66 protein-coding genes and 2 tRNA genes (1 of these 68 running past the window's edge) are annotated in these 56,120 nt (G+C 39.9%); 52 read left to right on the top strand and 16 right to left on the bottom strand.

The genetic code is table 11. The features are described from left to right. A protein-coding gene (locus OFN73_RS07270; RefSeq protein ID WP_270862865.1) for a D-2-hydroxyacid dehydrogenase crosses the window boundary here: on the top strand, window positions 1-791 show its 3' portion. Its footprint begins 142 nt before the window's first position; the window shows 791 of its 933 coding nt (coding positions 143-933); its start codon lies off the left edge, out of view; the stop codon is at window positions 789-791. 113 nt (window positions 792-904) lie between these two features. Here the strand turns inward: OFN73_RS07270 and ilvD are convergent, their stop codons facing one another. The 3 genes from ilvD to OFN73_RS07255 form a co-directional block, all read right to left on the bottom strand. After that, window positions 905-2,578 (bottom strand): dihydroxy-acid dehydratase, encoded by a 1,674-nt coding sequence (ilvD, locus tag OFN73_RS07265; protein WP_270862864.1) that lies wholly within the window; start codon window positions 2,576-2,578, stop codon window positions 905-907. Between the two features lie 108 nt (window positions 2,579-2,686). Then, window positions 2,687-4,165: an SLC13 family permease gene (locus tag OFN73_RS07260; protein ID WP_270862863.1), complete on the bottom strand. Its 1,479-nt coding sequence runs from the start codon at window positions 4,163-4,165 to the stop codon at window positions 2,687-2,689. A 264-nt stretch (window positions 4,166-4,429) separates the two neighbouring features. After that, window positions 4,430-5,878: a hypothetical protein gene (locus OFN73_RS07255; RefSeq protein ID WP_270862862.1), complete on the bottom strand. Its 1,449-nt coding sequence runs from the start codon at window positions 5,876-5,878 to the stop codon at window positions 4,430-4,432. A gap of 135 nt (window positions 5,879-6,013) precedes the next feature. On the opposite strand from OFN73_RS07255, the gene OFN73_RS07250 reads away from it, so the two are divergent. Continuing rightward, the gene (locus OFN73_RS07250; RefSeq protein ID WP_270862861.1) at window positions 6,014-7,645 is read left to right on the top strand and encodes a CTP synthase; all 1,632 of its coding nucleotides are present in this window, start codon (window positions 6,014-6,016) and stop codon (window positions 7,643-7,645) included. Beyond that, window positions 7,635-9,212: a single-stranded-DNA-specific exonuclease RecJ gene (gene recJ / locus OFN73_RS07245; RefSeq protein ID WP_270862860.1), complete on the top strand. Its 1,578-nt coding sequence runs from the start codon at window positions 7,635-7,637 to the stop codon at window positions 9,210-9,212. Before OFN73_RS07250 ends, recJ begins: the two co-directional genes overlap by 11 nt. Before the next feature lie 43 nt (window positions 9,213-9,255). On the opposite strand, the gene OFN73_RS07240 is transcribed toward recJ, so the two are convergent. The 5 genes from OFN73_RS07240 to OFN73_RS07220 all read right to left on the bottom strand — a co-directional run bounded on the left by OFN73_RS07240 (window position 9,256) and on the right by OFN73_RS07220 (window position 12,228). Then, complete coding sequence (locus OFN73_RS07240) at window positions 9,256-9,594, bottom strand: hypothetical protein (RefSeq protein ID WP_270862859.1); 339 nt, start codon at window positions 9,592-9,594, stop codon at window positions 9,256-9,258. Continuing rightward, window positions 9,591-10,808 carry a hypothetical protein gene (locus OFN73_RS07235; protein WP_270862858.1) on the bottom strand — a complete coding sequence of 406 codons (1,218 nt, stop codon included), beginning with the start codon at window positions 10,806-10,808 and terminating at the stop codon, window positions 9,591-9,593. The genes OFN73_RS07240 and OFN73_RS07235 overlap by 4 nt, the downstream gene beginning before the upstream one ends. Before the next feature lie 8 nt (window positions 10,809-10,816). Next, the gene (locus OFN73_RS07230) at window positions 10,817-11,065 is read right to left on the bottom strand and encodes an HP0495 family protein (RefSeq protein ID WP_270858703.1); all 249 of its coding nucleotides are present in this window, start codon (window positions 11,063-11,065) and stop codon (window positions 10,817-10,819) included. Further along, window positions 11,052-11,516: a cyclic pyranopterin monophosphate synthase MoaC gene (gene moaC, locus OFN73_RS07225; protein WP_270862857.1), complete on the bottom strand. Its 465-nt coding sequence runs from the start codon at window positions 11,514-11,516 to the stop codon at window positions 11,052-11,054. Before moaC ends, OFN73_RS07230 begins: the two co-directional genes overlap by 14 nt. A 226-nt stretch (window positions 11,517-11,742) precedes the next feature. After that, window positions 11,743-12,228, bottom strand: coding sequence for a hypothetical protein (locus OFN73_RS07220; protein WP_270862856.1), 486 nt, complete (start codon window positions 12,226-12,228; stop codon window positions 11,743-11,745). Window positions 12,229-12,341: 113 nt separating this feature from the next. Here OFN73_RS07220 and OFN73_RS07215 point away from each other — a divergent pair, with 113 nt between their 5' ends. From OFN73_RS07215 to OFN73_RS07200, 4 genes are all read left to right on the top strand, one after another. Then, a complete protein-coding gene (locus OFN73_RS07215; RefSeq protein WP_270862855.1) occupies window positions 12,342-12,785 on the top strand; it encodes a hypothetical protein in 444 nt (147 codons plus the stop codon). Between the two features lie 99 nt (window positions 12,786-12,884). Next, window positions 12,885-13,727: a DUF3737 family protein gene (locus tag OFN73_RS07210; RefSeq protein WP_270862854.1), complete on the top strand. Its 843-nt coding sequence runs from the start codon at window positions 12,885-12,887 to the stop codon at window positions 13,725-13,727. A gap of 1 nt (window position 13,728) precedes the next feature. After that, complete coding sequence (locus OFN73_RS07205) at window positions 13,729-14,898, top strand: MalY/PatB family protein (RefSeq protein WP_270862853.1); 1,170 nt, start codon at window positions 13,729-13,731, stop codon at window positions 14,896-14,898. 64 nt (window positions 14,899-14,962) lie between these two features. Beyond that, on the top strand, window positions 14,963-15,256 hold the full coding sequence (locus OFN73_RS07200; protein WP_270858709.1) for an HIRAN domain-containing protein: 294 nt from the start codon (window positions 14,963-14,965) through the stop codon (window positions 15,254-15,256). Window positions 15,257-15,485: 229 nt separating this feature from the next. Here OFN73_RS07200 and OFN73_RS07195 read toward each other — a convergent pair whose 3' ends face one another. The 5 genes from OFN73_RS07195 to rpsT form a co-directional block, all read right to left on the bottom strand. Further along, window positions 15,486-16,142 carry a hypothetical protein gene (locus OFN73_RS07195; protein WP_270862852.1) on the bottom strand — a complete coding sequence of 219 codons (657 nt, stop codon included), beginning with the start codon at window positions 16,140-16,142 and terminating at the stop codon, window positions 15,486-15,488. Between the two features lie 311 nt (window positions 16,143-16,453). After that, complete coding sequence (locus tag OFN73_RS07190) at window positions 16,454-17,296, bottom strand: universal stress protein (RefSeq protein WP_270862851.1); 843 nt, start codon at window positions 17,294-17,296, stop codon at window positions 16,454-16,456. Window positions 17,297-17,373: 77 nt separating this feature from the next. Further along, window positions 17,374-17,814 carry a hypothetical protein gene (locus tag OFN73_RS07185; RefSeq protein ID WP_270862850.1) on the bottom strand — a complete coding sequence of 147 codons (441 nt, stop codon included), beginning with the start codon at window positions 17,812-17,814 and terminating at the stop codon, window positions 17,374-17,376. A 96-nt stretch (window positions 17,815-17,910) separates the two neighbouring features. Continuing rightward, window positions 17,911-18,978 (bottom strand): peptide chain release factor 1, encoded by a 1,068-nt coding sequence (gene prfA, locus OFN73_RS07180; RefSeq protein WP_270862849.1) that lies wholly within the window; start codon window positions 18,976-18,978, stop codon window positions 17,911-17,913. A 10-nt stretch (window positions 18,979-18,988) separates the two neighbouring features. After that, window positions 18,989-19,258: a 30S ribosomal protein S20 gene (rpsT, locus tag OFN73_RS07175; RefSeq protein WP_270858713.1), complete on the bottom strand. Its 270-nt coding sequence runs from the start codon at window positions 19,256-19,258 to the stop codon at window positions 18,989-18,991. 150 nt (window positions 19,259-19,408) lie between these two features. Between rpsT and glmM the strand changes: the two genes are divergently transcribed. The 16 genes from glmM (at window position 19,409) to OFN73_RS07095 (ending at window position 33,941) form a co-directional block, all read left to right on the top strand. Beyond that, window positions 19,409-20,749, top strand: a complete 1,341-nt coding sequence (gene glmM, locus OFN73_RS07170; RefSeq protein WP_270862848.1) for a phosphoglucosamine mutase — start codon at window positions 19,409-19,411, stop codon at window positions 20,747-20,749. Next, the gene (gene lspA, locus OFN73_RS07165) at window positions 20,742-21,194 is read left to right on the top strand and encodes a signal peptidase II (protein WP_270862847.1); all 453 of its coding nucleotides are present in this window, start codon (window positions 20,742-20,744) and stop codon (window positions 21,192-21,194) included. Before glmM ends, lspA begins: the two co-directional genes overlap by 8 nt. Beyond that, complete coding sequence (locus OFN73_RS07160) at window positions 21,191-21,583, top strand: SHOCT domain-containing protein (RefSeq protein ID WP_270858716.1); 393 nt, start codon at window positions 21,191-21,193, stop codon at window positions 21,581-21,583. Before lspA ends, OFN73_RS07160 begins: the two co-directional genes overlap by 4 nt. Before the next feature lie 11 nt (window positions 21,584-21,594). Beyond that, window positions 21,595-22,026 carry a CopD family protein gene (locus OFN73_RS07155; protein ID WP_270858717.1) on the top strand — a complete coding sequence of 144 codons (432 nt, stop codon included), beginning with the start codon at window positions 21,595-21,597 and terminating at the stop codon, window positions 22,024-22,026. A 52-nt stretch (window positions 22,027-22,078) separates the two neighbouring features. Then, the gene (nhaA, locus tag OFN73_RS07150; protein WP_270862846.1) at window positions 22,079-23,242 is read left to right on the top strand and encodes a Na+/H+ antiporter NhaA; all 1,164 of its coding nucleotides are present in this window, start codon (window positions 22,079-22,081) and stop codon (window positions 23,240-23,242) included. Window positions 23,243-23,260: 18 nt separating this feature from the next. Beyond that, window positions 23,261-23,932, top strand: coding sequence for a uracil-DNA glycosylase (ung, locus tag OFN73_RS07145; protein ID WP_270862845.1), 672 nt, complete (start codon window positions 23,261-23,263; stop codon window positions 23,930-23,932). A gap of 92 nt (window positions 23,933-24,024) precedes the next feature. Further along, complete coding sequence (locus tag OFN73_RS07140) at window positions 24,025-24,840, top strand: transporter substrate-binding domain-containing protein (protein ID WP_270862844.1); 816 nt, start codon at window positions 24,025-24,027, stop codon at window positions 24,838-24,840. 169 nt (window positions 24,841-25,009) lie between these two features. Then, on the top strand, window positions 25,010-26,260 hold the full coding sequence (larA, locus tag OFN73_RS07135) for a nickel-dependent lactate racemase (protein ID WP_270862843.1): 1,251 nt from the start codon (window positions 25,010-25,012) through the stop codon (window positions 26,258-26,260). After that, window positions 26,257-27,459, top strand: coding sequence for a nickel pincer cofactor biosynthesis protein LarC (gene larC / locus OFN73_RS07130; protein ID WP_270862842.1), 1,203 nt, complete (start codon window positions 26,257-26,259; stop codon window positions 27,457-27,459). Before larA ends, larC begins: the two co-directional genes overlap by 4 nt. Then, on the top strand, window positions 27,434-28,210 hold the full coding sequence (larE, locus tag OFN73_RS07125; RefSeq protein WP_333720437.1) for an ATP-dependent sacrificial sulfur transferase LarE: 777 nt from the start codon (window positions 27,434-27,436) through the stop codon (window positions 28,208-28,210). Before larC ends, larE begins: the two co-directional genes overlap by 26 nt. Continuing rightward, a complete protein-coding gene (larB, locus tag OFN73_RS07120) occupies window positions 28,197-28,943 on the top strand; it encodes a nickel pincer cofactor biosynthesis protein LarB (RefSeq protein WP_270862840.1) in 747 nt (248 codons plus the stop codon). The genes larE and larB overlap by 14 nt, the downstream gene beginning before the upstream one ends. Window positions 28,944-28,952: 9 nt before the next feature. Then, complete coding sequence (gene ttdA / locus OFN73_RS07115) at window positions 28,953-29,846, top strand: L(+)-tartrate dehydratase subunit alpha (protein WP_270858725.1); 894 nt, start codon at window positions 28,953-28,955, stop codon at window positions 29,844-29,846. Further along, a complete protein-coding gene (ttdB, locus tag OFN73_RS07110) occupies window positions 29,839-30,459 on the top strand; it encodes a L(+)-tartrate dehydratase subunit beta (protein WP_270862839.1) in 621 nt (206 codons plus the stop codon). Before ttdA ends, ttdB begins: the two co-directional genes overlap by 8 nt. Before the next feature lie 9 nt (window positions 30,460-30,468). After that, a complete protein-coding gene (locus tag OFN73_RS07105; RefSeq protein WP_270862838.1) occupies window positions 30,469-31,215 on the top strand; it encodes an SDR family NAD(P)-dependent oxidoreductase in 747 nt (248 codons plus the stop codon). 140 nt (window positions 31,216-31,355) lie between these two features. After that, entirely contained in the window at window positions 31,356-33,032 is a 1,677-nt protein-coding gene (locus OFN73_RS07100) for an anaerobic C4-dicarboxylate transporter (RefSeq protein WP_270862837.1), read from the top strand. Between the two features lie 366 nt (window positions 33,033-33,398). Further along, window positions 33,399-33,941, top strand: coding sequence for a YceI family protein (locus OFN73_RS07095; RefSeq protein ID WP_270862836.1), 543 nt, complete (start codon window positions 33,399-33,401; stop codon window positions 33,939-33,941). A 263-nt stretch (window positions 33,942-34,204) separates the two neighbouring features. On the opposite strand, the gene OFN73_RS07090 is transcribed toward OFN73_RS07095, so the two are convergent. The 3 genes from OFN73_RS07090 to OFN73_RS07080 form a co-directional block, all read right to left on the bottom strand. Then, on the bottom strand, window positions 34,205-34,615 hold the full coding sequence (locus OFN73_RS07090) for a hypothetical protein (RefSeq protein ID WP_270858730.1): 411 nt from the start codon (window positions 34,613-34,615) through the stop codon (window positions 34,205-34,207). 255 nt (window positions 34,616-34,870) lie between these two features. Further along, window positions 34,871-35,713, bottom strand: a complete 843-nt coding sequence (nfo, locus tag OFN73_RS07085) for a deoxyribonuclease IV (RefSeq protein ID WP_270862835.1) — start codon at window positions 35,711-35,713, stop codon at window positions 34,871-34,873. After that, entirely contained in the window at window positions 35,710-36,195 is a 486-nt protein-coding gene (locus OFN73_RS07080) for a hypothetical protein (protein ID WP_270858732.1), read from the bottom strand. Before OFN73_RS07080 ends, nfo begins: the two co-directional genes overlap by 4 nt. 127 nt (window positions 36,196-36,322) lie before the next feature. Between OFN73_RS07080 and OFN73_RS07075 the strand changes: the two genes are divergently transcribed. The 29 genes from OFN73_RS07075 (at window position 36,323) to OFN73_RS06935 (ending at window position 56,016) form a co-directional block, all read left to right on the top strand. Next, window positions 36,323-36,397 (top strand) — tRNA-Glu (locus OFN73_RS07075). A gap of 177 nt (window positions 36,398-36,574) precedes the next feature. Further along, a complete protein-coding gene (thrS, locus tag OFN73_RS07070) occupies window positions 36,575-38,398 on the top strand; it encodes a threonine--tRNA ligase (RefSeq protein WP_270862834.1) in 1,824 nt (607 codons plus the stop codon). After that, window positions 38,395-38,916 (top strand): translation initiation factor IF-3, encoded by a 522-nt coding sequence (gene infC / locus OFN73_RS07065; RefSeq protein ID WP_270862833.1) that lies wholly within the window; start codon window positions 38,395-38,397, stop codon window positions 38,914-38,916. Before thrS ends, infC begins: the two co-directional genes overlap by 4 nt. 90 nt (window positions 38,917-39,006) lie before the next feature. Beyond that, window positions 39,007-39,198: a 50S ribosomal protein L35 gene (rpmI, locus tag OFN73_RS07060; protein ID WP_270858735.1), complete on the top strand. Its 192-nt coding sequence runs from the start codon at window positions 39,007-39,009 to the stop codon at window positions 39,196-39,198. A gap of 82 nt (window positions 39,199-39,280) precedes the next feature. Beyond that, on the top strand, window positions 39,281-39,637 hold the full coding sequence (gene rplT, locus OFN73_RS07055; RefSeq protein WP_270858736.1) for a 50S ribosomal protein L20: 357 nt from the start codon (window positions 39,281-39,283) through the stop codon (window positions 39,635-39,637). A 111-nt stretch (window positions 39,638-39,748) separates the two neighbouring features. Beyond that, window positions 39,749-39,824: transfer RNA gene (locus OFN73_RS07050), tRNA-Phe, on the top strand. A 20-nt stretch (window positions 39,825-39,844) separates the two neighbouring features. Next, on the top strand, window positions 39,845-40,390 hold the full coding sequence (locus OFN73_RS07045; RefSeq protein WP_270862832.1) for a 4'-phosphopantetheinyl transferase superfamily protein: 546 nt from the start codon (window positions 39,845-39,847) through the stop codon (window positions 40,388-40,390). 2 nt (window positions 40,391-40,392) lie between these two features. Next, complete coding sequence (locus OFN73_RS07040) at window positions 40,393-41,619, top strand: NAD(P)/FAD-dependent oxidoreductase (RefSeq protein WP_270862831.1); 1,227 nt, start codon at window positions 40,393-40,395, stop codon at window positions 41,617-41,619. Then, a complete protein-coding gene (locus tag OFN73_RS07035) occupies window positions 41,616-42,005 on the top strand; it encodes a hypothetical protein (protein ID WP_270862830.1) in 390 nt (129 codons plus the stop codon). Before OFN73_RS07040 ends, OFN73_RS07035 begins: the two co-directional genes overlap by 4 nt. After that, on the top strand, window positions 41,986-43,134 hold the full coding sequence (locus OFN73_RS07030; RefSeq protein WP_270862829.1) for a beta-ketoacyl synthase N-terminal-like domain-containing protein: 1,149 nt from the start codon (window positions 41,986-41,988) through the stop codon (window positions 43,132-43,134). Before OFN73_RS07035 ends, OFN73_RS07030 begins: the two co-directional genes overlap by 20 nt. Continuing rightward, window positions 43,131-43,556 carry an ApeP family dehydratase gene (locus tag OFN73_RS07025; RefSeq protein ID WP_270862828.1) on the top strand — a complete coding sequence of 142 codons (426 nt, stop codon included), beginning with the start codon at window positions 43,131-43,133 and terminating at the stop codon, window positions 43,554-43,556. Before OFN73_RS07030 ends, OFN73_RS07025 begins: the two co-directional genes overlap by 4 nt. After that, window positions 43,549-44,274 carry a 3-oxoacyl-ACP reductase FabG gene (gene fabG, locus OFN73_RS07020; RefSeq protein WP_270862827.1) on the top strand — a complete coding sequence of 242 codons (726 nt, stop codon included), beginning with the start codon at window positions 43,549-43,551 and terminating at the stop codon, window positions 44,272-44,274. Before OFN73_RS07025 ends, fabG begins: the two co-directional genes overlap by 8 nt. After that, window positions 44,268-45,497, top strand: coding sequence for a beta-ketoacyl-ACP synthase (locus tag OFN73_RS07015; RefSeq protein WP_270862826.1), 1,230 nt, complete (start codon window positions 44,268-44,270; stop codon window positions 45,495-45,497). The genes fabG and OFN73_RS07015 overlap by 7 nt, the downstream gene beginning before the upstream one ends. Before the next feature lie 19 nt (window positions 45,498-45,516). Next, window positions 45,517-45,939 carry an excinuclease ABC subunit A gene (locus OFN73_RS07010; protein WP_270862825.1) on the top strand — a complete coding sequence of 141 codons (423 nt, stop codon included), beginning with the start codon at window positions 45,517-45,519 and terminating at the stop codon, window positions 45,937-45,939. After that, window positions 45,929-46,609, top strand: coding sequence for a beta-ketoacyl synthase chain length factor (locus tag OFN73_RS07005; protein ID WP_270862824.1), 681 nt, complete (start codon window positions 45,929-45,931; stop codon window positions 46,607-46,609). Before OFN73_RS07010 ends, OFN73_RS07005 begins: the two co-directional genes overlap by 11 nt. Beyond that, a complete protein-coding gene (locus OFN73_RS07000) occupies window positions 46,593-47,333 on the top strand; it encodes a lysophospholipid acyltransferase family protein (RefSeq protein ID WP_270862823.1) in 741 nt (246 codons plus the stop codon). Before OFN73_RS07005 ends, OFN73_RS07000 begins: the two co-directional genes overlap by 17 nt. Beyond that, window positions 47,330-47,587 (top strand): phosphopantetheine-binding protein, encoded by a 258-nt coding sequence (locus OFN73_RS06995; RefSeq protein WP_270861440.1) that lies wholly within the window; start codon window positions 47,330-47,332, stop codon window positions 47,585-47,587. Before OFN73_RS07000 ends, OFN73_RS06995 begins: the two co-directional genes overlap by 4 nt. A 1-nt stretch (window position 47,588) precedes the next feature. Further along, window positions 47,589-47,840 carry an acyl carrier protein gene (locus OFN73_RS06990; RefSeq protein WP_270861439.1) on the top strand — a complete coding sequence of 84 codons (252 nt, stop codon included), beginning with the start codon at window positions 47,589-47,591 and terminating at the stop codon, window positions 47,838-47,840. 2 nt (window positions 47,841-47,842) lie between these two features. Further along, window positions 47,843-48,394 (top strand): DNA gyrase subunit B, encoded by a 552-nt coding sequence (locus OFN73_RS06985; protein WP_270862822.1) that lies wholly within the window; start codon window positions 47,843-47,845, stop codon window positions 48,392-48,394. Next, a complete protein-coding gene (locus tag OFN73_RS06980) occupies window positions 48,387-49,913 on the top strand; it encodes an AMP-binding protein (RefSeq protein WP_270862821.1) in 1,527 nt (508 codons plus the stop codon). The genes OFN73_RS06985 and OFN73_RS06980 overlap by 8 nt, the downstream gene beginning before the upstream one ends. Continuing rightward, complete coding sequence (locus tag OFN73_RS06975) at window positions 49,894-50,613, top strand: glycosyltransferase family 2 protein (RefSeq protein ID WP_270862820.1); 720 nt, start codon at window positions 49,894-49,896, stop codon at window positions 50,611-50,613. The genes OFN73_RS06980 and OFN73_RS06975 overlap by 20 nt, the downstream gene beginning before the upstream one ends. After that, entirely contained in the window at window positions 50,606-51,511 is a 906-nt protein-coding gene (locus OFN73_RS06970; protein WP_270862819.1) for a hypothetical protein, read from the top strand. Before OFN73_RS06975 ends, OFN73_RS06970 begins: the two co-directional genes overlap by 8 nt. After that, window positions 51,495-51,899, top strand: a complete 405-nt coding sequence (locus tag OFN73_RS06965) for an acyl-CoA thioesterase (RefSeq protein WP_270862818.1) — start codon at window positions 51,495-51,497, stop codon at window positions 51,897-51,899. Before OFN73_RS06970 ends, OFN73_RS06965 begins: the two co-directional genes overlap by 17 nt. A 114-nt stretch (window positions 51,900-52,013) precedes the next feature. Beyond that, window positions 52,014-52,331 (top strand): hypothetical protein, encoded by a 318-nt coding sequence (locus OFN73_RS06960; protein ID WP_270862817.1) that lies wholly within the window; start codon window positions 52,014-52,016, stop codon window positions 52,329-52,331. Then, window positions 52,328-52,477: a hypothetical protein gene (locus tag OFN73_RS06955; RefSeq protein WP_270862816.1), complete on the top strand. Its 150-nt coding sequence runs from the start codon at window positions 52,328-52,330 to the stop codon at window positions 52,475-52,477. Before OFN73_RS06960 ends, OFN73_RS06955 begins: the two co-directional genes overlap by 4 nt. Next, window positions 52,470-52,844, top strand: coding sequence for a DUF6980 family protein (locus OFN73_RS06950; protein WP_270862815.1), 375 nt, complete (start codon window positions 52,470-52,472; stop codon window positions 52,842-52,844). The genes OFN73_RS06955 and OFN73_RS06950 overlap by 8 nt, the downstream gene beginning before the upstream one ends. Then, a complete protein-coding gene (locus OFN73_RS06945) occupies window positions 52,841-53,128 on the top strand; it encodes a hypothetical protein (RefSeq protein ID WP_270862814.1) in 288 nt (95 codons plus the stop codon). The genes OFN73_RS06950 and OFN73_RS06945 overlap by 4 nt, the downstream gene beginning before the upstream one ends. 235 nt (window positions 53,129-53,363) lie before the next feature. Further along, window positions 53,364-53,882 (top strand): LolA family protein, encoded by a 519-nt coding sequence (locus OFN73_RS06940; RefSeq protein WP_270862813.1) that lies wholly within the window; start codon window positions 53,364-53,366, stop codon window positions 53,880-53,882. Next, entirely contained in the window at window positions 53,848-56,016 is a 2,169-nt protein-coding gene (locus tag OFN73_RS06935; RefSeq protein ID WP_270862812.1) for a hypothetical protein, read from the top strand. Before OFN73_RS06940 ends, OFN73_RS06935 begins: the two co-directional genes overlap by 35 nt. The last annotated feature ends 104 nt before the right edge of the window (window positions 56,017-56,120 follow it).

The raw sequence follows: 56,120 nt of genomic DNA, 5'->3' as shown, positions 1-56,120 counted from the left end.
TTGTCATTACAAACAAGGTTTTAATCACAAAAGAGGTGCTTGAAAAGACAAATTTAAAGCTAATTTGCGTAAGCGCAACCGGCACGAACAATATCGACTCCGAAGCGGCCGCAGCGCACGGCGTGCCTGTGAAAAATGTCGCTGGGTATTCGACCAAAAGCGTATCGCAACAAGCCTTTGCTACGCTTCTAGCGCTTTTAAACGATGTGAGATACTATGCCGAATACGGCGAGAAAAAATGGTGCGAGAGCGAAATTTTCACGCATTTAAATGCGCCAATTGATCAAATTTCTGACAAGAATTTTGGCATAATCGGCCTTGGCGAAATCGGTCGCGAGGTAGGGCGCATAGCAAAAGCCTTTGGCGCAAATGTCTGCTACTACTCTACGAGCGGGGCGCACGATGACGCTGAGTTTAAAAGGGTGGATTTAGATACTATGCTTAAAGAGTGCGATATCATCTCGGTTCATGCGCCATTAAACGAAAAAACAAAAGGGCTAATCGGCAAAGATGAAATCGCTAAAATGAAAAAGGGTGCTGTGTTTATGAACTTTGGTCGTGGCGGAATCGCCGATGAGAGTGCATTGGCATGGGCTATCGATGAAATGGGACTTCGCGTGGGTCTTGATGTGGTCGAAAAAGAGCCGATTAATGCTGATAATCCGCTTCTTGGCGTGAAAAACAAGGCAAATCTAATCCTTACTCCGCACATTGCGTGGGCGAGCGTGGAAGCGCGCAAATTGTTGATTTCTAAAATTGCAGGAAATATCAAAGAATTTTTAAATGCGTAAATTTAAAGGGCAATTTGCCCTTTAAATTTTAAAATTTTGTAAAATTTGTAAAGTCTAAATTTAACTATTTTAAAACCCTTTTTAAAATTTAAAAAAGGGTTTTAAATTTAAATCTACGCTTCTAGTATTGCGCCACTGCTGGCGTTGGTTACTAGTTTTTGGTATTGGCGAAGCCATTTGCCCTCTACTTTTTTGCCCTCGTATTTCCATGCGGCACGGCGAGCGGCGATTTCTGTGTCGCTTAGACGGACATTAATGCTGAAATTATCCACATCGATATCGATTATATCGCCATCTTTGAGTAGCCCTATCATGCCACCTTCTGCTGCTTCTGGGCTTACATGGCCGATACTTAGCCCTCTTGTAGCGCCACTAAAACGCCCGTCTGTGATGAGCGCGACATCTGCGCCAAGGCCACGGCCCACGATTAGGCTAGTTGGGCTTAGCATTTCTTGCATGCCAGGACCGCCTCTTGGGCCCTCGTAGCGGATGACGACTACATTTCCTTTTTGCACTTTTCCGCCAGAAATACCCTCAATTGCCTCGTCTTGGCTGTTAAAGCAAATCGCCTTACCGCTAAATTTGCGCTCGCCGATGATTCCAGCGGCTTTTATAACACAGCCTTGCTCGGCCAAATTTCCAAACAAAATCGCTAGACCGCCACGCTTAGAATACGCGTTTGCTACGGTGTGGATTATGTTTTCGTCCTTGATATCGTCGTTTTGGATACGCTCGCCTAGGCTTTCGCCACTGATTGTGAGTGAATTTAAATCAAGCAAAGAGCTATCAAATTTGCTTATTTCCTTCATTATAGCACCTAGCCCGCCTGCTTTTTGCACATCTTGCATATGAACTCCTGGTAGGCTTGGGCTTACTTTGGCTATGTGAGGCACACTGCGCGAAATTTCGTTTAATTCCGCGATATTAAGCGGTGCGCCTGCTTCGCGCGAGATTGCGAGCATGTGCAAAATCGTATTTGAGCTACCGCCCATTGCCATATCCATAACCATGGCGTTGCGGATCGATTTTTCGTTGATTAAATTTCGGATTTTAAATCTCTCATCGAGCGCAATTTCGCAAATTCTTCTAGCAGCTGCGCGCAACAGTTCCTCGCGCTCAGGCGTAAGGGCTAGGATAGTTCCGTTGCCTTTAAGTGCGATTCCAAGAGCTTCGCATAGGGTATTCATTGAGTTTGCAGTAAACATACCAGAGCAACTTCCCCCACCAGGACATGCCGCGCACTCGATAGCTTTTAACTGCTCTTCGTTAATCTTGCCAGTCTCATACGCGCCAACAGCCTCAAATGCGGTATTTAAATCGATTTGTTCGCCACCTAGCCCCTTGCCAGCAGCCATTGGACCACCACTAGCAAAAATCGTAGGCACATTTACTCTCAAAGCTCCCATTATCATACCGGGCACGATTTTATCGCAGTTTGGTATGCAAAACAGGGCGTCGAGTTTGTGAGCGTTCATCACGGTTTCTATCGAATTTGCGATGATTTCGCGACTTGGTAGCGAGTAGAGCATTCCGCTATGCCCCATTGCGATACCATCATCAACGCCGATTGTATTAAATTCAAACGGCACACAGCCATTTTTACGAATTTCGTCTTTTACGATTTTGGCATATTCGTTTAGATAAAAATGCCCCGGAATACACTCGATAAAGCTATTTGCCACGCCGATAAACGGCTTATCAAAGTCCTCGTCCTTTAATCCTGTCGCGCGAAAAAGTGAGCGGTGCGGTGTGCGTGTGTAGCCCTTTTTAACGATATCGCTTCTCATAAAAATCCTTTGAAATGAAATTTGGTGATTTTATCAAAATTTTAATAAATTTTAGCAGGTGAAATTTGGCAGAATTTAGTAGTTGCGAGAAAATCTCGCAACTAAATTTTATGCAAAAAATAGATAAACATAAAGCGATACTATCACCGCACCAGCAAAGGCTAGGTAAGCACCTGCTTTAATCATATCCATTTGTTTAATCATGCCAGTGCCAAAAACTAGGGCATTTGGCGGAGTTGCTACTGGCATTACAAAGGCACAACTTGCGCCGATACCAATTACGATTGTAAGTGTTTCTTTCGGCAAGCCCATGTGAGCTGCTACGCCCGCAAATACAGGCACCAAAAGCGCAGCTGAGGCAGTGTTACTAGTAAATTCTGTAAGGCAGATGATAAATACAGCTGTTACAAGCAATACCAAATACACAGGCGCGTCTTTGAAGGTATCAGCTACTAGGTTTCCTAGCACGCTAGAAGCCCCTGACATGCCTAGCACCGCACTTAGCGTCAAACCACCACCAAATAGCATTAAAACACCCCACTCTGTGTTTTCTGCCACATCGTGCCATTTAGCAAGGCCTAGCATTACCACAGCGATTGCAGCGCACACAGCGACATAGGAGTCATCGATTTTAAAGCCGATTACCTTGCTAATGTCTTTTGAGAAAATCCACGCAAACGCAGTGATTACGAAAACTATGACGGTAAGTATGCGCTTGTTGTTCCATGGAATTTCTTCGAGTTCGATCTCGACTTTGTGATTTAAATTTGGACGGAATACCAAATATAACACCACTAACATTAATGGAAGCATTAAAAGCATTACTGGAAGTCCCACCTTCATCCAATCAGCGAAATTCCAGCCCAAAGCCTCAGCTGCGATGATGTTTGGCGGTGAGCCAACAATCGTGCCAAGTCCTCCGATACTAGCTGAATAGGCAATTCCTAAGAGCAAAAACACTATCGTGCCACGATCTTCTTTTTTCTTTGCGTCTAAATTCGCGCAAATTCCAAGCGCAAGCGGTAACATCATCGCAGCGGTTGCGGTATTTGATACCCACATTGATAAAAGCGCGGTTGTGATACATATCAAAATCGCAGCCACGCCAAGGCGTCCGCCGGCTTTTTGGATAAGCCATGTTGCGATTTTTTTGTCGAGTTTTTGCATGTGAAGTGCCGTAGCTAGGGCAAATCCACCAAAAAATGTAAAAATTGTAGGGTTTGCGAAATTTGCCAAGGCATTTTTTAGCGTCAAAGCCGTAAATTCGCCGTCTTTGCTAAATTTACCAATCCCAATCGCCACAGCCAAAACTGGCACCATAAGCGCTGTAATCGTGATATGCACAGCCTCTGTAAGCCACATAATCGCGATAAATGCCAAAAGCGCCAAGCCCTTTTTGACATTTGGCTCAAACGGCAAGACATTGTAAAGCGCAAATGCGATTAACGCCGCTACTATCGCAATGATAATGCCACGCTTCGGAAACGAATCAACATCGGTTAGTTGCGCTACTTCCGCAACTTCTTCCGAGTTTTGCGGTTCTAGGTCTGGGAAGTTGTGCCCACGCACCTTGATTTGATCAGGCATGTTACTCCTTTTTTGTAAGATTTTATGAATAATACAAAATTAGGTTGGAAATTTATTAAAATTGCGTTAAATAAAATTTGAAAATTTTTTTGTGCGTTACTTATGGTAACAAAATTTTAAAATTTGGCGAAATTTTAAAATTTTTATAAAATAATATTAATAAATTTTATCCTTTAAATTTGATTTAAATTACAAATTTTCACAAATTTAAAATGTGTAATGGTCAAATTTAAACGCTCTGCGCGCATAAATTTGACCTAAAAATTATTGAAGCGGGATATTTTCGCCGTTTAGTTGCAATAAATTTGAAGCCTTATCATAGCTAAAATCAAGCCTTACGCCATTTCCCTCAGGGCGTAAAAACTGCGCCGAATACAGCTCGATTAGCGGTGCGAACGGGCGCAGGCTATCGTAATCAGAGATAAACTCACTAAGGCTTGTGTCGATTTTAGCGCTGCCGCTGGCGCTCATTTTCGCAAACAGCGTCTCCTCATCAACGAAATCGCCCACGACGCCCTTTGCGCTAAGGCTAAATTTTTTGCCGATGCTGTTTTCGAAGGATAAATTTTTCAAATTTAGCGAAATATCATCTTTGAGCAAATCTCTTAAAATTTGCGGATTTTTCGCTAGTTCCTCTGCTTTGTTTTGGTTCGCAAATGCAAGCTCGCGGTAAAGTTTCTCGCTCATAGCGATGTCGCTATCGATCGCGACATTTCGCACTAGCACATCTGCGACTTTGAGGCTTGCTATGCGCGATTTATCGTCCATAAAGTATTTTCCAGCGCTAACCTTAGTCTCGCCCTCGCTAGAAGCGTCATTTGCGACGATAAATCTATCGCCCTCCACGGTGATTAGGGCGTTTTTAAGGCTGGAAGTATAGCTCATATCAGCTAGGAAATAATCCACTAGCTCTGCGCCCTTTTTGACGCCGTTTTTGTATTTCATATCGTAGTTAAGGCCCTGCATTTCGATATCCACACCCTCTACGCCATACACGAAAAATTTATCCAAACTCAAATTTAGGGTTTTAAAAATTTCGCCATTTAAATCGCTAACTCCGCCAAAATTTAGCCCGCTTAAATTTATCATCACCCCCTCGTTTGAGTATTCGGCGTCTGCTATTTGGGTGATAAATTTAATATCAGTTGCGATTGTGACGCGGTTTGTAGCGATTTCCTCGGTTTTGAAAAATTGTTTTAAAATTTCAGCATAGTGTGGAGTAATGGTTTTGATTTTGCCCTCGATTTGCGCGCCATCAGCGATATTTGCGACACTGTGCGCGATAGTATAATCATACCTAAACTCCAAATCCTGCGGGAAAATCTCATCCATTTCGGAATTTAACTTTCGCAAATCCTTAGCTTCTGCCTCGCCATGCACGCTAGCTACGACTGCGACTAGCTGATCTTTTAGGGTTTGTTTTTTAATCACGCCGGTAAAATATCCAGCCGATGCGCTATCGCCTCGGTCGAATTTACGCTCTTTGACCTCGAAAAACTGGCTATTTTCTAGCATTTGGTTAATGTATTTTTCAGCTAGCTCGCCTGCTTTGTTGCCAACTACGCTATCAATAGCCTTGGCGATAGGGTTTGCGGGTGCGCTTTGCTCTACTTTTGGCTCGTTTTGGCTCTCGCTCTTATCTTTGCTTGGCAAAAAGGCAAAACCCAAAATTAGCACGATTACAGCCACTATGGGAACAAGAAATTTTTTCACAGCTTCTCCTTAAAATTTGGATTAAATTTAAAAAGACATTGTAACCAAAAATAATAAAATTTTAAATTATCTATCTTTAACCAAAACAAAGATATAATTTCGCCATTAATCAAAATCAAAATTTAGGATATTTCTATGTCAAAACAAACGAAGTATATTTTTGTGACGGGTGGCGTTTTAAGCTCCCTTGGCAAGGGTATTGCGGCGGCATCGATTGCGACACTTTTGAAGCACTCGGGGCTAAAAGTTCGCATGCTAAAAGCAGATCCATACATCAATGTCGATCCAGGCACTATGAGCCCGCTAGAACACGGAGAAGTTTTTGTCACTGATGACGGGGCTGAAACTGACCTTGATTTGGGACATTATGAGAGATTTTTGGACGAAAATTTAAGCCAAGATAACAACTTCACCACAGGTAGAGTTTATAGCGCAGTAATCGAGCGCGAGCGCAGAGGGGATTATCTAGGCAAGACTATTCAAGTAATCCCGCATATCGTGGGCGAAATCGTGCGCCGTATCAAAAAAGCGGGCGAAGACAATGACATTTTAATCGTCGAAATCGGCGGAACCGTGGGCGATATCGAGGGTTTGCCGTTTTTGGAGGCGATAAGGGCTATGAGAGTGGAGCTTGGGCGCGCAAACACCATGAATATCCACCTAACGCTAGTTCCATATATCAAGGTCGCTGGCGAGCTAAAAACCAAACCGACCCAGCACAGCGTGGGCGAGTTGCGCCGTATCGGTATCAGTCCTGATATGATAATCTGCCGTTCGGAAATGCCTTTAAATCGAAATTTAAAGGACAAAATCGCGCTAAGTTGTGGCGTGGATAAAAACTGCGTCATCGAAAGCCCAGATAGCCAAAGCATATATCAAATTCCACTCGCATTTATGAGCCAAGGAATTTTAGAACCGATTGCAAGCTTCCTAAATTTGGGTGTTTTAAAGCCAGATATGAGCAAATGGGACAGCCTAGTCAAGCGCGTAATCGCTCCGACTAATGAGACCACAATCGCATTTGTAGGCAAATATATCGACCTAAAAGAGAGCTACAAATCCCTAACCGAGGGCATTATCCATGCAGGGGCTACTCTGGATACTAGGGTAAATCTCAAATGGATTGATAGCGAAAAAATAGAAGAGTCAAATTTAGATGAAATGCTAAGCGATGTAAATGGCGTGCTAGTAGCTGGTGGATTTGGCGTGCGTGGCGTAGAGGGTAAAATTTTGGCCATAAATTACGCTAGGACGCACAAAGTGCCGTTTTTAGGTATTTGCCTTGGTATGCAGCTATGTATAATCGAATTTGCACGAAATGTGCTAGGCATAAAAGACGCAAATTCAATCGAATTTGACGAAAATACCAAAAGTCCGCTTATTTATCTCATTGATAGCTTTATCGACGCAAGTGGCAAAAAACAAATCCGCACGCACAAAAGCCCGCTAGGTGGGACTATGCGCCTTGGCGGATACGACTGCGATACCAAAAAAGGCTCGCTTTTAGCCAAAATTTACGATGGCGCAAAGACCATTAGAGAGCGCCACAGACACAGATACGAGGCAAACCCTGAATATAGAGCCAAATTTGAAAAAGAGGGTTTGATCGTGTGTGGCGAATCAAACGGCCTAATCGAGGCGGTGGAGTTAAAAAATCATCCGTTTTTTCTAGGTGTGCAGTTTCACCCAGAATTTACTAGTCGCTTAGTGCGCCCAAATCCTGCGATTTTGGGCTTTATCGAAGCTTCTATTAAAAATGTTAGGTAAAAACGAAGTAAGGGAAATTTTACAATCGAGGTTTGCAAATGATAAACACACAAAACTTAGTGAAATTCCCTTACCAAGCCAGCTCAAAGATATCTATAAGGCTGCATTGCGTATAAAAACTGCCATTGATGAAAATGAACGCATAGCAGTCGTGGGTGATTACGATGTCGATGGTATCGTAAGCACCGTGATTATGAGCGACTTTTTTAACCAAATCGGCGCAGATTATGTCATAAAAATCCCGAACCGCTTCACTGACGGATACGGACTAAATAACGAAATAATCGACGAATTAGAGGGTATTGGGCTTATTGTTACCGTTGATAACGGCACTTCGGCGATAGAAGCAGCGCAAATTTGCGCTAAAAAGGGCATTGATTTAATCATCACAGATCACCACATGCCACCACCAATCCTGCCAGAAGCCTACGCTATCGTCAATCCAAAACAACCCGGTTGCACCTTCCCAAATGTCGAAATTTGCGGGGCGCAGGTTGCGTGGTATCTAGTGGGCGCGCTTAAAGAAACCCTTGGCGTGAATTACGATATGTCTAGCCTAATGGATATCCTAATCATCGCCATAATCGCCGATATGATGGAGCTTAGAGATATGAATAGGGCGCTTTTGCGCTATGGTATCAAAAAGCTAAATAACTCAAATCGGGCTTGTTTTAAGGCGATTAAAGAGCATTATTTCAAAAAACATTTCGAATTTGACGATATTAGCTACACGATTGCTCCGTTGATTAACTGCACGGGGCGCATGGACGATGCGACGATGTCGTATAAATTTCTGTGCGCGCGCGATATCAGAGAGGCAAACCAATACCTAAAAATGATAGATAATATTAATAATTCTCGTAAAGAAGAAGAAAAGGCTCTTTACGAGCAAATCGCGCAAAGTATCAACGAAGACGACAATATTATCGTGGTTTGGGGTGATGAGTGGCACGAGGGGATTATCGGAATCGTGGCTTCGCGCCTAAGCAAAACTTACAAAAAACCAGCGATTGTTTTTAGCGTGCATGAGGACCGCGCCAAGGGAAGCGCTAGGAGCGTGGGGAAATTTGATATTTTAAATTTAATCTCATCGCAGGCTGAAATTTTAACCACTTACGGCGGGCATAAAGGTGCAGCTGGCGTGGGGATAGAGCCTGCGAATTTAGAGGAATTTAGGCGCAGGGTAAATGCGAAAATCACGCCTGATGATTTGGAGGATTTCAGGGCGGCGGACGATTTGCTAGGCGAGCTAGAAGTTTCGCAAATCGACTTTGAACTGCTTGAAATTTTGGAATTTTTCGAGCCTTACGGGCAGAAAAATCCAAAACCTGTGTTTAATATCTGTGGCGCGAGTGTGGGCAATGTGCGCCAAATCGGCAAAGATGGCAAACATATCAAAATGAGTATCCAAAAAAACGGCGCCAGCGTCGAGGCGCTGTGGTTTAACTATGATTTTTTGCCACGCGAAAATCAGAGAGTGGATTTGATTTTTAGCATAAATAAAAATAATTTCAGAAGTGTAATCTCGCCAGAACTTGTGATAAAGCAGATGAGCCCGGCTGAGTAAGGCATGAAATTTGGGTTAAATTTAGCGTGAATTTAGCCCAAATTTAGGATTTTTTCCATTGTTTTACCTCTGCTATATCTTTAATCAAATCCTCATTTCCCTCTTCTTCATCGAGCCACAACCACTCTTTCACATTATCAATAAACCATTTTTCCTTTATTAAATAAACATAAACAAAACTGCCTAAACTAGAAAAACCATTTTCGCCCCTAACGGCGTAATAGGTATTTGTATCGCTTTTTTGCATATTGCAAGAGTTTGCAATCTTGTCAATTCTACTCCAAAGCTCATCAACACTATATTTGCCCTCTTGCTTGATTTTTGCCTCATCAAGCACAATCTTTGTTCCTAATAGCGGATAGGTGCTATTTTCGTCCCTCATTTGCCTTCGCCTTTGTTTTTCATCTTCGCAAGTGCATCGAGTGCGCTTTCATAGGCTTTTTTGCTGATTTCACGCGCTTTTTGGCTCATATTTTTTGCCATATCCGTTTTGATTTCGCTAAGCTTCTCGCTCATTTCTTTTTTGAAACTACCAAATTTCTCATCAAGCTCGAAATTTTCGATAATCCTCTCGCTCTTTTCCTTCCATTGCGCGCTTAAATCCTTGGCCTTTTCGCCAAATTTCATTTCGCTGATTTTATCGCTTAGCACCTCGCCAAGCTCGCCATAAATTTTCTTAAATTTCGACAAATATCCGCCAAATTCCTCTTGCGCTAATTTTTCGATTTCGCTTTTGGCTGGCTCGCCAGCGCGAGAGATTGCGTCGCTTAAAACAGCCGTGAAAATGTCGCTAGTCTGGGCGATTTGCGCCTTTTTTTGCTCCAAGGTCTGCACGCTCTCATCAGGGCTCACGCTCATATCGTCTAGGTATTTTTCAGCCACTTTGGTGATCGCATCATACACGCCAAGCACGGCTCCGCGGATTAGAGCTGGGGCAGTGTTTTTGCTCTCGTTTGCCACGAAAATCGCACTTTCGATGATGAGTTTGGCTATCTCTTTTAGGCGGAAGCGGGTAAATTCGCCCTCGCTAATAGCGTAAAATGCGATATTTTTCGCCGTATAATGCGCCGTATCCTCGATATCATCGCCGTTTTCAAGCACGCTGATAAACGCCATTTCGCTAGCTTCCTTCAAAACATCGGCAAGTAAAAGCGAGTTTTTGCTAAGTTCGCCAAGAGCGTCAGAGACTATGATTTTCTCGTTTTCGCCCAAATTTAGGAGCAAATTTTCGATTTTTTCGTAGCCGTTTTCGACTAAATTTAAAAGCTCTCTTTGTGAGGCTAGGATTTTTTTGCGCAAATCGTCGTATTCGTAAAACAGGTTATAAAGCTCCTTTTCGCCCTCTTCGCAAAGTGCCTTTTTCGCGCCGTTTATGACAGATTTGGCGTTTGATTTGTTTAAAATTTCAAGCTCACCCAGCTCGGCGCAAAGCGCGCTAGTAAGGGTTGCAAATTTAGCGGTTTTCTCATCTTTGCTTAAATTTCCAAATTCGCTTTCGCACGCTAAAAATGCCAAATTTTCGATACTTTCAGTAATTTGCGCCTCGCTTGCGCTGCGTAAATTCTCGCCAAATTTCGCTACTAATTCCTCTTTCATACTCTCTCCTATAATACAAATTTAAAATTTTTCTTTAATTTCTCAAAAACGCCAAGCCTGTGAGCCTCGCTGGCTACCAAGACCGAAATATCGAAGCTTGCGTATTTTCCGCCATTTGAAAATTTTGAAAATTTCAGGCTGTATTCCTCGCTAGCTAAAACCTCGTCAATCTTTTCTTTTTTTTGCGTGGCGCACTCGATGATGACCTTGTATTTCCACTGCGCCGGATAGGCGATTACAGGCTTACTCTCTAACATACACGCCACTTTTGCCACCCTCTTTGCGCTCTAATATTATGTCTGAAATGCGCATTGATTTATCCACGGCCTTAACCATATCATAAATGGCTAGTAAGCCCACGCTCACGCCAGTTAGAGCCTCCATTTCGACCCCTGTTTTACCAGTAATTTTTACCGTAACATAGAGTTTAAAAGCGTTTGGCAACTCTTCAATTTGCGTTTTTACCGAATTTATCATTAGCGGGTGGCACATTGGGATTAGTTCGCTTGTCTTTTTTGCCCCCATGATAGCCGCTACAACGGCGGTTTGAAGCACGGGGCCCTTTTTGCCATCGCCCTCTTTGACTGCGCGAAACGCAGCCTCGTTTAGGTGGATTATCCCGCTGGCTGTGGCGGAGCGCTGGGTGTCGTCTTTGGCGCTGACATCGACCATGCGTGGCATATTGTTTTCGTCTATGTGTGTTAGCATTGATTTTCCTTGGAATTTGATTTGGCGGGATTATAGCAAATTTTTGGGCATAAAAAAAGCCTAGACCCGAAAGCCTAGGCAAATACAAAAAGGAGGTTTTTATCTTGTCGGACAGGGGGATTATACTACTAGTTTGGTAAATAAATGATTAATATGTGATATAAAAATTATAATTTAAGTATATTTTAATATGCGAAATTTGGGAATTTCGCATATTTTTTTATTTTCAGACTTTGAACATTTTCATCAATGTGCCAAGATCAAGCCCAGCCCCTCCGCCGTTATCTGCGCCAAAACCAGCCTTGTTTCCGCCACCAATGATATTGCCGAGTATCCCGCCTAGATCGTTCATATCGATTTTGCCGTCGCCGTTTGTGTCAAATTTCGCCACAGCGAGCTTGCCGATAAGCGCGGTAAAATCTACGCCTGATTTATCTACTGAGTTTGCGTTTGCTCTCTCTCCACCGCCTAAAAGTCCGCCTAGCACAGCTCCAATCATATCGCTGCCGCCGCCATTACCCATAGCATTAGCTGTGTTGCCTTTCAAAAAGTTATTGCTAACGCCGGCGATTAGGGCATTTACTTGATCATCAGGCAGATCGACGCCTAAAAATTTCTCGATAAATGCAGTAGGGTTTGCTTGGAAATTACTGACATTTCCCTCGTCGCTTTTTAGCGCAGAAACCATTTTCATAAGTGCGTTTAAATCCATAATAGCTCTCCTATCATTAAAAATTTGGCTGATATTTTAGCAAAATTTTAATAACAATCATTAAAATTTACCTTTTTTACCTAAAATTACGCAAAAATTTTCAAGGAGAAAAAATGAAAAAATTTTATCTTGTTTTGGCGATTTTATGCGGTTTAACTCACGCAAATGAGGATAGTGACAAGCTATTTGGGGATACTAAAATTTCCTTGCCGTGCGATTTAAACACAGCCTCGTGCCTTAGCAATGCAGGTGGCGAGAGCGCGAGCTTTACAATCATACCAGCGCCGATTGTAGCGATGAGCGAGAGCGAGGTTGTGGTTAGCGGGATTTTGCGCGAGCTAAAAAATCCAACCCTAAAAATCAAAGGAATTAGCATGAATATGGGAAATTTCGAAAGCCCGTTTGTCCGCTTTAACGACGGCTCATACCACGCTAAAATCATGGTCGCAGCCTGCCACAGCCCTATCATGCGCTACAAACTCGAAATTTTCGAAAACGGCGAAAGCACAGGACATTTTATCTATTTTGATTTGCGCAAAACGCCAAAACACAAATAAATCAAATTTTGCATAATTAGGCAAGAAATTTGCAACATTGTTCTATTAAAATTTTAAAAATTTTGGTATAAAAAGAGAAATTTATCACAAGGAAAATTTATGCAAACATTAAAACAAATGCGATTTAGTGGCGAAAGAGCACTTTTTGGCGCGAAAAATTTAAAAATAGAAAATTCCGTTTTTTGCGACGGCGAATCACCGCTGAAAGAGAGCTCTGACATAATCGTGCAAAACTCAAAATTTGAGTGGAAATATCCGTTTTGGTATGCGAAAAATATCGAAATCTCAAACTGCCTTTTCGATGAAATCGCGCGCGCAGGTATCTGGTATAGTCAAAATTTAAGGCTGAGTGATTGCGTTTATGGCGCGCCAAAGGGGCTTCGCAGAGTGAAAAATGCGCACATCGAAAATGTCCAATTCACTGACGCGCTAGAAACCCTGTGGCACTGCGAGGATATCGTGCTTAAAAATATCAGTGCAAAAGGCCCATATTTCGGGCTTGATTGCCAAAATTTAGAGATAGAAAATTTAAATCTTTTTGGCGATTATTGCTTTGACGGCTGCAAAAATGTAAAAATAAAAAATTCAAAACTTCTTAGCAAAGATGCGTTTTGGAACTGCGAAAATATCCTAATCGAGGATTGTTTCATCGCGGGCGAGTATTTTGGCTGGAATTCCAAAAATGTCACTCTGAAAAACTGCAAAATCGAAAGCCTGCAAGGATTTTGCTATATGCAAAATTTGCGCCTAGAAAACTGCGAGCTAATAAACACGACCTTAGCGTTTGAATTTAGCGATGTGTATGCCCAAATCATCGGCGAAATCGACAGCGTGAAAAACCCGCGCTCAGGGCTAATTAAAGCTGCTAAAATCCGCGAGCTGATCCAAGACGGCGCGACAGACGCGAGCAAAACAGAGATTATCACTGAATTAAGGGCGTAAAATGGCGTATGAATTTGACAATCTGCCAAACCGAGCTGGCACAAAATCGCTAAAATGGGAAGTAGGTGAGGGCGAGCTTGCAATGTGGGTTGCGGATATGGATTTTGCCGTAGCACCCGAGATTTACGAGGCATTAAAAAATCGCTTGGAAGAGCGCGTGTATGGATATAGCGTGCTAGATGAGCAGTGGGAAAACGCCTATACTTCGTGGTGGAAAAGGCGTCATAATTACGAAATCAAAAAAGGCTCTCTAACTTACGCTGGTGGCACGCTGGCAGCGATAAATTCGCTAATTCGCAAGCTTAGTGCGCCCGGAGAAAATGTCGTAATCCTAACGCCTGTTTATAACTGCTTTTTTTACTGCATTAAAAATATGGGCAGAAATACCCTTTCTTGCGAGCTTAGATACGAAGAGGGCGAGTATTTCATCGACTGGGGAAATTTGGAATTTTGCCTAAAAGACCCGCAAACATCGCTATTACTGCTTTGTAATCCGCACAATCCTATCGGCAGGACATTGCGCAAGGACGAGCTAATGAGAATCGGCGAGCTGTGCGAAAAATATGGCGTCATCGTCATCAGCGATGAGGTGCATTGCGATATCACTGAGCCTGGCGTAAATTACACCGCGTTTGCCGCTGCTAGCGAGGTTTGTGCGAATTTAAGCGCAAATATCATCGCTGCGACAAAGGCGTTTAATATCGCTGGTTTGCAAACAGCGGCTGTTTTTACCCCAAATCCAAAACTGCATAAAAAAGTCAGTCGCGCGCTAAATGGCGATGATATTGCAGAGCCTAGCTTTTTTGGGCTAATTGCGGCGATTTGTGCATTTGAGAGGGGCGAAGCGTGGTTGGAAGAAATGAGAGCGTATGTGAGCGCAAACCGCAAATTTGCCAATGAATTTATCGCGCGCGAACTGCCAAAAGTGCGTAGCGTAGCGCAAAATGCGACATATTTAATGTGGCTTGATGTAAGCGGGTATTGTGATGAAAGCACGAAATTAGCCAATTTTATCCGCCAAAAAACAGGGCTTTTCCTAAGCCATGGCGCGCAATACGGCAAGGGCGGAGAGAAATTTTTGCGATTAAATATCGCAACTTCGCGCAAAAATGTGATTGATGGTCTATCTAGGCTAAAAACTGCGCTTGATTTATGGGAAGGACAAATTTAAATTTCGACATAATATGTCAAAATTTTGCGTTAAAATAGTGGAAATTTTAGGAAAGGAGCGCGAAATGAAAAAGATTTATTTCACAATCACTGGGCTAAATTTCTACTATGGGTGGGAATTTTTGAAGGAAAATATGGTCGTAAATCTCGAAAAAGAGCCAGATAATAAATACGACCGCGAGGCAATCGTCGTGAAATTGGAGGGGTTTGGCAAAATCGGCTATGTCGCAAACAGCACCAAAACTGTCATCGGCGAGAGTATGAGTGCAGGTAGGCTTTACGATAAATTTAAGAAAAAGGCAAAAGGTAAAGTTTTATTTGCGAGTGAGCGGGGCGTGATTTGCCGTTTTAAGGGCTAAAATTTAGGCACAAAATTTGGTGAAATTTTGAAATTTGATAGAATTTTGAAATTTAAAGAAATTTGGTAAATTTGGGGCGAATTTGCTGTATTTAAAAACGAATATATATTTGCTCGAAATTAAATCAAAAATTGCAATTTCGCCCTGCTTATACGAGATAGAACATCAATCGTGCTGTTTTGTTGCATTTTTAGCTGCAAAAGGAATTTCATTTTTAGTTGAATTATCATCAGGCATTTTCTTCCTCCTTATTAAATTTTATTGATCCAATTAAAAAATACTCTTTTGTAAATTCATTAAATTTTATATCATTAAAATAGTTTGAAATTTTTTTGTTGTCTTCTAAACTAAGATGAAAGCCGTTTTTTTCAAAAATAATATATTTTTTTTCGCAAAAACGATTTAAAATTTTAAAAACCAAATTTTCCACAAATCTAATACAACATGCCACAGGTCGAATAAATATATCTGTGAAATTTATATCATCTGGTGATGGAAATTTTCCAAGCACAGGTTTGTTTGAGTATGTTATGTTAGCATTATTTAAATCCATTTTATATCGTTTTTTATTTCCGTTTGCATCATAAAAATCATATTCTATGTAGTTATCATAAATTTTAGCAACTAATGGCATTTTTTTAATTTTTTGTATTAACTTAATATTGTCAAATATTAAAATAAATGCACCACAAAGCGTAAATCCAATCCCACCTTTTCTATACAATTCTTTTAATGGATCATCATGCGAAATACAAAGCAATACAAAACACACAATTAAACAAAACATAATCCACGGAATTGCCCCAGCAATGCGAGCTTTAATGAACCAATTATTTTCTATGATTACAAACTCTTCCGATGTATTGTTATTTTCTTTATTTCCCAAGTTTTTCCCTTTATTTTTTAAAATCTATCACATTTAACTAAATTTATACTTAAATAGTAAAGTATATCTCTCTCGACATATTTTACGATATTTTAAGATATACTATTAAAATAATTTAAAATTTAAATTTATCGTAAAGCCTACCTGCACTCATGCTCTCGCCGATGAAGTTTTATTTGCGAGTGAGCGGGGCGTGATTTGCCGTTTTAAAGGCTAAAATTTAGGCGCAAAATTTGGTGAAATTTTGAAATTTGGTAGAATTTTGAAATTTAAAGAAATTTGGTAAATTTGGGGCGAATTTGCCCCAAATTTTAACTTAGAACTAAAATCGGCACAAGAGCGTTGTGCAAGATATCCTCTGAAACGCTTCCTACAAAAAGTTTTTTGAAAAAGCTCTTCGTAAATGCGCCAGTCGCGATTAAATCAAGGTTGTTTGCGCGACGATATTTGATAATCTCATCGCCTGGCACATCGCCTGAGACGCTCACAAATTCGGCATTTTCGCCTTTTAAAATCTCTCTTGCGATTTCAAGCGTTTTTTGCGATTCCTCGGTGTCGTTATTTACATTTATGACATATTTTTTCGCGTCTTTTAGAAGCTTGGCCTCTTTTGTGAAATTTAGAGTTTTTTGCGCAGCCTCTGTGCCGTCAAACGCCACAAGCACGGAGTTTATCGGGCTGAAATCTTTATTTACCAAAAGGGCTGGAACTTTCATCTCTTTAATCAGCATAGTTGCGTTAAAGCCCACATCTTCGCTGTTTGTGCCCTTTATGCCTAGCACAAAAATTCTAGCCTCGTCTTTGTATTCTTCGATGATTTCGATAAAATCGCCGTCGCGCAAAATCGCGCTAGCACTCACGCCTTGGGCTTTTGCTTCATCGACGCATTTATCTAACCAAGCTTTGATTTTGCTCTCATCTACTTCGTTGTCTTTGCCCTCAAACGCCCCATACTGCGACATTACCATATCATTTTCGCCCAAAACTATCCCGCCGGCTGCAAGTCCGTAAAAATTTTGACCAAGCTCGGGAGTTTCGATTACATGGATAAACACAGCCTCGGCGTCAAGTTGCTTTGCGGTGTAGATTCCATAATCGCAAACAGGTTTTAAAAGCGCATTTTCATCAACACAGATAAATACTTTTTTGCTCATAGCTATCCTTTTGATTAAAATTCGAAAGAGAATAGCAAAATTTAGAATAAATTTCGTTTAAATTTCACTATTTTTTATTATTCATCGCCTTTTTCGATAAATTCAAAATAATCGCTTGAATTTTCATCAAAAGTGTGGTTTTTCGTGTGATAGTAGTATAGATACGCTAGGCCAACGGGTGCGATGATGATAGAAAACGCAAAAAGCACTATCATAACTACAAGTTTCCAAATGAGCAAAAACACGGCATTTACGATAAAAAAGTTGTTTCCAATGATGAAATTTACGATACTTTCATACACAAATCTCGCATACGGATACAGAAGCGCGCAAATCGCATAAAATATATAGATGAAAAAATCCATGCCAGCGAATTCCTTGCCACTCCTTGCGCTCATGCTTTCCGCTGAGTAGCTTTGCGCCCAGATCAAAATCACAGCCAAAACTGCGCCAAAGATAAAATGTCTAAAATAATACGCCTTGTCTAATCCGCCAAAAGTTTTTTGCCAAATTCTCATGAAATTTCCTTTTTTAAAATTTAAAAAGGGGATTATAGTTCCCCATTAAAAACAGATAAAATTTTGATTAAATTTGATTTATAGATAAATTTAGCTTTATAGCCCTGCGTTTGCAATCGCTTCGGCTTGTGCGTTTGTGATGAGCGGATCGATGATTTCATCAAAAAGCCCGCCAGCCATTATCGCGTCTAAGCGATAAAGTGTTAAATTTATGCGGTGGTCGCTAATGCGGTTTTGCGGGTAGTTGTAGGTGCGAATTCGACCGCTTCTATCGCCTGTGCCGACTTGATCTTTTCGTTCGGCGCGCTCTTTTTCTAGGCGTTCTTGCTCTTGCAAGTCATAAAGCCTAGCTTTTAGCACTTTCATCGCGGCTTCTTTGTTTTTGTGTTGGCTTTTGCCGTCTTGGTTGGTTACGACTAGACCTGTTGGTATATGGGTGATACGAACGGCGCTATCAGTTGTATTTACAGACTGTCCGCCATGCCCCGAGCTACGCATGACATCGATACGCAAATCGCTATCTTTTATTTCGATTTCGCTATCTTCGATTTCTGGCATCACAGCAACCGTGATGGCAGAAGTATGCACGCGTCCTTGACTTTCGGTTTCAGGCACCCTTTGGACTCTGTGTGTGCCGCCTTCGAATTTAAGCCTAGAATATGCCCCATCGCCCTTAACAAGCAAAATAACTTCTTTAAAACCGCCCACGCTTCCTTCGCTTTGGCTTACGATTTCGCATTTATAGCCACGAAGTTCAGCATAACGCAAATACGCCCCTAGCAAATCTCCCGCAAAAAGCGCAGCCTCGTCGCCACCGGTTCCGGCGCGAATTTCAAGGAAGATATTTTTATCATCATTTGGATCTTTTGGAAGAAGTAAAATTTTGATTTGCTCTTCGAGTTCGTCTTTTTCGAGTTCTAAATTTTTAAGCTCCTCTTTGGCAAGCTCGCCAAGCTCAGGATCGCCTAATAAATTTTTGTTTTCCTCGATATCGGTGACAACCTTTATATACCTATCTGCGGCGTTTTTTATCGGCTCGATACCTCTTTGCTCTTTGGAAAGCTTTGTCATATTTGAAATATCGCTTGCGATACCTGGATCACTAAGGAGCCGTGAAAGCTCCTCGTATCGGTCTAAAAAGGGTTGTAATTTTTGGGCTAACATTTAATGATAATTATGCGACTTTTAGTGTATTTACTAGTTTTGCCAAGCGGCTAACTTTTCTGCTTGCAGTTTCTTTTTTCAAAAATCCACGGCTAACGAAAGCGTGGAAGCTTTGATTAACTACTTTTAGCGCTGCCTCGGCTGCTGCTAGGTCTTTACTATCTACTGCTTCTCTTACCGCTCTTGTCATGTTTTTTACTCTTGTGCGGTAAAATCTATTGCGCTCTGTTTTTTTCACAGTTTGTCTAGCGCGTTTTTCGGCTGATTTGTGATTTGCCATTTTTATCCCTTTAAATGAAAATATTAAACTCGTGATTATACTACAAAAATTTTAAGCGTTGCTGAAATTAAGCAATTTTTAAAAGAAATTCGATTATTAAACTTTTTTTGCTAATATTGCGAGAATTTTGATTTATAAAGGATTAAATTTATGAAACTTTTCGGAACTGACGGCGTCAGGGGCAGAGCGGGCGAGTTTTTGACAGCTGAACTTGCTATGAGATTAGCCATGGCGGCTGGAATTTATTTTAGGAAAAATTCCGTTACAAATATGATTTTAGTCGGTAAAGACACTAGGCGAAGTGGCTATATGATAGAAACTGCGATTGTGGCTGGACTTACTAGCGTGGGATATAATGTCCGCCAAATCGGCCCTATGCCGACCCCAGCAATCGCGTTTTTGACAGAGGATATGCGCTGTGATGGCGGAATTATGATAAGTGCTTCGCATAATCCATACTATGATAATGGCATTAAATTTTTCGATCACACGGGCTTTAAACTCGACGAAAAAGAGGAAGCTGAAATCGAAAAAATCTATTTTAGCGACGAGCTAATCGCCGAGGCTAGAAAACAAATGATGGAAATCGGCGTGGCAAGGCGCGTCGATGATGTTATCGGCAGATATATCGTCCAGCTTAAAAATTCATTTCCAAAAAACAAAACATTGCATGGACTTCGCATTGTGCTTGATTGCGCAAATGGCGCAAGCTACAAGGTCGCTCCGACAGTGTTTAGCGAGCTTGGCGCAGAAGTGATAGTGCTTGGCGATGAGCCAAATGGAAAAAATATCAACGAAAATTGTGGCGCTTTGGCTCCGCAAAATTTGGCAAGCGAAGTAAAAAGATTGCGCGCTGATGTGGGATTTGCCTTTGACGGCGACGCTGATAGATTAGTCGTAGTCGATGATAGCGGTCAAATTTTACACGGAGATATTTTGCTTGGCGTTTTAGCACTTTATCTAAAAGAGCTTGGCAAGCTTCAAAACGACCAAATTATCGCAACCGTGATGAGTAACGGCGCGCTTGACGATTTTTTGGCAAAACACAAAATCGCTGTGCATAGGTGCAGTGTGGGCGATAAATTTGTGCTAGAAATGATGAAAGAAAAAAAGGCGAATTTCGGCGGCGAGCAAAGCGGACATGTGATTTTTGGCGATTATGCTAAAACTGGCGATGGAATCGCGTCTGCGCTTCAATTTGCAGCGTGTATGCTCGGTATGAATAAAAAAGCGAGCGAGTTAGCAAATTTAATCAAGCCGTATCCGCAAATTTTGCGAAATTTAAAGATTACAAATAAAAAACCGCTTGAAAAAATCGCTGGGCTAAAAGAGCTTGAAGAAGAGATCAAAAAAGATAAAATTCGCACGCTGTTTCGCTACTCTGGCACGGAAAATTTGATCCGTTTGCTTTTTGAGGGCAAAAACGCAAAAGCTCTGGAAAAATGGGCGAACGAAGCAGAAAAATTTTTCAAAAAAGCGTTAAATGACTAGAAAATTTGTTAAATTTGTCCTGATTTTTACGCTTGTTTTGGCGCTTGATCAATTTATAAAATTTATATTTTTAAATGGTTTTTCGTGGGAGGGTGAGTATTTTTCGCTGATACTGACCTTTAATAGAGGCGTGGCGTTTTCGATGTTGGCTTTTTTGGGCGAGAGTTTGAAATTTATCCAGCTTGGGCTAATCGCGCTTTTGGCTTGGTATGTTTTTAGCCAAAAAGAGCTTTTTAACGCTCACTGGCTTCCTTTTGGCATTTTGCTTGGAGGCGGGGTTTCAAATGTGCTAGATCGCTTTATCCACGGCGGAGTTGTGGATTATGTGGCGTGGCACAAATGGTTTGAATTTGCGGTTTTTAACTTTGCTGATGTGATGATTGATTTGGCGATTGTCATATTTTTGTGGCAAAATTTGAAAATTTCAAAGAAAGGCAAAATTTGAAAAGAAACAATTATATCGCGTATGCGCTGTGGTTTGCCGGAGCTTTTTCGTGGGCTGTGGGATTGCCGATTGGTGGCGGTTTGCACCGAATTTATTGTGGTAAATTTGTCAGTGGATTTGCGCAAATTGGGCTGTATTGGGCTGGGATTTTTACGCTGTATTTTTTGCTAGGGCTTGTGATTTTGCCGATTTGGCTTCTTTGGGTGCTTTTTGACCTATTTTTCGTAGGAATTTGGGTCGAGGATATCAACGAAGAAGCTGGCGAAGGCGTGGCTGAGGATTATTCACAGCGTCTTAAAAAGGTAGAGGCCCTATACGAGCTTTTCCAAAAAGGGGCGATTAGCAAGGAAGAATTTGAAGCTAGAAAAGATATTTTAATGAGAGATTGAAAGGAAGGAAAATGAGTTATTATTGGTTTAAATTTATCCACTTTGTGGGCTTTATTTCGTGGATGGCGATGCTGTTTTATCTGCCGCGCCTATATGTTTATCACGCTGAGAATTTGGACAATCCAAATTTTGTCAAAGTTGTGAAAAAAATGGAAAAAATGCTCTATCACGCCATTGGCTGGATAGCTTTGGCGGTTACGATTTTTAGCGCGGTTATGCTGATTTTGCTAAATCCGGGACTTATGAAAATGGGCTATTTCCACCTAAAATTACTTTGCGCTGTTTTAATGGTGGCTTATCATTTTTGGCTTCATTATTATTTGATTAAATTCGAAAAAGACGCCTGTAAAAAAAGTGGCAAGTATTTCCGTGCGCTAAATGAAATTCCAACGATTCTGATGATAGGCATACTTTATGCTATGTTAATCATGCCAAATCAATGAGAATTTAATGAAATTTATACTAAAATAGATAAATTTGTTCAAAGGGAGAATCATGCAACGCATAATCAAAAAAATCCTATCCAGCGAAAGTAGTGCTGGCGTAATCCTCCTTTTATCCGCAGTATTTGCTATCATCGCACAAAATGTCGATATTTTATCTCCGTATTACCGCGAGTTTATCCACACGCACATCGTCATGGGTATCGGCAAACTAAAACTCGATGAGGATATGCACTTTTGGATAAACGACTTTTTAATGGCGATATTTTTCTTCGCTATCGGTTTGGAGCTAAAACGCGAAAAAATCGAAGGTCAGCTTCGCCATTTTTCTCAAATTTTGCTTCCTAGCTTTGCCGCTCTTGGCGGTGTTATGGCGCCTGCGATTATCTTTACGGTGCTTAACTGGGGCGATAGCGAGGCTTTGAAGGGCTGGGCAATTCCTACGGCTACTGATATTGCCTTTGCTGTGGGCGTAATGGCGCTACTTGGCAAACGAATTCCAGCAAGTCTTAAAATTTTTGTTTTGACACTAGCGATTATGGACGATTTGTGCGCGATTTTGATTATTGCGCTTTTCTACTCATCTACGATAAATATCTCTTACCTAATCGGCGCAGGAATTTGCGTGGCGATTATGTTTATAATGAATAAAATGAAGGTAGATAAAAAACTGCTTTTTGTCATTATGTCGCTTATTTTGTGGGTAATGGTGCTAAACTCTGGTATCCACGCGACAATCGCTGGCGTTGTGGCTGGATTTTGTATCCCACTACAAACTCGCTCTGGCTCAATGCTAAAAGATATGGAGCACGGACTTGCATATCCTGTGAATTTTTTCATTTTGCCGATTTTTGCCTTCGCAAATGCGGGTGTAAGTCTAGCTGGCATGAGTCCTAGCTATCTATTTGGCCCAGTTCCAATGGGTATCGCGCTTGGTCTATTTTTCGGCAAACAATTTGGAATTTTCGCATTTAGCTGGCTGCTTATCAAGGGCAAAATCGCCTACTTACCAGAAAACGCAAACTGGGCGCAACTATACGCTGTAAGCATAATTTGCGGTATCGGATTTACAATGGCGCTATTTGTCGATGGTTTGGCTTATGGCGGAAGCGACATTTATCACCACACAGACAAACTCGCTGTTTTCATCGGCTCTATCGTCTCGGGTCTGGTCGGATACATCGTGGCTAAGGTCGTAGGACCAAAACCAGCTTAAATTTAGGGGCAAAATTTAGTGCTAAATTTAGCCTCATTTCTTAGTGCGCGCGAGTGGAGAGATCTACTGCGCGCCGAATTTCAAAGCGAAAATTTCAAAAATTTAGAGCGAAATTTAGCTCAAATTTCACAAACTACCCAAATTTACCCACCGCTAAATTTAATCTTTAACGCCCTAAATTTGACCCCATTATCAAATTTAAAAGTCGTAATCATAGGTCAAGACCCATATCACGGCGCAGGCGAGGCTATGGGGCTAGCATTTAGCGTGCCAGAGGGGGTAAAAATCCCGCCAAGCCTAAAAAATATTTTCAAAGAAATCGCCGCAGATATCGGCTCGTGCGCCATAAGTGGGGGCGATTTGACCCCGTGGGCAAGGCAGGGCGTGCTACTACTAAACTCCACTCTAAGCGTGAGTGCAGGTGCTCCAAATTCGCACGCTAAGCTTGGCTGGGGCGAATTCACAGACGCCATAATCGCCAAAATCAGTGAAAACGGCGAAAATTTAGTCTTTATGCTCTGGGGAAATTTCGCCATAAAAAAGGCAAATTTAATCGACGCAAATCGCCATTTAATCCTCACAGCCCCGCACCCTAGCCCGTTAGCGCGCGGTGGGTTTTTTGGGTGCAGACATTTTAGCAAATGCAATGAATATTTAGCTTTAAAAGGTAAAAATACAATACTTTGGTAAATTTATAAAAATACTATGTATTTTAAAATTTAATTAAACAATTTAAGTATATAATCAGCGCCTAAATTTTTATCTATCTAAAAAGGGAAAAAATGAATAAATTTTTATTCGCATTTGCTTCTAGTGCGCTACTTTTTAGCGGAGTTTGCGCCAAAAGCCTAGCAGAAATCAAATCTAGCGGAACAATTCTAATAGCCGTCCATGATGACGAGGCCCCATTTGGCAAGCTAACTGACGGCAAATACGAGGGTTTTGAAATAACCCTAGCCGAGGCTGTGGCTGCGAAAATTTTCGCAGGCGGCGAGGGGAAGGTGGAGTTCGTAGCGTCTGCAAACGATGAGACCTCTTATAGATTGTTGCAAGATGGCGCTGTGGATATGGCTGTCTCGACCCTAGTCCCTACCGCCGAGACCGAGAAGCTCGCTGATTTTTCTAGCCCGTATTTTAGCGTAAATGTCGGTATCCTAACCCGCAAAGCAGACGCGATAACAAGCATAAAAGATCTAAAAGACAAAACAATCCTAGCCATGCCGGGAAGTATCGGCGAAAAATATTTCCAAAAACAAGGCTATACTATCAAAGAGTGCGATAGCGCTGGTGGCTGTGCTAGGGCGCTGCTTGAAAATCAAGGTGATGCCTATGCTGATGAAAACATCATCGTAATGGCGTTTCCAGTGATAAATAGAGAAGTCGAAGTCCCACAAAAAAACCTCGGAGCCTCTGAGTTTAACTCAATCGGCGTGCAAAAGGGCAACGCAGATTTGCTAAAAGCAATCGACGCTGCGCTTGTGGAGTTATCTAAAACCGGCTTTTTCGAAACAGAGTTTAACAACCACATTTCCCCATATTACAAGGGCACAGCTGAGAAAAAATACTTCTTGCTAGATGATATTTATAATCTACTTTAAGCTTTAAATTTTTAAAATTTCGCCTTGCTAAATTTGTGTTTAGCAAGGTTTTTTATCGCTAAAAAACCTTAAATTTTGATAATTAAGTTAAATTTTTATGACATAAATCTCTTTTAAATAAAATTTTTGATACAATCTAACGATTTAAATTTATTTTAAGGGGTGAAAAATGCAAGTTCCAATTCGTTATGGCAAAGATGATGTTTTAAATATCAAATTTGATGAGAAAAATCTTTTGGGGATTTTCAATCCGAATAAGGTTGAGAAATTTGACGAGGCCGAGCTTATCAAAAAAGCAATGCAAAATCCGATAAATCAAAAAACTTTTGATGAGTTTATCAGTGGCGATGACGAGATCGTAATCATCGTAAATGACGGCACACGCCCAACTCCGACATCTAAAATTTTAAAAGAAATTTATCCAAAAATTCGCGATAAAAAGAAAACCTTTATCATCGCAAACGGCTGCCACAGAGATCCGACCGAAGATGAGTATGAGATGATTTTTTCAAAAGAAATTTGGGCTGAGGTCAAGGCCAAAGGCGAGGCTCACAGCCACGATTCTAAAAACGATGAAATGGTCTATTTGGGTGAGAGTAGTAACAAAACCCAAATGTATCTAAACAAAATCGTAGCAAATGCGAAAAAAGTTATCCCAATCGGCTCAGTCGAACCGCACTATTTCGCAGGATATACAGGCGGTAGAAAGGCGTTTTTGCCAGGCGTTGCCAAATACGAAACTATCGAGCAAAACCACAAACTAGCCCTTAGCCACGACGCGCAGGCTTTGCGATTAGAGGGCAATCCTGTGCATGAGGATATGGTTGATGCGATGAAGGTGCTAACTCATATCGATGTATTTGCGATTATGACGGTGCTAGATAGCGACCATAATATTTATTATGTAAATAGTGGCGATTTAAACGATACATTTTATGATTGTATCGAAAAAGCAGAAGAGGTATTTTGCGTCAAAATCCCTCAAAAAGCTGATATCGTAATCTCAGTAGCCCCATATCCAATGGATGTGGATTTATACCAAGCCCAAAAAGCGCTAGATAACGGCAAACTAGCCCTGGCAGAGGGCGGCGTGCTTATCATGGTAGCTAAATGTCGCACAGGTATCGGCCCTAAGCCGTTTTTTAACCTCATGGCATCAGCCGATACGCCACAAAAAGTGCTAGAAAAAATTCAAGAGGAATTTCACCTAGGCTATCACAAAGCTGGCAAAATGGCTGAAATTGGGCTTTGGGCGCAGACTTGGGCGGTTAGCGATCTAAGCGATGATGAGATGAGAGCGGTGCATTTAAAGCCATATCATGATTTGCAAAAAGCCCTAGATGACGCACTTGGTGAGAAGGGAAAAGACGCTAAGATTGTGATTTTGCCATTTGGTTCAATGACGGTTCCAAAAATTTGAGTAAATTTATCTATTTAGATTGCGCCAGTGGCATTAGCGGAGATATGTGCCTTGGCGCATTTATCGACCTTGGCGTAGATTTTGGCTTTTTAAAACATAGCCTTACAAAGCTAGGAATTTCTAATGAGTATGAAATTTGTGCCAAAAAGGTTTTAAAATCTGGCATAAGCGCTACGAAAGTAGATGTGATTTTAAAGCGCAAATGGAGCACGACACCCCATTTCCATGAGCACGGGCGCACTTTTAAAGACATTGTAAATTTAATAAATTCTTCAAATTTAAGCGAATTTGTAAAAGAAAAATCAATCGAAATTTTCACTATCATTGGCGAAGCGGAGGCAAAAATCCACCAAAGTAGCCTGGAAAATGTCCATTTTCACGAGGTTGGCTGCACTGATAGTATAGTCGATATCGTAGGAAGCGCGATTTGCTTCGAATCGCTTGGGATTTCACGCGTGCTTTGCTCGCCACTTGCCCTTGGCGGGGGATTTGTGAAGTGCGCTCACGGAATTTTAAGCGTGCCAGCACCCGCGGTGAGTGAAATTTTATCTGGCGTGCCTGTGAAATTTGGCGGTGATTTCGAGCAGACGACACCTACTGGCGCAGGTATCGCAAAGGCTCTAACGAGCGAATTTTGCGCCGAATTTAGCGCTAAAATTTTGCGCACTGGATACGGGGCTGGAAGCAAGGAAGCCAAATTTGCAAATTTGCTTAAAATTATGATTTGTGAAGATGAGCGCTTGGCTCAATCAGGGCAGGTTTTAATCGAGACAAATATCGATGATATGGACGCTGAGAGCTTGGCGCTAGCGAGCGAAATTTTACTAAATGCTGGCGCGCTTGATGTGTTTAGCGAGGCTGTGAATATGAAAAAATCACGCCTTGGCACGAAGCTTAGCGTGCTAGCTAAATCTTGCGACGCGCCTGCGCTAAAAGAGCTGATTTTTTGCCATACCACGGCGATAGGGGTGCGTGAAATTTCTGTGCAAAAAACAGAGCTTCCGCGCCAAATTCGCGCTGTGAATACGAAATTTGGCGAGGTTAGGATTAAAATTTGTAAATTTGAGGGCGGAGAGAAAATCAAACCCGAATTTGATGATTGCAAAAATTTGGCACAAAAATTTGGCACAAATATCGCTACGGTGCGAGCTGCGGCGATCAAAGAGTATGAAAATGGAAACTTTAAAGGAAGAGCTTAGAGGGCTTAAAAATCTCGCCCTGGCCTTTTCTGGCGGGGTGGATAGCTCGTTTTTAGCCTGCGTGGCAAGTGAAATCTTGGGCGCAAATTTCATCGCGCTCACCATAAAAACGCCATATATGAGCGAACGCGAAATTTCGCAGGCCATAAATTTTGCTAAAATTCACAAATTTCGCCACGAAATTTTAGAACTCCAAACCCCGCAAGAAATCGCGAATAATCCGCAAAATCGCTGTTATTTATGCAAAAAAAATTTATTCGAAAATTTAATTAAATTTGGGCGAAATTTGGGATTTTCAAATTTCGCAGACGGCACAAACAAAGATGATTTGGGCGAAGATCGCCCAGGACTTCGCGCCGTGCGCGAGCTTGGCGTCATTTCGCCACTGATAAATTTAACCAAAGCCCAAATTAGGGAGTATTCACGCACCCTGCGCCTAGAAAGCGCGGACTTGCCTAGCTTTGCGTGCTTGCTAACTCGTTTGCCTCACGGGCGCGAATTTAGCGCAGATGATTTGAGATTAATCGAGCGTGTGGAAAATTTACTCATACAAAACGGCTTTGCAAACATCAGAGCGCGCTATAATGGGCGAAATTTAAAAATCGAAATGTCAAGAGCGCTGATGAGTGAATTTGTGGCGAGTGAAAATTTTGCAAAAATTATTCAAAAAATAGATGAAATTTCGCAAATTGATGAAATTTTGCTCGATTTAAAAGGGTTTAGAAAGGAAGTTTTAAATGAAAAAGGCTGAAATTTTGGACTTAATCGCCCAAATCAAGGGTGGCAAAATTTCTGATGAAAAGGTCGTCGAGTATTTCGCAAACTACCCATTTTCCGATATCGGCTGCGCTAAGGTTGATATGCAAAGAGAGCTTAGAAGTGGGGTTGGCGAGGTGATTTACGGCGAGGGAAAAAGTGCTGAGGCGATTTTGGCAATCGCGCGCGAGTGTGTAAAATGTGGCAACAATGTCCTAATCACGCGCACAAATTCGCAGGTGGCTGAGATTTTGCAAAAAGACTTCCCACTTGCCAAATTTAACGAGGTCGGTCGCACGATAAGCATTATCATAAACGAGCCAAAACTTACCGAAAGTTATATCGGTATCATTTCGGCTGGCACATCTGATTCTTACGCTGTGGAAGAGGCATATGAGACGGCGAAATTTTTAGGTAATGATGTGCGCAAAATCACCGATGTGGGCGTGGCTGGGATAAATAGGCTGTTTTTGAAGCTTGATGAAATCCAAAAAGCCAAAGTCCTAATCGTCATAGCAGGCATGGAAGGAGCCCTTCCTAGCGTGATTGCAGGCCTTGTCAAAGCCCCAGTCATCGCCGTGCCTACGAGCGTGGGATATGGGGCGAGTTTTGGTGGTGTGGCAGCCTTGCTTGGTATGCTAAATTCGTGCGCAAACGGCATTAGTGTCGTAAATATCGACAACGGATACGGCGCAGCGTATAATGCGAGTATAATCAACCATTTATAAGGAGAGAGCGTGGAAAATGTAGAGAAAATGACCGCCGTCATGGCTAGTCTCGTCGGATACAGTGGCAAAATTTTGCCAGATGATGTCACGGCGAAATTAAAGGAGCTAGCGAGTAAAGAAAATGCGCCGTTAGCAAAGACGATTTATGAGACGATGTTTAAAAACCAAGAGCTTGCCAAAGAGCTAAATCGCCCCTCTTGTCAAGATACTGGCGCGATTCAGTTTTTCGTAAAATGTGGCGCGAAATTCCCGCTAATTGGCGAATTAGAGCAAATTTTAAGGGAAAGCGTCTTGCGAGCGACAAAAGAAGCTCCACTTCGCCACAACAGCGTCGAGACCTTTGATGAATACAACACCGGCAAAAATGTCGGAAAAGATGTGCCTTCGATCTTTTGGGAAATCGTGCCAGGTAGCGATAAATGCGAGATTGATACATACATGGCAGGAGGTGGCTGCACACTTCCTGGAAAAGCTGGCGTGCTAATGCCTGGTATGGGCTATGAGGGCGTGGTGAAATTCGTAATGGATATAATGACAAGTTATGGCTTAAATGCCTGTCCGCCGCTAGTCGTGGGCGTGGGCGTGGCAACCTCGATAGATGTGGCGTCGTTGCTTTCTAAAAAAGCTTTGTTTCGCCCACTTGGAAAGCATAATCCAAACGAGCGCGCCGCAAAAACCGAAAAATTGCTAGAAGATGGCATTAACAAAATCGGCCTTGGCCCGCAAGGCATGGGCGGAGCTAGCTCGGTGCTTGGCGTGCATATCGAAAACTCAGCTCGTCACCCCTCAGTCATCGCTGTGGCTGTAAATACAGGCTGCTGGTCGCACAGACGCGCGAATATCGTTTGGAACGGCGATTTAAGCTTTACCGTGACATCTCATAAGGACTATAAATATGAATAAGAAAATTTTGCAAACTCCGATTTCTAGGGAGGATTTAGAGGATATTAAAATTGGCGATATCATTTATCTAAGCGGAAATATCGTAACTTGTCGCGATGTGGCTCACAGGCGCGTGGTCGAAAAAAATATGCCTTTGCCACTTGATATCCGTGGTGGGGCGATACTGCACGCAGGCCCAATTATCAAAAAAACAAGCGCTGGCGGCGAGGATAGATATGAAATCGTCTCAGTAGGACCTACGACAAGCATGCGTATGGAGAAATTCGAGTATGAATTTATCGAAAAAACAGGCGTTAGAGTAATCATAGGCAAAGGAGGAATGGCTAGCAATACAGAAAATGGTTGCAAGGATTTTGGTGCATTGCACTGCGTTTTTCCAGCAGGGTGCGCAGTAATCGCTGCTATGGAGGTCGAGGAGATACAAAGTGCCGATTGGATGGAGCTTGGTATGCCAGAGACCTTGTGGAATTGCAAAGTCAAAGAATTTGGCCCACTAATCGTATCAATCGACGCGAAAGGCAATAATCTTTTTGAGAAAAATAAGGTCGAATTTAACAAGAAAAAAGATGAGGCGTTAGCGGAAATTTTGCCAGAAGTCAGCTTCATAAAATAGGAGAAATTTATGAAAAAAACAGCTTTTATTACAGGTGCGACGAGTGGTTTTGGCGAGGCGATAGCTAGAATTTTGAGTAAAGAGGGCTATAAAATCATCGCTCTTGGGCGCAGAAAAGAGAGATTGGAAAATTTAGCAAAAGAGCTAGGAAATACCCATATAATCGTAGCTGATGTGCGAAATAGGGATGAAATTTTTAAAGCTGTGGAGAATTTGCCAGCTGAATTTAGAGATGTCGAAATTTTGGTAAATAATGCTGGTCTTGCGCTTGGTCTAGATGGCATTAAAGACGCTCAAATCGAGGATTTAGAGACTATGGTCGATACGAATATCAAGGGCGTTATTTACACCACAAAAGCGGTTTTGCCACTGCTTTTGCAAAGCGACAATGGATATATTTTCAATATCGGCTCTACTGCTGGTGCATGGCCGTATCCTGGAAGCCATGTATATGGCGCAAGCAAGGCGTTTGTGAAGCAATTTAGCAGAAATATCAGAAACGATTTAATCGGAACTGGTATTCGTGTAACGGAGATTGCGCCGGGTATTTGCGAGACTGAATTTAGCGATGTGAGATTTAAAGGTGATAAAGCAAGAGCGAAAAAGGTCTATGAAAACACAGATCCGATTAAGGCAGAGGATATAGCGCAAATCGTGCTAAATTGCATAAATATGCCTCATCATGTCAATATAAATATCGTCGAGGCTATGGCGACAGCGCAAACTTGGGCTGGATTGCATGTAGAGAAAAGATAACTCTAAATTTTGAATAAGTATTATAAATAAATTTTTAACACTTATTCTATAAAAATTCAATATTTTGAATTTTATTTATATTTCTTTAAAAGAAATATTGATATAATAAAATAAGTATTTTTTAAGGAAAGGAAGAAGCGATGGAGTTTCTTACAGGTTTGTCTGAGAGCGTCCAATTTACTATTCAGTTGATAATAGTTTTGGCGTGTCTTTTTTATGGTGCCAAAAAGGGTGGTATGGCCCTTGGTATTTTAGGTGGTATAGGTTTAGTTATACTCGTATTTTTATTCAAAATGTCTCCGGGCAAACCAGCCGTTGATGTTATTTTGACAATCCTTGCGGTTGTTGTCGCCTCAGCTACATTGCAGGCTGCGGGTGGTTTGGATGTTATGCTTCAACTTGCTGAAAAAGCGTTGAGAAAAAATCCAAAATTAGTTTGTTATGTTGCACCAATGTGTGCTTGGACTTTGACAGTTCTTTGCGGTACTGGTCACACAGTTTATACACTTTTGCCGATTATCTACGATGTATCTATGAAAAGTGGTGTGCGCCCAGAGCGTCCAATGGCGGCTACTACCGTTTCATCACAATTAGCAATCATCGCTAGCCCAGTTTCAGTTGCTGGCGTTTCTATCGTGGCTGTATTGCTAGGCGCTGGTGCTCAAATCGAGGGATTCTCTAGCTACCTTGACCTTCTTAAAGTAACTATTCCTTCTACTTTCTTCGGTATGCTATGTATCAGCACATACTCAGTATTCCGCGGTAAAAGCCTTGAAAAAGATGAGGAATTCCAAGCTAAACTTAAAGATCCAGAGCAAAGAAAAATCATCTATGGTTCTGACGATGCTAAATCACTTATCGGCGTTAAACTTCCACAAAAACAATGGAATGTTATGTATATCTTCCTTTCAGCAATCGTTGTTGTTGCGGTTTTGGGTTATTACAAACAACTTCGCCCGACATGGTCTATCTCAAAAGATGCTGCTATCGTTAATATCGTTTCAGCTACCGAAGCAGATAAAGTCTTAGACAAAGTAAAAATCAGCGACGGAACTATGGTTTTAAGTGGCGCTGAGACAAAAATGAGCGTTAAAAAAGATAAATCTAAACTATCTCAAACTGCACAAGGTGTTGAGGTTAAAGATAAAGACGGCAAAACTTACAAAGTTAGCCAAGACGGCGCAAATGTAACTTATGTAAATGCAAAAGGCGAAACTAAAACTTATGAAAACGCAAAAATCAGCGTAGCTACAAGCACAAAAGGTTCAAAAACTCTTGGTATGGTTGATACTATCCAAATGTTCATGCTTCTTGCTGCTGCTATTATGATGATTTATTCAGGTATCAAAGCTGGCACAATCGCTCAAAACGAAATCTTCCACAGCGGTATGATTGCGCTTGTTGCGATTTATGGTATCTCATGGATGGCTGATACTATGTTCCACGCTCATATCGATATGCTAGCTGGCTCACTTGGTAAGGTAATGCAAGCATATCCATTTACATACATTGTAGTTGGTATGTTGATTTCAAAATTCCTTAACTCACAAGCTGCTGCTGCTGCGACTTTCGTTCCACTAGCGATTGCTATCGGTGTAAATCCAGGAACAATCATTGCGTTCGCAACTGCATGCTATGGTTATTTCATCTTACCTACATACCCAAGCGACCTTGCTGCGATCCAATTCGACCGCTCAGGCACAACAAAAATCGGTAAATATGTTATCAACCACAGCTTCATTATCCCTGGTTTCATCGGCGTATTCAGCTCATGCTTCCTAGGATATATCCTAGCTCACTTCTACGGATATATGTAATAGCTTTTGTCTGCGAGGAAACTCGCAGACAAATTCTTCTAATTTTCTAAATTTTATTTCAAATACTTATTAAGTCAAATTATGCAAAATACCGATATTGACATACAGGCATTAGAGGAAGAATTTAAAAAATTCAATGCCAAAAATTATACAAACAACGGAGTGTGTATGTATTGCTAATCGTAGTGTATTGCACACTTTCAAATATTGTGCTTTTAAATCAATTACAAAATCAATTGCAAAAGAAAAGATAAAAATAGATTTCTATATTTTTCCCACCTTTCTCGCAGAAAATTTCTTATAAATAATTTTTATTAATAAACATAAGCTAAAATCCAAATTTTAAATTTTTCAAAAGGAGAGAAAATGAAATTTTTGTCAATTTTAAGTGCATGCGCGCTTGGCGCAATGCTAGCAAACGCTGCCCCTTACGAGGTCGATAACGCCCATTCTAGCGTAGGTTTTAAGATCAAACACATGAGCATTAGCAATGTGGTCGGAAACTTCAAGGATTTTAGCGCAGAGATTGACGCCGAGGACGGCAAGCTAAACAAACTAAGCGCCGTGGTCAAAACCGCTTCTGTTTTCACTGACAACGAAAAACGCGACGCGCACTTGCAAGCGGACGATTTTTTCGGCTCAGAAAAGTTCCCTGATATGAAATTTGAAATGAAAGAGTTCGCACCTGACAAGGTCAAAGGCGAGCTAACGATTCGTGATGTAACCAAAGAAGTCGAGTTTGACTATGATTTTGGCGGCGAGGCAAAACAGGGCGACAAAGATAAAATTGGTTTTAGTTTAGAGGGCAAAATCAAACGCTCTGATTTTAATTTCGCCCCAGGTAGCGGCACTGCGATGCTAGGCGATGATATAAAAATTTCTATCGAAATCGAAGCCGTAGCGAAGTAAAATTTATGCAAATTTTATTGCAAATTTTGGGAAATTTAGCAAACCGCTAAATTTCCCTTTTTTATTTAAATTTTAAATTTTCGCTACGCAATCTCGCAATACTGCGCCGAAATTTTATTAAATATGTCATTGCGAGGAACGAAGTGACGAAGCAATCCAGAGAATTACTAAAATGTTTAAATTTTAAAACGCTTGTTAGCGTGAGGATTACCATCTGTCTTTTAGCTCTTGCAATAATAAATTTGGTGGCAAGGATGCTTGCTCTACGACTTTTTATTTGGTTCGCAATCTTGTGGTCTAACACTGAATTCTATAACATTTTTCATATTTTTGGTCGAAATTTTATAAAAAATCCCAACGCCGTATTGGCGAATAGGACCAAATGTATCGTAGAAACAATAATCCAATGTATTTCTGGCTAGATACTCTTTTTTTGCATTTTCTAATTTCGTTGCGTTTGCGCTTTTTTCAATTTCATCAGAATATTTATCCTTGTAAGTGATGTCAAAAATCATCATATTATCTTCACAACGAGCCGTCATTGTCGCCTTTTCGTCGTTTGTTTTTATTTTAACCTCATTGTTTATGGCAAGGACTATGTTTTTCATAATGTCTAACTCGCAGTTATCTTTCGCAAACGCACTAAGGGACATAAAAGCTGACAAAATTGTCATTAAAATCGCTTTTTTCATTATTTTTTCTCACTTTCATTTCTGATTATTTTCGCGAAAGTATATTATACATAAATTTTTCATTTCTGTTTAAATTCATGCTCTTTTAGATGAAGTTCTTTATGGTTAGTATCTTTGTTTGCTAAAATGAGTATGGGAATTTAAGACGCTGTATCGGGGCTACGGATAGTAAAATTTTAGAAAATCAAAATTTCGGCGCAGTGTTTGAAGACTTGCGGTAGCGAAATTTGGCTAAATTTAGCGCACAAAAGAGCGTAGTAGCGCGATTTCCTCCGCCCAAATACTCTCATCAATCGTCTCTAAAATGAGCGGAATTTCATCGATATTTTTGTCGTTCATAATGTTTTCGAAGCTTGACAGCCCCAAAAATCCGCGTCCAAGGCTCTCGTGGCGGTCTTTGCGCACGCCAAGGTCGTTTTTGGTGTCGTTTAGGTGCATGCCAGATAAAAATTTATAGCCGATGACGCGGTCAAATTCGACCATTGTTTTTTCGTAAGATTCTTTCGTGCGAAAGTCGTATCCGCCGGCAAAGGCGTGGCAGGTGTCGATACAAACGCCAATGCGGGTCTTGTCGCTTACGCGCGCGATTATGTAGGCGATTTGGGCGAATTCATAGCCTAAATTTGAGCCTTGGCCTGCTGTGTTTTCGATGACGAGTTTGACATCGCTAGTGTTTGCGATAGCGAAATTTAGGCACTCTGCGATATTTTGCAGACACTGCTGTGGCGAAATTTCATTTAAATGCGAGCCCGGGTGGAAATTTAGCAGTTTTATGCCAAGCTTTTCGCAACGATTTATCTCGTCGATAAAGGCGTCAAGGCTTTTTTGGCGAAGCGCGGGGTCTGGGTGGCCTAGATTTATGAGATAGCTATCGTGGGCTAGGATATGCTCTGCGCGTATGCCAGTGGCGGCGAGATTTGCGCGAAATTGCGCTATATCGCTATCGCTAAGCGGTTTTGCGCTCCATTGACGCTGATTTTTGACAAAAAGCGCAAACGCATCTGCGCCGATTTTTTGCGCGTTAAGCGGAGCGTTAAAAACTCCGCCAGCTGCGCTTACATGGGCTCCGACACGCTTCATAAAAGCTCTCTTACGCTGATTTTTACCCCGGCTTTTTTGTCGCTAAATTTGATAATTTTACCGCTATCATCGCAGACGCTGTATGAAATTTCGCCCAAATTTTGCTCGAATCCGCAATCTGTTTTGGCTAAATTTTTCGCGCCATAGATTGCCTTCGCGCCCAAAATTTCGCCCAAAAATCCCTTGTAATGGGCGTTTTTGAAAAATTTCTCATTGAAAGTTGGCTCATCATCGCAGGCATTATTCATGCACACGCTTTCGTTTTTTGCGACCAAGGAAAGCACGCTAACCCCGCTAGAATAGACCTGCAACTCGGTTTGGTTTTTAAAACTTCTAATAAATCCCGTGTCGTTTAGGCGCAAATTTGGCGAAATTATCGAAAACGCCACCGCTTGCGTCTTTTGCGGGGCGAGCTTGGCGCAACCACAAAACACTGCCCCGATTCCCAAAAATCCAGCAAAAATCAAATTTATTTTTTTCATTTTTGTCCTTTTTTAAATTTTAATATTTTCATTTTAGCGAAATTTATAAAAATTCCAGCTTTATTAAGTGAAATTTAAGCGCAATTTATATAAAATAATCGTTCTTTTTAATTTAACCGAATTAAGTGGCCCCTTCGTCTAACGGTTAGGACATCGCCCTTTCACGGCGGTAACACGAGTTCGAATCTCGTAGGGGTCACCACTAAAACACAAAATCCAAAAAATTAAATTTCAAATCAAAATTTAATGAAAATTCAAAATTCGCTTAAAATTTCTTAAAATTTAGCCAAATTTAAATTTACGGTTAAGGTTGTATTGGCTAAAATTACAGCTTATTCTTTTATTGTAGAAAAGATAAATTTGGTAAAAAAGGAAAAAAATGGGCGACATTATCGCATACAAATTTAATGGTGAAATTTATGATACTCAAAGTATCGGCGAGGGCGCAGATGGCGCAGAACCGATATTTTTCGATAACTCTGCTGACGCGCTAAAAGTGCTACGTCACTCATGCGCGCATTTGTTAGCACAAGCTGTCAAATCACTCTACCCAGACGCAAAATTTTTCGTGGGTCCTGCGATTGAAGATGGATTTTATTATGATATGCGCGTGAGCAAAAACGGCGGCGAGAAGCTTGGCGAGGACGATTTAAAGGCGATTGAGAAAAAAATGAAAGAGCTAGCCGAAGCCAAGCAAGATATAGTTAAAATTTGCTCTACCAAAGGCGCTGTTAGCGCAAAATACGCCGAGGACGACCTAAAAGTCGAGGTTTTGAAGCGAATCCCAGAGGGCGAAGTGAGTTTGTATGCGCAAGGCGATTTTGAGGATATTTGTCGCGGACCGCATGTGCCAAATACCAAATTTTTGCGAAATTTCGCGCTAACTAGGATTGCGGGTGCGTATTTGGGCGGCGATGAGACACGCGAAATGCTAACTCGAATTTACGGCGTAGTTTTTGCTGACAAAGAGAGCCTAAAAAATCACTTAACAATGCTTGAAGAGGCTAAAAAACGTGATCACCGCAAGCTTGGTGCGGAGATGAAATTTTTCACATTTGATGAAGAAATCGGCGCTGGACTTCCGATTTGGTTGCCAGCGGGTGCGAAAATGCGTGTAAAACTCGAAGAAAGACTTTATCGACAGCTTCGCCGTCGCGGTTACGAGCCAGTCAGAGGCCCTGAAATCCTAAAATCTGACGCGTGGAAAATCAGCGGACACTACACAAATTACAAAGAAAATATGTATTTTACGATGATCGAAGAGCAAGAATACGGCATTAAGCCGATGAACTGCGTGGGTCATATCAAAGTCTATCAAAGCGAAATTCGCTCATATCGCGATTTGCCACTTAAATTTTGCGAATACGGCGTCGTGCATAGACACGAAAAATCAGGCGTTTTGCACGGGTTGTTTAGAGTGCGCGAATTCACCCAAGATGACGCGCATATCTTTTGTATGCCAAGCCAAATCAAAGAAAATGTCTATGAAATTTTGGACTTTGTCGATGTGCTAATGGGTGCGTTTGATTTCAACTACGAAATGGAAATTTCAACTAAACCTGCCAAAGCTGTGGGCGATGATGAAGTGTGGGAGATCGCTACAAAAGCGCTTAAAGACGCACTTGATGAAAAGGGCTTTAAATACGGTATCGACGAGGGCGGCGGTGCGTTTTATGGTCCGAAAATTGATATAAAAATCACAGATGCTTTGGGTCGAAAATGGCAGTGTGGCACCGTGCAGGTGGATTTCAACCTGCCAAATCGCTTCGAGCTAGGCTATATTGACGAAAACAATGAGAAAAAACAACCTGTTATGCTTCACAGAGCGATTTTGGGAAGCTTTGAGAGATTTATAGGAATTTTGATCGAACATACAGCTGGCGAGCTTCCGTTTTGGATCTGCCCGACACAAGTGGCGATTATCCCGATTGGCGAAGCGCACAGCGCGTATGCAAAAGAGATTTCAGCTATGTTGCGCGAATTGGGCATAGACAGCGAAATTTTAACTAAAAACGAAACTTTAAATAAAAAAATCAGAACAGCCGAAAAGCAAAAGGTGCCATTAATCATCGTTCTTGGCGATAACGAAGTGGCTAATCGTAGCGTCGCATTGCGTGATAGGCGTGCGCGCGAACAGCGAAATTTAGGGCTTAGCGAGTTCTTGGATTTCGTTCAAAACAAATTAAATGAGGTGAATTTTTGAGCAGCAAAAAAGAAGTTTTTCTAAACGAAGAAATCGAGGCTGATGAGGTTAGGTGTATCGGCGAAGATGGTGAAGCATACGGCGTAATCTCGCTAGATGAGGCGTTGCAAATCGCAAACAAACAAGGTGTCGATCTCGTGCTAATCGCGCCAGATGCGAAACCGCCAGTGTGCAAGGTAATGGATTATAGTAAATTCCGTTATCAACAAGAAAAAAAGCTAAAAGAGACCAAGAAAAAACAGAAAATCATCGAGATTAAAGAGATAAAATTTTCGGCAAAAATCGCTCAAAACGATGTGAATTACAAGGTAAAACACGCAAAAGAATTCCTAGATTCTGGCAAACATGTCAAACTTCGCGTGTTTTTGAAGGGTCGCGAGATGAGCACTCCTGAGATTGGCGTAAATTTGCTAAACAAAATTTGGGAAGAGAATTTCGCAGGTAGCGCAGAACGCGACAAAGCCCCGATTTTAGAGGGAAGATATGTGAGTATGCTAATTACGCCGAAAAAGTCTTAAATTTCGGCGTAGCTTAAATATTTTTAAATTTCAGCAGAAATTTAAAATTTTATTATATAATCACAGCTTATCTTAAAAAAAAGGATAAACATGCCAAAGATGAAAAGTGTGCGTGGCGCAGCAAAACGCTTTAAAGTAGGCAAAAACAAGATTAAACGCGGTTCAGCTTTCCGCAGCCATATCTTGACTAAAAAGTCTAGCGAGTGTAAAAGAGATTTGCGCGGCCCACATTATGTAGATTCTACAAATGTTAGAGCTGTTAAGCTTATGCTTTGTAAATAATTTTAGTTTTTGACCTAGTCATTCAAACTCCCCTAAGATAGGGAAAGACCCAAAAATGGGCGCCATTTAAGAAAGGATTAATATGGCAAGAGTAAAAACAGGCGTTGTTAGAAGACGCAGACACAATAAAGTTTTAAAACTTGCTCGCGGTTTTTATAGCGCAAGAAGAAAACATTTCAGAAAAGCCAAAGAACAATTAGAAAGAAGTTTGGTTTATGCTTACCGCGACAGACGCGCGAAAAAACGCGACTTCCGCAGACTATGGATCGTTAGAATTAACGCTGCTTGCAGAATCAACGATATTAGTTATTCTAAATTTATGCACGGTCTTAAACTTGCAAATATCGAATTAGATAGAAAAATCCTAGCAAACCTTGCTATGAACGATGCTAAGGCTTTCGCTGCATTAGCTGATAAAGCAAAGGCTGCTTTAAAATAATTTTTTGAATTTCAAGATTTTTTCTTGAAATTCTCCCTTTTAAATTTTGTATTCTGGCTCGTTTAAATAGATTTTAAGCGGGGTTTGAATACAATGCCCCCTTTATTTCGTGGTTGGATAGCTCAGTTGGTAGAGCAGCAGACTGAAAATCTGCGTGTCGGCAGTTCGATTCTGCCTCTAACCACCACTTTTTATTCAGATAAAATTATGCAACGATTTGAAATCTATATTAGTGATAAAATTTTTAAATTTGATAAATCAAAGCTAGATAAAAAAGACAAAAAACTATACAAATCCCGCAAAAATTCGGCTGATTTTTTGCTTTCTCGTTCTATTAGATCACGCACTAAAAAACGGGGCAAGTTTTGCATTTCGCACAAAAAAATTGGTGATAATTTACAAAATTCCCATATCGCCACAGTTGGTTTTTCAAATAAAAAATTTGGGCTTGATTTGGAGATTTTAGCGGATCGAGATTTTGACGGCGTAATTGATTTTTGTTTTAACGAATTTGAAAAAAAATTAATGCAAATTTGCGATAAAAGCGAAAAAATAATCCTTTTTTATCAAATTTACACTATCAAAGAGGCTATAATCAAGCTCGAAAATCTCGCATTTAGCGACCTTGCAAGGGTTGGGCTGACTGGAAATAAAAACGAAATCAAAGCCAAAAATCACAAGGGAAAATTTATCCGATTTAAAACATATTTACTCTATAATCAGTTTTTAATTTCAATTTGTTTCAAAGGATAAAAATGTATGATGTTTTGGTAATTGGTGCTGGACCTAGTGGTAGCGTGGCGGCGGCATTTTTGCATAAAGCCGGTCTTAAAGTGCGAGTTTTGGAAAAAGAAACCATGCCAAAATTCGTCATTGGCGAGAGTTTGCTCTCAAACTGCAACAACATCCTTGAAGAAGCAGGTCTATTAGACGCTGTTTATAACTACGGATTTCAATACAAAAACGGCGCAGCTTTTTCGTGGGGCGAAAAATACACATATATCGATTTTTGCGATAAATCAAGCGTTGGAAGCGGGACGACTTTTCAAGTCCCAAGGGCTGATTTTGACAAGCTTTTGATAGATGAAGTCGAAAAAATGGGCGTAGAAGTAACCTACAAATGCGAAGTAAAAGCAGTCGATTTTAGCGGACAAAATGCAGTTTTAAGCGTGGAAAATAACGGCATTAGCGAAAATTTAGAAGCCAAATTTGTCCTTGATGCTAGCGGATACGGGCGGATTTTGCCGACACTTTTAAATTTAGAAACGCCGTCGCATTTGCCGCCTAGAAGTGCGTATTTCACGCATATAGAGGATAATATAACCGAGCCGCTTTATGATAGAAATAAGATTTTAATCACCACACACCCGGTTCATAGAGATGTTTGGATTTGGTTGATTCCGTTTTCAAATGGGCGTTGTTCTATCGGCGTGGTCGGCGAAAAACATATTATAAATCCATCAAATTTAGAAATAAATCCTGAAAATAACGCCGAAATTCTTAAAAAATGCGTTTATGAATGTCCTATGCTAAAAAGGCTTTTAAACAATGCTCTCTGGGATACTCCTGTGCGAAATCTCAACGGATATTCAAAAAATGTGAGCCGTCTATATGGCGATAAATACGCACTTTTGGGCAATGCGACTGAGTTTTTAGATCCTGTATTTAGCTCAGGCGTTACGATTGCCTTGTATTCGGCTAAAATCGCTGCAAAATGCGTAATAGATGAGATCAAAAACGGCAAGGCTGATTGGGAAAATGACTACGCAAAAGAGCTAATGAGCGGCGTTGATACATTTAGAGTTTATGTCGATGGCTGGTATGATGGCAAATTTCAAGATGTGATTTATTATCCGAAAAAAGATCACAAAATCAAACGCTACATAAGCTCGGTTTTAGCGGGTTATGCGTGGGATAAAAGCAATCCTTTCGTAAAAGATGCAAAAAGGCATTTAGATACCTTAGCTGAGCTTTGCAAATGAGATTTTTGATTGCCGTTTTTTTGGTTTTTTTGTTTTTTGGGTGTGCTGCTAAATTTACGCTTAGCGATACGCCCAAATTTAGCCAAAAGCATTTTTTAGTAGAAAAGGACGGCGTAAAAAGCCAAATTTTTGCTAGAAGCGGCGATGGATTTTATCATTTTATCTGGCTTGATATGCTAAAAGCCCCGATTGCAAGGAAATTTTTGCATTTAAATAATTGCGGTGAAAAAATTTGCGCAGAGTTTGAAAACGACGGATTTTTGCCGCCAAATAAAGGGGCTGAGAATTTATTTTTGAATTTGCTTGAAAATATCGAAAAAAGCGAATTTGAGATAAATTTACAAGGTCAAATTTACAAGGTCAAAAATGCAAATTTATCTAAGTAGTCCTGGGCTCATAAGCTCTGCCGGAAATGATACAAACGCCGTATTTAAGGCAGTTTGTGATAAAAACTCAGCTCTAAAAAAAATAGAAAATTTTTATAACAACAAAAGCTTTGTTTTGGGCAAAATTTCGCAAAATTTAGATCAAATTTGCCCTAAATTTAAAAGAGATTTTGCAAACCGCACAAATCAAATTTTATTCCTTGCTTTTATGCAGATTGAAAATGAGATTAAAAATGCGATTGCTAAATTTGGTTCGCACCGCGTTGGCGTAGTCATTGGCACGACCGTAACAGGCGTGCAAAGCAATTTTAAAGCCTTTGAAAATCATGCAAAAACGGGCGAATTTAAAGGATACAACGCAGAGCAAAACTCTCAGGGAAATCCTGCGAATTTCGTGAGAGATTTTTTTGGCTTAAAAAGCGTTGCTGTGGGGATTTCATCAGCTTGCACTAGCGGAAATAAAGCCGTAATCGAAGCCGCAAGGCTTATAAAAAGCGGGATTTGCGACGCTGTGATTTGCGGTGGGAGCGACGGGATTGATACTTTGACCGTTTTGGGATTTGAGAGTCTTGGAGTGCTAAGCGATGAGAGATTAAATCCGTTCTCTCTTAACCGAAAAGGCACGAATTTGGGCGAAGGAGCGGGAATTTTTTTGCTAAGCCGTGATGAGATTTCAGACATTGCTTTGCTCTCATACCACGCAAACTCGGACGCTTTTCATATAACTCAGCCAAATCCAAATGCCACTATGCAAATTGAGGCGATAAATTTAGCCTTGCAAAAAGCGGGTTTAGACAAAGTGGATTATGTAAATTTACACGGCACAGGCACAAATGCAAACGACATTATGGAAAGCGTGGCGATAAGTTCGACGCTAAAAAACACGCCGTGTAGTTCGAGTAAGCCGATTTTTGGGCATACGCTAGGAGCAGCAGGAGCCATAGAGCTTGGAATTTGCTTTCAAGCCATAAAAAACGGCATTTTGCCACCTCAAATTTACGATAAAGAGCAAATTTTGCCAAAAATAAATATAATAGATGAAAAAATAGAAACAAACATAAAAACTGCGATGAATTTAAGCTTTGCTTTTGGCGGAGACAACGCAGTTAGCGTGATAGGAAAAATATGAACATAAAATCAATTTTGCCCCAAAGCGGATACATGGTTTTTTTGGACGAAATCAAAGAAATCAAGCAAGGCGAGATAGTATGCGCTGTGAAAATTCCGCCCAGTTCGCCATTTGTAGAAGACGGACGACTTGAAAGCTACACATATATCGAAATAATGGCACAATCAATCGCGGCGTATGCAGGAAGCAACGATAAAATCGAGCTTGGATTTTTGCTAAGTTGTCGCAAAATGGATATTTTCCGCCCTTTTGTAAATGTGGGCGACGAGCTAATCATAAAAGCAACAGAAAGCCTAAGTGACGGGGCTGGAATGTTTGTGTTTGATTGTGAGATTTTGCTTAGCAATGAGTGCGTTGCAATGGCGAGTTTGAGCGTGTTAAATCCGAGCAAAGAATTTTTAGATAAGGCGATAAATGAATAAGCGGGTTTTGATTACAGGTTCTAGTGCGGGGATCGGCAAGGCGTGTGCTTTAAGACTAGCAAAAGCCGGTTATGAAGTGGTTTTGCACGGGCGAAATTTAGTAAATTTACAAGCCGTAGCGGATGAAATTTGCAAATTTAGCGCTAAAAAGCCAGAAATTTTAATTTTTGATGTCGCAGATACTGAGGGGGCAAAAGAAATTCTTACAAAAGATTTGCAAAATGGCGTGTATTACGGCGTGATTTTAAACGCAGGAATCACGCGAGATAACACATTTGCCGGATTTGAAGAGATCGAGTGGAAAAGCGTAATTGATACAAATTTAAATAGTTTTTACAATGTGTTAAATCCCGTGCTAATGCCGATGATAAGGGCTAAAAAACCTGCACGAATCATCGTAATGAGCTCAGTTAGCGGTATTATGGGAAATCGCGGACAGAGCAATTACGCCGCTAGTAAAGCAGGTCTAATTGCCGCCGCAAAATCTTTGGCGATCGAGCTTGCAAGTAGGAAAATAACCGTTAATTGCATAGCACCTGGACTAATCGATACGGCGATGACGGATTTGGGCGAGTTAAAAGATGAGATAATTAAGCAAATCCCGGCTCGTCGTATTGGAGAAGCAGACGAAGTGGCTGCTTTGGCTGAGTTTTTGCTAAGCGAAAATGCTAGCTATATCACAAGACAAGTAATAGGAGTAAATGGCGGATTATGTTAAATAGGGTTGTTGTTACTGGTTTTGGAAATGTTTGTGCATTTGGGCGTGAGTGGAGCGAGATAAGAGCTAAATTTGAAGCTAAGCAAAATGCCGTTAAATTTATGAGCGAGTGGGATAGGTTTGGGAGTGAATTAAATACTCGCTTAGCCGCTCCGATAATAGGCTATGCGCCACCCAAAGAGTGGGATAGAAAACAACTTCGCTCTTTGGGGATTGTGTCTCAATACGCAGTCGAAGCAGCAGGACTAGCCTTAAAAGATGCTGGACTTTTAGATGATGAGAGTATCAAAGATGGGCGAATGGGCGTAGCAGCTGGGTCAAGCACAGGAAGCACGGGGCCGATTTGCGAAGCAGTAAAACTTATGCTTGGTATGCCAAGTAATTTTAACGCAAATACCTATGTCAAAATGATGCCTCACACTACGGCGGCAAATATAGCGATTTTTTATGGACTTAAAGGGCGTATGATTCCGACAAGTTCAGCTTGCACGAGTGCAAGTCATGCCATAGGATATTCGTATGAAGCTATAAAATACGGGCAAATCGATATGATGTTAGCCGGTGGCGCAGAAGAGCTTTGCCCTAGTGAAGCCTTTGTTTTTGATAGATTGTTTGCGACAAGCTGTAAAAATGATGCGCCAAATTTAGCTCCTGCGCCGTTTGATAGTGAGCGAGACGGGCTGGTTTTGGGCGAAGGCGGATCGATGCTAGTTTTAGAGAGTTTAGAAAGCGCAAAAAAAAGAAATGCCAAAATTTACGCTGAGATTGTGGGCTTTGGATCGAGTTGCGATGGCACTCACATCACTAGACCACAAAGTGCCACGATGAAAGAAGCTATGCGTTTAGCCTTAAAAGATGCAAATTTGATGCCCGAAAAAATCGGCTACATAAACGCTCATGCCACAGCCACTAAGCAAGGCGACATCGCAGAAAGTATCGCTACAAACGAGCTTTTTGGCGAAAAAACGGCAATTAGTTCGCTAAAAAGCTATCTTGGGCATACTTTGGGAGCGTGTGGGGCATTGGAGAGTTTTTTTAGTATAATGATGATGAAACAAAGTAGATTTTATCCAAATTTAAATTTAAATAAAGTAGATTGCGAGTGCGCAAATTTAAACTATTTGCGCGATATTACTGAGATAAAAACCGAATTTGTAATGAATAATAACTTCGCATTTGGCGGGGTTAATACATCTTTGATTTTTAAAAATTTTGATAATTAATTTTTTTATGGAGGAAAAAATGAAAAAGTTTTTGAGTATTGTTGCTGCGTTGGCGGTTTGTGCGAATTTTGCTTTTGCAAAAAATGAAGTTAAGAAATTTTCTATTTCAAAGGCTTTAAATGATCCAGCTGTCAAGTCTGTGCTAGATCCTAGCGTGAAACTAAGCTTTGGCAAAAAAGGCGGTGGTAAAAAAATCACAGGCTTAATTTCATCAAACAAAAAGGCAAACAAAGTCGGCAAAAGCGAGGAAGAGGCGTGTTTTAGAGCGTTTGCTTCTGCTATGATAAGTTTCCAAGAAAGGGCCAAAAGAGAGGGTGGAAACAAGGCTGTGAATTTATCGAGTTATTACTACAAACACGAATTTGTCAGCAATAAAGAATTTGAGTGTGGTATCGGAAATATCATGGTCGGCGTGACATTTAGAGGTTATATTGCAAAATAAAGTTTATTTTAATATTTCCAAATTCGACGCTATTATCGATACTGGCGCGAATTTAGGTGAGCTTGAAATTTACAAAAAAAGTCCAGATTTAACGCATATCGCCCCTATTGAGCGAAGAAGACTTAGCAAGGGGGCGAGATTTTGCATTTCGCTCTTAAAAGAGTGCGATGAAATGCCTGTGATTTTTAGCTCAAAGCACGGCGAGATAAATCGCTGTTTTTCTTTGCAATCAAGCCTAGCTAAACTCGAACCGCTCTCTCCTGCTTCTTTTTGCATTAGCGTTCATAATGCGATTGTGGCACAAAATGCGATTTTTGCCAAAAACAGGGCTGAAATTTCGGCAGTATCTGCAAATTTGAGCTTAGAAAACGGAATTTTAAATGCCGTAGCTAAATTTGATGAATTTGATAAAATAGCGATTATTAGCTATTTTGAGAGCATTAATAATGAACTTATGAACGCGGGAGATTTGATTTATGCGATTTTGGTTGTAGTAGAAAAAGGTAAAAATTTTAGCATTGAAATTTCACCAAATAACGAGCCAAATTTAGCAAATTTAACTAAAAATAGCGATTTTGAATTTTTGCTAAATCTAAAAAATCACAAAAAATCTTGGGTTACAAAAGAGCAAGATTTAAGCTGGAAATGGGTCGATGAAACTGCTATTTAGGCGAATTTGCGTAGCGTTATGCTTTGCAAGTTTTGGCATTATTTGCATGGTTGGAAATCTCTTTTTTATCCCCGTAACAATACTGCGATTAAACAAATTTAAAATCATAGAAAATTTCGCTAGGGATTTGGTTTTTGTGGCTTGGCGAGTGTTTTTGTATTTGATTGTGTTTTATGGATACGCAAAAATAGATTTTAGAGCAAAATTTGTTCGCAAAGATAGCGCTATCATCATCGCAAACCACCCGTCCTTGCTCGATGTTGTGTTGCTTTTATCTCACATACGCAGGGCAAACTGTATCGTAAAGGCAAGTTTAGCAAAAAATATTTTTTTATTTGGGGCGATAAAATCGGCAAATTATATTTTAAATACAGAAAATGAAAAAATGCTAGAACTATCAAAAAAAGCGTTGCAAAATGGAGAAAATTTGATAATTTTCCCAGAAGGCACTCGCACGAAAGATAAAATTTGCATGCAAAAAGGTGCATTTTATATAGCCATAAACTGCGCAAAAGAGCTAATCGCGCTAAGCATAAAAATGTCGCCAAAAAGCTTAAAAAAAGGACAATCGTGGTATGATACGCCACAAAATAAGATAAAATATGAAGTGGATATTTTAGAAAATTTAGATTTAAGCGAATTTGAAAAATTTCGCTCAAATCCGATTAGAGTTAGATTATTACACGAAAAAATGCAAAATTTATATGAAAGGCAAGATTTATGAGTGATCTTATTTTAGAGATTAAAGAGATGATTATCTCAGGGCTTAACCTCGAAGATATGAGCGTGAGCGACATTGACGAAAATGCACCGCTTTTTGGAGAAGGACTTGGGCTTGATAGCGTCGATGCGCTCGAACTTGGGCTTTTGATCCAAAAAAAATATGACATTGTTATAAACTCAAAAACTGAAAATGTCAAAGAAATTTTCGCAAATGTCGTAAATTTGGCAGATTTTATATCAAAAAATAGGAAATAAAATGGATAAAAATCAGATTTTTGAAATTCTAAAACAGGCTCTGGTTGAGCTTTTCGAAATCGATGAAAGTAAAATTTCGCTTGATGCTAAGATTTATGAAGACTTAGACATCGATAGCATTGATGCGATTGATTTGGTTGATTTTGTCAAAAAACAAACAGGTCATAAACTAATGCCAGAAGACTTCAAAGCTATAAAAACGCTTGGCGATATTGTTGAGGTCGTGGCGAAAAAATACCAAATCGGCGAGTAAATTTGAAAACTTTTTTAAAGGCGATAATTACGCTTTTTAGCGTGATTTATCCTTTTGGAATTGTCTTTTTTAGAGAGTTTAGTCTTTATTTATTGATTATAATGGCGATTTTGTGGGGACTGCGCGGGATTTTGGAATTTGGCTTTGAGAGCAAAAATTTAAGCGAATTTGGTAAATTTAGTTTTGTTTTGTGCGGATTTTTCGCACTTTGTGCGGTTTTTAGTGCTTATGGGATAAAATATCTTTATCCTGTGCTAATAAATGCCTTTTTGGGGGCAGTTTTTTATTTTAGCTTAGCTAGCACGCCGATGATAACTAAATTTGCTATGTTAAAAGAAAAAAATTTAGAGCCAAAAGTTTTGATTTATACAAGAAATTTAACCAAAATTTGGATAGGTTTTTTTGCGATAAATGGCGGCGTGAGCGGACTTTTAGCTTTATGCGAAAATAAAGTTTATTGGGGCGTTTATTGTGGGGCGATTTCTTATGTTTTGGTAGGAGCGTTGCTTTTTGGCGAGATTATTTTTAGGAAGTTTTATATAAAAAATGCGTGAATTTATACAAAATTTAAGTGAAATTTCGGAGCAAATTTGCAAATTTGCAGCTGTTTTAAAAAATAAAAACATAAAGCGAACTCAAATTTTTCTAAGCGATATGAGTGAGTTTAAAATCGCCTTTTTTGGGGCGATGCTAGCAGGGACAAAGCCTGAACTTTTAAGAGATAATCATTTTGAAGACGGTTTTTTTGGCATTGATGATGAAAAATTTGCCGGAATTTGTGCTGAGTTTGAAAATTTGAGCGAATTTGGCGAGTTAAATTTAAACGGAAGCGAGATTTTTTATCTAAAAACCTCTGGAAGCACGGGCAAACCAAAAAACATTCAAAAGTCGCTTTTGGATATGGTTTTAGAAGCAAAGCATTTAGCAAAGAGCCTAAATTTGGGCAAAAACGACGAGTTTTTAGCTAGTGTTACCCACCAAAATATGTTTGGGCTTACATTTAAATTTTTTGTGCCTTTAAATTTGAGTGCGAAGTCGGATTTAAGGGAGCTAAATTACCCCGAAATCATACTTGATGAAGAGCTTGAAAATAAAATTTTAATCTCGTCCCCAACCGTGCTAAACGCACTTTATCAGCACAAAAACGCAAAAAAAATAGCAAATTTAAAAATGATAATCTCAGCAGGAGCTAAGCTCCCACAAAATTTGCGTGATGAATTAAATAAAATCACAAATGCTAAAATCGTCGATATTTATGGATCTAGCGAAACGGGCGTTGTGGGGGCAAATTTAGGAGTGGGGCTTAAAAAATTTGAGCCTGTAAATTTAGAAGTGGGCAAAAAAGGCGAACTCATCATAACTTCGCCTTGGTGCAAAAGGTTTGAAAGTAGCGATAGCGGCGAGATTAGAGGCGATGATATTATTTTGCACGGACGGCTTGATAGGATTGTCAAATTTAGTGAAAACCGCGTAAATTTGGACGCCATAGAAGAAAAATTAAATCAAAATGAGTTTATAAAAGACTGCAAACTAGGGCTTCACCCAAAATTTGAGCGAATTTTGGCTTTGATAGTTTTAAGCGAGAGCGGCGAAGAAGAGTTTAGAAAAAACGGCAAAAAAGGCGTCGTAGAAAATTTAAAAAAATATCTAAAATATGATTTTGGCTCGGTTGTAAGGTATTTTAAAATAGTTAGCAAAGTCCCGTATTCTGCGCAAAGCAAGGTAAAAAAAGATGATTTCATAAAAGCTTATGAAAGCTACGAAATGCCTGAATTTACGCAAATTTCGCAAAATGAATTTAGGGCAAAAATTAAGCCAAGTGATTTTTATTTTGACGGACATTTTGCGAGTTTTCCTGTGGTACCGGGCTTTATGCAGCTTAAATTTGCTAGGATTTGCGCAGAAAAATTAGGATATGATTTGCAAAATTTAAGCCATATTCCAAGCATAAAATTTATGCACTTTATCCGCCCAAATGACGAAATAACCATAACTTTTGAGAAAAAAGAAAAAACGCTAAGTTTTAAAATCAAAAGTCAAAAAGAGTGTTGCAATGGAAAAATCAGCCTTTAAGCCTGTTTTTTTGGTGCCTTACTACAACCACCCCGCTAAAATCGCCGATTTGGTAGAAAATTTATCAAAAATGGGCGAGATTTTAATCATCGATGACGGCAGCGATAAAGTTAGTAAAAATGCGCTAATCGGTTTAAAAGCTGAAATTTTTACGCGCGAAAATAACGGCGGTAAGGGTGCAGCTCTAAAAGACGGCTTTAAAATCGCTTTGCAAAAAGGCTACACTCACGCATTTCAAATTGATGCTGATTTTCAGCACGATATTTCAAAATGCGACGATTTTTTGCAAACCGCACAAGAAAATCCGCACTCGCTAATATGCGCAAATCCGATTTATGATGAAAATGCGCCAAAAAGCCGTTTTTACGGACGAAAAATAACAAATTTTTGGTGCAGTATAAATACTTTATCAAATGACATAAAAGACGGCATGTGTGGGTTTAGAATTTATCCCTTAAAAGAGATTTGCGAAATTTTAGATAGTGTAAAAGATAATCGCATGGGCTTTGATATCGAAATTTTGGTTCAAGCTTACAGAGCGAAAATAAACCTAAAATGGATTGAGCTAAAAGTTCGCTACGAAAAGGGCGGAGTTAGCCACTTTCGCATGTTTAGGGATAATTTTCAAATTTCGCTAACCCACGCAAGGCTCTTTTTCACGCTTCTGCCGTGGTTGGCAAAAAGGGCATTTCATGGCTAAGCACTGGGCAGAGCAAAACGAAGTCGCACCAAGTTTATTTTTAAAAGCGACATTTTTTTTGGTTACAAAACTGCCTAGTTTTATCGTTAAGTATATCGTATTTATCGTGGTTAGCGTCTATTTTTTGTTTTTAAAAAATCAAAGAGAAAATATAATAAATTTTAGAAAAAATGTCGCACAAAGTGGCGGAAAAATAAGCGGCAACGCGTATGCGAATTTTTATAATTTTGGCGTTGCAATCTGCGATAAAATCGCCATTTGGACAAATAAAAGGGGAATAGAAATCGACCGAACAAATTTAGAAAAAATTCGCTCGCAGCTAGACGGCGTAAAACGGGGAAAAATTTTGCTAACTAGCCATTACGGCAATATCGAAGTGGCAAAAGCCCTTGTGAGCGAACTTGGTCGCACGAAAATAAATATCTTTATGTATCGCGCAAACAACGCTAAATTTAACGAATTTATGGATAAAGTCAGTGGCGGGAAAATCAATGTCTTTTGGGTCGATGAGCTAAATATTGAAACTATGCTAAATTTGGGAAATTTGCTGGATAACGGCGAACATATCGCCATAATGGCAGATCGTGTGCCGATAAAAAGCGAAAAGGTCGCAAGTGCCGAATTTTTGGGAAAAACGGCGAATTTTAGCATTGGGGCGTATCTCATAGCAGGGATTTTAAAGGCTGAAATTTACTCATTTTGGTGTTACAAAGTAGGCAAAAAATATACTTTTGAAACGAAAAAACTGCCAAGCGTGGAGCTAAAAAGCGATAAAATCGCTTCTGTGATGCCTACTTTGAGAGCGTATGTGGCGGATTTAGAGAGCAAATGCGTAAGCGATCCCGCGCAATGGTATAATTTTTTTGATTTTTGGGGGCAAGGTGAAAAAGAGCTATAAATTTAGAGTTGAGTTTTACGATACCGACAGCATGGGCGTGGTGTGGCACGGAAACTATGTCAAATACTGCGAAATGGCGCGGTGTGCGTTTTTGCGTGAGATCGGCTACACTTATATCGATATGAAAAATGACGGATACGCTTATCCGATTGTGAAAATGGATTTTAAATTTGTGCGTCCTGCGATGTTTGATGATGAAATTTGCGTAGAAGTAGAATTGAGCGAATTTGAAAGCTTACTTAAATTTAAATACACCATAAAAAACGCTGATACTAGCGAAATTTTATGCAAGGCAACCACCGCCCAAGCAGCGGTAAATTTAAAAAATATGGAAACTTGCTTTTACCTACCTGAGATTTTAAAAGAAAAATTAAAGGGACTAAAATAAAATTGGATAAACATATAAATTTGGTGGGCAAGGATGCCCGCCCTGCGGTGCTATATTTAATAGCCCAGATAAAAATTCAAAGCAAGTTATTTTCTTTCCAAGAAAGGACAAGAAATGATTAAAAGCAAATTTGGATTTATAATAATTTTAGTGGCGTTAAGTGCAATTGTTTATTATTTATACACTAAACAAACTGCTTCTTGTGGATTAAAAGATTTTTTTGAAAATAAAACAGAGGCAACAAAAGAGTGTAGAATAGCTTTAATCAAAAAGGCAAAACCCGATAGTTATCGTATTAATCAGCGACTGAAATCAAATTATGAAAAAATGTTAGCAAATAAGCCTTTGGAAGAAGTGTTAAAAGACCTAGATAAAATAGAAATAGAATTTTTATATAAAATGTATCCGAATATTAACAAGGATACAAAATGAAAAAATACTTTATTATAATGGTTAAAAATGGCAAATTTGATAAATACACAAAATTTGGTGGGCAAGGATGCCCACCCTACAATACTATAAACCCAAAAACAAAAGAGAAAAAGTCAGCCGTGAAAGGCAGGAAAACAAATGTTTAAAGCAAAACATTGTTGTTTAAAAATGAGAAAGGCTGTAAATTTCAGTTGTGATATTCATAAAAATATCTATGACTGCCCAGACGCTTTGATAATTTATTCGCCCAAATTTGATGAATATGGTATTATTATCCACGATGGTGGAACAAGTAATATTTCAATCAAATTTTGTCCATTTTGCGGTAAGAAATTGCCAAATTCAAAGCGTAATAAATGGTTTAATAAAATGGAAAAATTGGGAATAGATATTAACAATGATAAAATTCCTAAAATATATTTAAATTATGGTTGGTGGCTGAAAAAAGGTTCATATAATCCAAAGACTAAGGAGAAAAAACCACCAGTAAAGAATAGAAGGGTGGAAAAATGAAACCAAAGCCAAAGACTAATATTTGTGTTATATATTATAATAAACTTGATGATAGTTTTGTAAAAACCACTCCCATTAAAAATTGCACTTTAAAGGATATTGAAACTGTTTTACAAAATTGCTATCCAAATGAAAAGCATATTCAATATGATGAGTATGGAAACCAATATTTAAGCGGTGCTTATGATATTACGCCAGAAATAAATAAAATATTATTAGAAAAATTTGGCATAGAGATTGATACAACAAATTTTAATTGTCAATTGGAAGAAGAATATGTATAGCACTGTAGTATCGTAGGGTGGGCATCCTTGCCCGCCATAAGGTTACCAAAATTTTCGCTAGGCAACTTACCACACTACAACTAAAATTTCGGCGCAGTATCCAAGATTGCGTTAGCGGGAAATTTTAAATTTTAAAAGAAATTTGACCCAAAATGGCACTTTTGCAAAATTTAGCAATATTTATTTTATGAGTTATAGTAAAATTAATAAATTTTTTTGATTATCAAGGAATAAAATGAGAATTTTGCTTTCGTTTTTGGCATTTTGTGGTTTGGTTTTTGGCTTGGAAGTGGGCGAGTTAAATCTCAAAACCGACAACATAAGCGGTAAATTTAACGAAGAGATGATTTTGGGCGGATTTGACGAGTCTATTAAAAGTAGCGGGGAGTTTGAAATAAAAAACAAAGAGCTTATTTGGCATATAAAAGAACCGCTCGAAAGTAGCGTTAAAATCGCACAAAATGGCATTTTTAGCCTAGAAAACGGCAAATGGGAATTGCAAAAAAACTCACTCATGGATAAAGAGCTTTTTTTGGCGATTTTTTCTTTGGATTTTGGCGTTTTGCAAAAAGATTTTGACATTTCGCTAAGTGGCGAAAGTGGCGCGTGGGAGCTAAATTTAAGCCCAAAAGGGGCGATTTTTAAAGAAATTTTTAAAAACATTATCATAAAAGGTGGCGAAACGGTGCGAGAAATAGCCATTACTAACGCGCAGGGCGATGAAACAAGGACTTTGTTTAGCGATGTTAAATAAAGCCGTTTTTGCCATAGCTTTCGCCATAATGAGCGTTTTTATCGCTTTGAATTTGGGCAAAATAAATTCCGATATTTACGGCTTAATTGGATTTGATAAAGAAAGCAAGGAAATTTTTACCAACCTAAACGAGAGTTTAAGAGATGAGATAATTTTTGCTTCAAACGATAAAATGAAATTTGAAAATTTTATCGCAGAGTGCGAAAATAGCGGGATTTTTAGCGAAATTTTATATAAGATAAATTCGATAAAAGATTATCAAAAAGAGCTTGAAATTTACAAAATCGCGCTTTTAGACGATGAGAGCGTAAATTTGCTCGAAAACAACGCCACTGCCTTTTTTGCGCGAAGTCAGGCGGATTTTTTCAATAAATTTAAGCCGTTAAGTGCTTCGCAGGATTTTTTTTCATTGACTCTTCACTCAGAGATTTTAAAAGGCGGTGGTGGGATTAAATTCGATATGAGTGAAAACCGATTTTACGGCGAGATTGAAAATCAAAAATACTATTTTGCCAAAGCAAAATTAGAGCAAATTTATGATGAAAATGTGCTTTTAAATTTAACCCAAATCGCAAAAAATAGCGAAATTCTCATAAGCGGTGGTGCGATTTACTCAGCACTTGGGAAAAATTCGGCTAAATTTGAAAGTGCGTTTATGGGAAGTTTTTCGCTGATAATCTGCGCTATTTTGCTATTTTTGGCTTTTAAAAACGCTAGAATTTTTGCCGTTGTCGGCGTAGTGGCTTTTGGGCTAGTTAGCGGGGTGTTTGCGTTATTTTTGTTTTTTGAGAGCGTTCATAGCATAAGCGTGGTGATTTCGACTAGCTTAATCGGACTCATGCTCGATTTTAGCGCACATTGGCTTGGCTCAAATGCAAATTCGCTAGTCAAAAAACAGAGCATAAAAGATATGAAAAAAATCTTTTTGTTAGGCTTTTTTATTACCGCCGGGGGATATGCTGTATTTTTGTTTTCGTCGTTTGATTTGCTTTTGCAAATCGCTGTGTTTGCGATATTTGCGCTTTTGGGAGCATTTTTATTTTCTTATTTTATGTTGCCTGAAATTTTTGATAATTGCAAATTTGAAAGCTTTAAAATTTGGGATAAATTTTTGCAAATTTTGATTAAATTTAGCGCTAAATTTAAATTTGTAAATTTGAAATTTAATCTCGTTTGCATAGCGATTTTAACGCTATTTTTGTATAATTTTGCCGTTTTTAAAGACGACATTAGCGAGTATTCTAGTATGGATAAAACGCTTTTGCAAATGAGTGCTAAACTATCCACGCTAAGCTCTCAAAGTTATGATTTGGCGGTTTTAGATAGTGGCTCAAATGTGCCAAATACGCTCGTTTCTAACGAAATCATCGGCTCGTATCTGAGTGCGGAAAAATTTATCCAAAGCCCAAAAACGCAAGAAAAAATAATGCAAATTTTTGCAAATTCCAATGCGGATTTGATGAAAGGCATAAATCCAAATTTGGTTCAAAAAGAGCTTGACAAACTCGCAAATTCGCAGGTCTTCACGCAAAATGAAGTTTTAAATTCATCGCTTTTTTTAAATTTAAAAAATTTGCAAATAGATGGCAAAAATATCGTTTTTTTATACGATATAAAAGATAAAATCGCGTTAAAAAATGCTATTTTAGCAGGTGGCGGAGCGTATTTGAGCTTCAAAGATAGCGCAAATTCGGCATTTTTAAACATTAAGATAAATGCGATTTACCTTAAAATCATCGCTTACGCCTTAGCATTTTTGCTTTTGTGTTATTTTTTTGGATTAAAAATCAGCGCAAATATCGTTACTGCGGTATTTTTATCAAATTTAATTACACTTTTTATCCTTAGTATTTTTGGTTTTTCTATCAATATTTTTGTGATTTTTGGGCTGATTTTAGCGGGGGCTGTGGGGGTTGATTATATGATTTTTGCGTTAAATTCGCACCTTCAAACAGCCAAAAAAACCTTTGGCATAAGCGTTGCGGCTCTTACTAGCATGGTTTCATTTTTTGCTCTTAGTTTTAGCGGGACTGCGGCGGTGGCGGTTTTTGGTCTAAGTGTGGCGATAAACATCGCGATTTGTGCGTTTTTAGCCACAATCTACGCGACAGAAACAGAATTTGCAAAATTTTAAATCCTCCCCCTCCATTTAATCTCTTTTTAAGCAACCCTTGAATATAATCCACTTTCCGTTTTTGAAATCTAACTTCTGTTATTTTCCAATGCGTGTTATTTTAT

The organism is Campylobacter sp. JMF_14 EL1, assembly GCF_027737585.1.
In the GTDB taxonomy this organism is placed as follows: Bacteria; Campylobacterota; Campylobacteria; order Campylobacterales; family Campylobacteraceae; genus Campylobacter_B.
The sequence above is the reverse complement of the archived record's forward strand: the minus strand, read 5'-3'. Positions and strand labels throughout refer to the sequence as shown.

Coding starts and splice junctions, on each gene's coding strand:
- OFN73_RS07040 (WP_270862831.1), top strand. CDS start 40,393: ATGTATGATGTTTTGGTAATTGGTGCTGGACCTAGTGGTAGCGTGGCG.
- moaC (WP_270862857.1), bottom strand. CDS start 11,516: ATGCTAACACACATAGACGAAAACAATATGCCACGCATGGTCGATGTC.
- OFN73_RS07105 (WP_270862838.1), top strand. CDS start 30,469: ATGAAAAAAACAGCTTTTATTACAGGTGCGACGAGTGGTTTTGGCGAG.
- OFN73_RS07095 (WP_270862836.1), top strand. CDS start 33,399: ATGAAATTTTTGTCAATTTTAAGTGCATGCGCGCTTGGCGCAATGCTA.
- OFN73_RS06955 (WP_270862816.1), top strand. CDS start 52,328: ATGAAAAAATACTTTATTATAATGGTTAAAAATGGCAAATTTGATAAA.
- OFN73_RS06975 (WP_270862820.1), top strand. CDS start 49,894: ATGGAAAAATCAGCCTTTAAGCCTGTTTTTTTGGTGCCTTACTACAAC.
- OFN73_RS07215 (WP_270862855.1), top strand. CDS start 12,342: ATGAAAAAATTTTATCTTGTTTTGGCGATTTTATGCGGTTTAACTCAC.
- nhaA (WP_270862846.1), top strand. CDS start 22,079: ATGCAACGCATAATCAAAAAAATCCTATCCAGCGAAAGTAGTGCTGGC.
- OFN73_RS07250 (WP_270862861.1), top strand. CDS start 6,014: ATGTCAAAACAAACGAAGTATATTTTTGTGACGGGTGGCGTTTTAAGC.
- nfo (WP_270862835.1), bottom strand. CDS start 35,713: ATGAAGCGTGTCGGAGCCCATGTAAGCGCAGCTGGCGGAGTTTTTAAC.
- OFN73_RS07185 (WP_270862850.1), bottom strand. CDS start 17,814: ATGAGAATTTGGCAAAAAACTTTTGGCGGATTAGACAAGGCGTATTAT.
- OFN73_RS06970 (WP_270862819.1), top strand. CDS start 50,606: ATGGCTAAGCACTGGGCAGAGCAAAACGAAGTCGCACCAAGTTTATTT.
- OFN73_RS07010 (WP_270862825.1), top strand. CDS start 45,517: ATGAAAAAGTTTTTGAGTATTGTTGCTGCGTTGGCGGTTTGTGCGAAT.
- OFN73_RS07030 (WP_270862829.1), top strand. CDS start 41,986: ATGCAAATTTATCTAAGTAGTCCTGGGCTCATAAGCTCTGCCGGAAAT.
- thrS (WP_270862834.1), top strand. CDS start 36,575: ATGGGCGACATTATCGCATACAAATTTAATGGTGAAATTTATGATACT.
- OFN73_RS07205 (WP_270862853.1), top strand. CDS start 13,729: ATGGCGTATGAATTTGACAATCTGCCAAACCGAGCTGGCACAAAATCG.
- OFN73_RS07190 (WP_270862851.1), bottom strand. CDS start 17,296: ATGAGCAAAAAAGTATTTATCTGTGTTGATGAAAATGCGCTTTTAAAA.
- OFN73_RS06995 (WP_270861440.1), top strand. CDS start 47,330: ATGAGTGATCTTATTTTAGAGATTAAAGAGATGATTATCTCAGGGCTT.
- OFN73_RS07035 (WP_270862830.1), top strand. CDS start 41,616: ATGAGATTTTTGATTGCCGTTTTTTTGGTTTTTTTGTTTTTTGGGTGT.
- larB (WP_270862840.1), top strand. CDS start 28,197: ATGAAAAAGGCTGAAATTTTGGACTTAATCGCCCAAATCAAGGGTGGC.
- OFN73_RS06960 (WP_270862817.1), top strand. CDS start 52,014: ATGATTAAAAGCAAATTTGGATTTATAATAATTTTAGTGGCGTTAAGT.
- OFN73_RS07210 (WP_270862854.1), top strand. CDS start 12,885: ATGCAAACATTAAAACAAATGCGATTTAGTGGCGAAAGAGCACTTTTT.
- prfA (WP_270862849.1), bottom strand. CDS start 18,978: ATGTTAGCCCAAAAATTACAACCCTTTTTAGACCGATACGAGGAGCTT.
- OFN73_RS06980 (WP_270862821.1), top strand. CDS start 48,387: ATGCGTGAATTTATACAAAATTTAAGTGAAATTTCGGAGCAAATTTGC.
- OFN73_RS07025 (WP_270862828.1), top strand. CDS start 43,131: ATGAACATAAAATCAATTTTGCCCCAAAGCGGATACATGGTTTTTTTG.
- OFN73_RS07220 (WP_270862856.1), bottom strand. CDS start 12,228: ATGGATTTAAACGCACTTATGAAAATGGTTTCTGCGCTAAAAAGCGAC.
- rpsT (WP_270858713.1), bottom strand. CDS start 19,258: ATGGCAAATCACAAATCAGCCGAAAAACGCGCTAGACAAACTGTGAAA.
- OFN73_RS07260 (WP_270862863.1), bottom strand. CDS start 4,165: ATGCCTGATCAAATCAAGGTGCGTGGGCACAACTTCCCAGACCTAGAA.
- OFN73_RS06950 (WP_270862815.1), top strand. CDS start 52,470: ATGTTTAAAGCAAAACATTGTTGTTTAAAAATGAGAAAGGCTGTAAAT.
- OFN73_RS07100 (WP_270862837.1), top strand. CDS start 31,356: ATGGAGTTTCTTACAGGTTTGTCTGAGAGCGTCCAATTTACTATTCAG.
- rplT (WP_270858736.1), top strand. CDS start 39,281: ATGGCAAGAGTAAAAACAGGCGTTGTTAGAAGACGCAGACACAATAAA.
- OFN73_RS07240 (WP_270862859.1), bottom strand. CDS start 9,594: ATGAGGGACGAAAATAGCACCTATCCGCTATTAGGAACAAAGATTGTG.
- OFN73_RS07090 (WP_270858730.1), bottom strand. CDS start 34,615: ATGACAATTTTGTCAGCTTTTATGTCCCTTAGTGCGTTTGCGAAAGAT.
- OFN73_RS07080 (WP_270858732.1), bottom strand. CDS start 36,195: ATGAAAAAAATAAATTTGATTTTTGCTGGATTTTTGGGAATCGGGGCA.
- recJ (WP_270862860.1), top strand. CDS start 7,635: ATGTTAGGTAAAAACGAAGTAAGGGAAATTTTACAATCGAGGTTTGCA.
- OFN73_RS07015 (WP_270862826.1), top strand. CDS start 44,268: ATGTTAAATAGGGTTGTTGTTACTGGTTTTGGAAATGTTTGTGCATTT.
- OFN73_RS06940 (WP_270862813.1), top strand. CDS start 53,364: ATGAGAATTTTGCTTTCGTTTTTGGCATTTTGTGGTTTGGTTTTTGGC.
- OFN73_RS07000 (WP_270862823.1), top strand. CDS start 46,593: ATGAAACTGCTATTTAGGCGAATTTGCGTAGCGTTATGCTTTGCAAGT.
- OFN73_RS06935 (WP_270862812.1), top strand. CDS start 53,848: ATGAAACAAGGACTTTGTTTAGCGATGTTAAATAAAGCCGTTTTTGCC.
- larA (WP_270862843.1), top strand. CDS start 25,010: ATGCAAGTTCCAATTCGTTATGGCAAAGATGATGTTTTAAATATCAAA.
- OFN73_RS07230 (WP_270858703.1), bottom strand. CDS start 11,065: ATGTTAGAGAGTAAGCCTGTAATCGCCTATCCGGCGCAGTGGAAATAC.
- OFN73_RS07200 (WP_270858709.1), top strand. CDS start 14,963: ATGAAAAAGATTTATTTCACAATCACTGGGCTAAATTTCTACTATGGG.
- rpmI (WP_270858735.1), top strand. CDS start 39,007: ATGCCAAAGATGAAAAGTGTGCGTGGCGCAGCAAAACGCTTTAAAGTA.
- OFN73_RS06990 (WP_270861439.1), top strand. CDS start 47,589: ATGGATAAAAATCAGATTTTTGAAATTCTAAAACAGGCTCTGGTTGAG.
- larE (WP_333720437.1), top strand. CDS start 27,434: ATGGAAACTTTAAAGGAAGAGCTTAGAGGGCTTAAAAATCTCGCCCTG.
- fabG (WP_270862827.1), top strand. CDS start 43,549: ATGAATAAGCGGGTTTTGATTACAGGTTCTAGTGCGGGGATCGGCAAG.
- glmM (WP_270862848.1), top strand. CDS start 19,409: ATGAAACTTTTCGGAACTGACGGCGTCAGGGGCAGAGCGGGCGAGTTT.
- OFN73_RS07235 (WP_270862858.1), bottom strand. CDS start 10,808: ATGAAAGAGGAATTAGTAGCGAAATTTGGCGAGAATTTACGCAGCGCA.
- OFN73_RS07155 (WP_270858717.1), top strand. CDS start 21,595: ATGAGTTATTATTGGTTTAAATTTATCCACTTTGTGGGCTTTATTTCG.
- OFN73_RS06945 (WP_270862814.1), top strand. CDS start 52,841: ATGAAACCAAAGCCAAAGACTAATATTTGTGTTATATATTATAATAAA.
- ilvD (WP_270862864.1), bottom strand. CDS start 2,578: ATGAGAAGCGATATCGTTAAAAAGGGCTACACACGCACACCGCACCGC.
- OFN73_RS07140 (WP_270862844.1), top strand. CDS start 24,025: ATGAATAAATTTTTATTCGCATTTGCTTCTAGTGCGCTACTTTTTAGC.
- ttdB (WP_270862839.1), top strand. CDS start 29,839: ATGAATAAGAAAATTTTGCAAACTCCGATTTCTAGGGAGGATTTAGAG.
- lspA (WP_270862847.1), top strand. CDS start 20,742: ATGACTAGAAAATTTGTTAAATTTGTCCTGATTTTTACGCTTGTTTTG.
- OFN73_RS07045 (WP_270862832.1), top strand. CDS start 39,845: ATGCAACGATTTGAAATCTATATTAGTGATAAAATTTTTAAATTTGAT.